This is a genomic window from Streptomyces sp. NPDC043861 (assembly GCF_056435905.1).
In genome coordinates, this window is sequence record NZ_JBWKDP010000012.1 from 57672 (window position 1) to 114315 (window position 56644).

The window sequence follows — 56644 nt, forward strand, 5'->3', positions numbered from 1 at the left end:
GGGCACGCAACTCTCTGCGCGGAAGTGATCCCTCATGCAGCTGTATCTGCTTGCCCTGAATCCGACCGACTCGGTCACCGAGGGATTCCTCCCCGCCGCACACCGCCTCGGCCTCGACGTCACCGTGCTCACGGACCAGCCGGAGAGGCACCGGGCCACCGGAGCGGACGCGGAGATCCTGGAGTGCGACGTGCGTGACTTCCGCGCGGTGATCACCCGCATCTCGTCCCGTCGTCGTCCGGACGCTGTCTTCACCAACAGCGACCATCTGCAGACCCAGGCCGCCCTGGCCGCAGACTACTTCGGGCTCCCGGCCAAGAGCTGGCAGTCCGCGCTGCGCACCAAGGACAAGGCGGAGATGCGCCGCCATCTGGCCGCCACCGGCGCCGACACGGTCCGCTCGGCCGAACTCGCCGCCGGCCAGGACCCGGCCGCGGCGCTCGCCGGCCTCGACATGCCGTTCCCCTGCGTGCTCAAGCCACGTGAGGGCGTGGCCAGCGAGGACGTCGTACTCGTCGACGATCCCCGCGACCTCGTGCTCCGGTGCGAGGAGATCCGGGCACGCAGGCCGGACGCGGCCCTCCTCGTGGAGGAGTACCTGCCGGGCGAGCTCCACACGCTGGAGACGCTCGGCGACCGGCACGAACTGCATGTGCTGGGAGGGTTCCGCACCGAGCTCTCCCCACCGCCGTACTTCATCGAGGAGCGGATGACCTTCGTTCCCGCCCACCCCGAGCCTTTGGAGAAGCAGGTCCTTTCCCAGCTGGACTTCCTTGGCGTCGGATTCGGCGCATGCCACACGGAGTTCGTGGTCCACGAGGGGCGCGCACGCATCATCGAGGTCAACTACCGTGCCATCGGCGACCAGTGCGATCTGCTCCTCGCCCAGCTGCTGGACATCCCGCTCTTCGAGCACATCCTGCGCACGCATCTGGGTGAGCCGCTGCCGGCGGACCTGGGGGCACGCACCGACGGCGCGGCCAGGCTCGACTACCCGTGTGCCGACCGCGCCGGGACACTGGTCTCCGCCCCCGTGGCGACCGACCTCCACTCCGGGGACGTCAAGCTGGCCTACCGGCCGCTGCGCGCAATAGGGGAGCGGCACGAACTCCACCGCACCAACCGGGACTTCCTGGGTGTCGTACGGGCCACCGGCACCGACCAGGAGCGTGTGGACCGGGCAGTGGCCTCCTTCCTCGCGGCACAGCACTGGGAGATCACGCCATGACCCCGCCGCCCGCCGAAGCCCCGCACCCCGGGGCTGCCCCCATGGCTGAGGCGGACGTGCTGATCCGGGTGCTGAGCGCACTGCTGCGCGAGGACGTGGTGGGACTGCGCAGCCGCAGCACCGCGGTCGAGCACGACGACGGAACGTGGCTACGACTGGAGATCCCGGGGCCCGACGCACTGCTGCTGCCGGTGCACGAGGACGGCTTCCAGTGCGAGTGGTCGGCCCGCCGCCCTCTGCTGCGGCGGGAATCCGACGGTGCGGAACTCACCACCTGCGACAATGTCCTGGCCGAACTGAGGGCGCTGGCTGCACCGGTGGACCACGAGGGCTTTGACGCGTTCGCCGACGAGTGCCGGCAGACGCTTGCCACGGTCCGGCTGCATGCCGATTCGGAGGACGAGGTTCTCGAGATGCTGGCACGGCAGAACGGATCCGACCCCGCCCGCTGGACCGGCCTCTCGGGCGGCCTCGCGCACGACACCCTCGCGGCCCGGCTCGACCACCCCGTCTATCCCACGGCCCGGGGCCGCTCCGGGCTCGGCGTCGGCCGGCTGCGTGCGTACGCACCCGAGTTCCACCCGCGTTTCGCCCTGCGCTGGCTCGCCCTGCCACGGGAGTCGGTCACGGTCCAGGGGCACATCACCGAGGAGCACCCGGCCCGGACGGGGCCCGGCTCCCGTCCGGATCGCCTCCCGGAGCCTTCGGCCGTCGGACTGGCCGGACTCGACGAGAGCCATGTCGCACTCCCCGTCCATCCGCTGACCGCGACCGGACCCCTGCGGGACGCCCTGCGCGCCGCCGGGCTCGACGGCCGGGCCTTCCTGGCTCCGCAGTCCCGCCTCGATGTCGTGCCGACCCTGTCCATGCGGACGGTGGCGCTCGCCGCCACCCCTGAAGTCCACCTCAAACTCCCCCTGGACACCTCCACCTTGGGCAGGCTCAACCGCCGAACCATCAAACCCGGTACGCTCGTCGACGGCGCGGCGGCCCAGCGTGTGCTGCAGTCGGTGACCGCCCGTGAGCCCCGCTTCCGGGAGAGCGTCCTGCACGCCGACGAGACCGCCTTCGCCCATGCGGACCACGAGCTCCTCGCCGTGCTCGTACGCCGCTGGCCGGCCGGCCTGGACAACGCCGTCGTCGTACCGATGGCCGCACTGCTGAGCCGGGCGCCCGGCGGCCGGCTGGTCATCGACCACCTCGCCGACCGCTTCACCGGCGGCGACCCGTCGGCCCTCCTCGAGTCCGTGCTCTCGCTGCTCCTCGACTGGCAGACCACCCTGTTCGGCTACGGAATCGCGCTCGAATCGCATCAGCAGAACGTGTCCCTGGTACTGGACGAGCCGACGGGCCGACCGCGCATCCGGCTGCTCCTCAAGGACAACGACGGACCGCGCATCAACCGTGAGCGGCTGTGTGCCGCCCTCGGCGCGGATGCGCCGGACCCGTCCGCGTTCGACGACGCGCGCATATTCGGCGACGGCGACGGCCCCGTCGTCGATCTGTTCACCACGATCACCGTCCATCTGTGCGCGGGTGCCTTCGCCTTCGGGCTGGCCCGGCACGGGCGCGCTCCGCTGGACCGGCTGCTGCGGCTCGTACGCGAACGGCTCGTCGAAGCCGTGGAACGGCTCGGCACCCGGCCGGGTGAGCCCGGCGCCGTCCTGCGCGAACACGTTCTGGACGCGGCACGGTTGCCCGTCAAGCTGATGGTCACCGCCGGAACTTTGCTCACCAAGGCCCGATCGGGAGCGTCCGACATCAACAAGCACTACACCACTGGCCCCAACTACCTGCTGCGGGGAGTGTGACCGGCGATGACGTCCACCAGATCCTCCGTACACCGATCCGGCCGGCGCCCCGCCCTTCACACCACGACCGCCGGGCCGCCCACGGCCGACGAGGCCGTGGCCCACACCCTTCTCAACTGCCTGCTCCGCGAGGTCTCGGGACCGGAGCACGAGACGGCCGTCATCGACGACCACCTGCTGCTGCGGCTGCCGCGCCGCGAAGTCCTGCTCCGCGTGGCCATCCGCCGTACGTCCCTGCTGGGAGCACACCGTTTCACCGGTCCGGTCGCCGAGCAGAGCGGCTCCGGATGGTCCGACCTCGACTGGCGGCGCCTGGCCGAGTACATCCGCGCGGAACTCTCGCTCCGCACGGGCACCGGCAACGACGAATTCCTGGACCAGATCACCTCCAGCCATCAGGGAGTGTCCGCGGCGCTCGCCATGCGCACAGCGGCCGCCGGCAGGACTCCTGCCCGCCCGGGGGACGTCGCCCCGGTCGCCGCGTACCTCGCCTCCGAACAGTCCCTCGCCCTCGGGCACCGCTTCCACCCCACGCCGAAGGCCCGGGGCGGCGACGCGGCGGCCTGGTCGGCCTACGCTCCCGAAGCAGCGGCCTCCTTCCCGCTCCGCCTGCTCGCCGTACGCGAGCATCTGGTCGTCGAGCGGTCCGTCCGGACGGAGGGGCCCGGCCGAGCGGATCCGCTCGAGCCGCTGGACGGGCTGGGGCAGGTGCCCGAGGGGTACCGGCTGCTGCCGGCCCACCCCTGGCAGTACCGGCTGCTGCACGACCACCCGGCTCTGCGGGAAGCCGTGGGACGGGGGGACGTTCTCGACCTCGGCGCCGGCCGGACCCCTTTCACCGCAACCGCCTCCGTCCGCACCCTGTACGGCAGCGACGCGTTCCTGAAGTTCAGCCTCAACGTCCGCATCACCAACTGCCTGCGGAAGAACGCAGGTTATGAGCTCGACGGCGCGGTCGAGCTCACCCGGCTGCTCGGCCCCGTACTCGCCGACCTCACCGCCCGCTTCCCCGGCAGCGGGGTGCTCCGCGAGCCCGCCTATCGCAGCATCGCGCTGCCGGGGCCGGACGGAAGACCCCTGCCCGCCCTCCTCGAGGGCTTCGGGGTGATCGTGCGCGAAGGACTCGGCCGCCACCTGCGCCCCGGGGTCACTCCGCTTCTTGCCGCTTCGGTCGCCGACGAGTACCCCCTGGGGCCCGGCCATGTCTCCCGGCTCCTGGCCGGCGCGGACGCCGGAACGGCCCTGTCGTGGTGGCAGGCGTATCTGGAGCTGCTCGTCCCGCCCGTCCTCGCCGCGTACTTCGACCACGGCCTCGTCCTCGAACCGCATCTGCAGAACGTCCTCGTCTGCGTCGATGCCGACGGCAGACCCGCCCAGGTCCTCTTCCGCGACCTGGAAGGGACCAAGCTCCTCCCCGAGCACCACACCGCGGCCCTCGCCGGACTTCCCACCGAGGTCGCGTCGCCCCTGACGTACGACGCCCGGCGCGGCTGGGACCGGGTCGTCTACTGCCTGGTGGTGAACCACATCGCCGAGATGCTCGCCGCCCTCGCCGATCTGCACCCGGGGTCGGAGGCCGCGTTGTGGCGCCAGGTGCACCGCACGCTCCGGTCCTGCGCCCACCGGCACGGCTGCCCGCCCCGGCTGAACTCCCTGCTGGCGGGCGAGCCTCTGCCCGCCAAAGCCAATCTGCTCACCCGCTGGGCACGCACGGCCGACCGCGATGCGGCCTATGTCCGGCTGCCTTCCCCTCTCGCCGAGGACGTGCTGTCCGGGGCGATTCCCGCCGACGACATCTGGAACGCCCGTTGAGCACAGCCCTTCTGACACCCGCGGTCCGCGAACGTGCACTGGCCCTCCCTGCCGATGACCTCCCCGCCTATATCTACGACCTCGGTGCACTGAGGGAGCACGCCGCATCGATCCGGGCGGCGCTGCCGGAACGTGTGGAGCTGTACTACGCGGCCAAGGCGAATCCCGAACCGGAGATCCTGAGCGCCCTCGCGCCCCACGTGGACGGTTTCGAGGTCTCGTCCGGCGGCGAACTCGCCCATGTGGCCAAGGCCGTTCCTGACCGTCCGCTGGCCTTCGGTGGCCCGGGGAAGACTCCTTCCGAGACGGCGGCGGCACTGGAGGCGGGCGTGTACCGGTTCCATGTCGAGAGCGCCCATGAACTGCGGATGCTGGCGGACCTCGCGTCACGGGTCGTACCGGGGAGACGCGTCGCGGTGCTGCTGCGCTTCAATCTGCCGCTCGCCGACGGCTCGCTGAGGGCGAGTGCCCTGTCCATGGGCGGTCGGCCCACGCCGTTCGGTCTGGACGCGACCCAGGCGGACGACATGGTCCGCCTTCTCTCCGGAGGGAGCCATCCCCACCTGGAGTTGCGCGGCATCCATGCCCATCTGGCCAGCGGGCTCGACGCGCACGCGCAGATCGCCGTCGCCGAGTCGGTGGTCGCCTGGGCCGCGCGGCTCGCCGAGCGCCACGGTGTCGCCCTCCGGGAGGTGAACGTCGGCGGCGGCATGGCGGTCGACTACGCCGACCCCGGGGCGCGGTTCGACTGGGCGGCCTACGGAGCCGGACTCGCCCGGCTCACCGCATCCCATCCCGCTCTGGTGCTGCGCACAGAACCGGGCCGGGCGCTGACGGCGTACTGCGGCTGGTACGCCACCGAGGTCCTGGACGTGAAGCGCAGCCACGGGGAGGAGTTCGCCGTCGTCCGCGGCGGCACGCACCATCTGCGCACCCCGGCGACGAAGGGACACGACCAGCCCTGCGAGCTGCTCTCCGTGGACAGCTGGCCACACCCATGGCCGCGGCCGGCTTCGGAGCGCGGACCGATCACTCTGGCCGGCCAGCTCTGCACGCCCAAGGACGTGCTCGCCCGCCGTGTTCCCGCGACCGGTCTACGGGCCGGGGACCGCGTGGTGTTCGCCCTCGCGGGGGCGTACGCATGGAACATCTCGCACCACGAGTTCCTCATGCATCCCCGGCCCGGCTTCCACTTCCTGGGGGCTGTCACGGACTGATCAGCAGGCGATCAGCGGTTGAAGTGACTGAAACCCACCTCGAACCGCTCCACGGAGACGATCCGCTGGCCCTGTCTCCGAGCGGTTTCCTCACGGATCTGGCCGGCCCGCTCCTCACTGGCCAGCATCGACGGTTCGTCCTCCCAGAGAGTCAGCGACACTGCTTTCCCGGTGGGCCGGTCGACGAGGTAGTACACGCCCACGAAGCCCGGTACCTCCTGGACCTGCTTGACAACCGCTTCCGAAGTTGCCGACAGATCGCCCTCCGCGGGTACGGGTGATCCCTGATAGGTGCTCAGTCTCGCGAACATCGCAGCACCCCTTCCTCGACGGCCGCCGTCCGGACAGCCGACGGCCACACGGACCAGCGTGCCCCGGGGAACCGCATGCCGCATGCCGGAGCCCGTCGGCCCCCACGTGCTACCACGGGTAACACGCTGCGCCGTCCGGCTCGAGCAGCCACGACCGTTACACTCGGAACCGTGATTATCGAACGTGCGTACGCATGCTCATCGTCGTACGACGCCGACGCATGGCCGTGGTCCGTACCGTGTGTCGAACAACTCGTCGGTGACGGCCTGCGCTTCACCGCGCCGGTGACCTTCCTCGTCGGCGAGAACGGCTCGGGAAAGTCGACGCTGGTCGAGGCGCTCGCCGAGGGCTTCGGCCTCGACTCCTACGGTGGCTCCCACGACTGGCAGTACGCCTCGCACCGGGAGAAGTCGCCACTGGGCGAGTGCATACGCTTCGACGCAGCCCCGCGCGGCCGTCGCATGCTCGCCAACTGGTCGGCACGCAAGGGCTTCTTCCTGCGCGCCGAGACCGCGATGGACGCCCTGCACCGGGAGGGCTTCGCTCCGGGCACGGTCAGCCACGGCGAGGGCTTTCTTGCGGCGTTCCGCGGGAAGTTCCTGAAGACCGGGCTGTATGTGATGGACGAGCCCGAGGCAGCGCTCTCCTTCTCATCCTGTCTCGAACTCATCGGCCACATGGACCAGTTGACGCGGAACGGAAGCCAGATCATCTGCGCGACGCACTCACCGCTGCTGACCGCCCTGCCCGGCGCGGACGTCGTCGAGGTCGGCGCGCACGGACTGCGGCACGTCGAGTGGCGGAACCTCGGTCTCGTCGACCACTGGCGCAGGTACCTCTCGGACCCGCAGTCCTATCTGCGGCACGTGGTCGAGCCCGGGGGGACCGGCGGGAGCCGCTGACCGACTGCGCAGCCGCCGGCTCAGCCCGCGGCCTCGAACGTGTTCACCACCGCGCCGTCGAAGTCCGCGGCGAGGTACCCCGACCCACCGGCCTCGTCCGCGACGTAGACGTTCACCGTCGGCACGCTCTCGAAGACGGGGCCGCGTACGGTGACATAGCGCATCGTCGGCTTCGGGACACCGAGGACGTTGTCGGCCTTCTTGATGAGCGCGGGCAGCACCGCCCACTTCACCTTGGCGACATCGACCGGACCCGTGTCGACGGCGGTCAGCGCACCGCCGGGGCCCTCCTTCGCCGCGTAGCCGTTGCGATACACGTACCGGTCGTACTTCGTCCTGCTGCCCCGCACCGGGACGCGGGCGATCGCGTACTCCTCGTAGACCGTGAGCTCGACGAACCTGGTCGTTCCGGTCTTGGCCTTCAGGGCCTTGATGACCTCGTGGGCACCGTCCGGGGTGAGCAGGTGCTTGGTCTCCTTGGAGGGCGGCAGCGCGACCTCGGCCGGCTGCTCCCCACCGGACCCGCCGCTGCCGTTCGACCCGTCTCCCTGTGCCTCCCGGCCGTTCTGCCCGTCCGTGGAGCCACCGGCCGAGGCCGAGCTCTCCGACCGCTTCCCGCTCGTCCTGCCACCGTTGTCGGGCAGGACGTTCAGCACGATCACCGCTGCCGCGGCGAGCGCGGCGACGGTGCCCAGGGCGGCGATGATCCGCTGCCCCGACGGGCGTCGCGGGCCGGGGCTCGTGGGCGGCATCCCGAACGGGGCGGACGGGGGCTGGACCGCCGTCGTGCCGTACACATGACCGGCCGTTGGCGCACCATGGGGCAGGTGCGGGGGCGGACCATGGGGTGCAGGCGGCGGCGCCCAGGGCTGTGCCGTCGTGCCCGGTGCGCTCCTCGCCGCATCGGCAAGCATCCGCTCCACTTGTGCGCCGTCGGGACGCGCCGCGGCATTCCGGACCAGCAGAGCGTTCAGGACCGGGGTGAGTGCACCGGACCGCACCGGCGCCGGAAGCGGCTCGTCGAGCACCGCCACCAGGGTCGACAGACTGGTCTCACGCCGCAATGGGTGCCAGCCCTCCAGGGCGACATAGAGCAGCATGCCGAGCGACCACAGGTCGGATGCCGGATTGCCCTCGTCGCCACGGATGCGCTCGGGGGCGATGTACTCGGGTGAGCCGATGAGATCGCCCGTGGCGGTGAGGCTGGTGGACTCCCGCAGTGCGGCGATACCGAAATCCGTCAGGACGGGACTGCCGTCCGGCCGTAGAAGGACGTTGGCGGGCTTCACATCACGGTGCTGGATGCCGGCGTCATGGGCGGCGCGAAGGGCGGACAGCACTCCGCGGCCGACCTCCAGGGCCTCGGCGACCGTCAACGGCCCCTGGGCCAGACGGTCGTGGAGGGACTGCCCCTGGACGAGTTCCATGACGATCCACGGATGGGGGCCTTCGGAGCTGTCCACGATGTGATAGATCGTCACCACATGCGGATGGGCGATCCGGGCGAGTGCCCGGGCCTCACGCAGCACGCGCTCGCTGAGCATACGCGCGCGTGCGGGATCCGCTTCCTCCAGCGCGGCGTCGGAGGGGCGCACCTCCTTCAGCGCCACCTCACGATGAAGCACGACGTCCCGAGCCCGCCACACGGTTCCCATGCCGCCGCTGCCGAGCCTGCCGAGCAGCTCGAACCGGCCGTCGATGAGCCGTCTGTCACTCCCCCTGGTGTCCATAGCGGGTCAGCTTACGAGGATTTGCGGAGCCGGTTTCCGCCCGCCCCCGTCAATGGCCCGCCAGGAGCTTCACAGCGACGACGCCCAGTCCGATCGCAGTGTCCAGCAGTCCGGAGACGAGCGCGCTGAGCGGCCCGTTGCCCATGCGGAGTCCGGACCGCCAGCCCCACAGGAAGAGGGTTGCCACTTCCACGCCTGCGCCGACCAGGAGAGCGGTCACCAGATCCATCGCGCCCAGCGCCGACAGCCCGATCAGCACCAACGGCCCCACGGCAACCAGCAGCAACGGGCTGGAGACGTGCAGGGCCGTGCGGATCTCGGCGCGGTCGGCCCCCCGACCGCTCACCGCACGGTGCGCCTGTTCGTCGGCGACCAGCGTGGCCAGCCAGACACCGAGCGCCGTCACAGCCACGGTGAGTGCGGCCTCGGTGTGGTCGGGTGTCGCCGTCTCGGCGAGGGCCACCACGACGGCGGTCAGCGTGATGGTCGCGTAGATCCGCTCCTTGAGCCGCGCCGCCGCGATGTCACCGGCGCGTGCGGCCGTGGCGTGGGCCCTGCGCTGCAGGGCGGAATCGGGATCGGGCGCCGTCATGCCCGCGCGCGATCAGGCCGGCCGGCTCCCGCGCCGGTCTGGATCAGGGTCGGGGTCATATGTGCACCCTTCTGCGGCGGAGCCGACAGCCGCAACACTCCTCTTGCCGGCACCGTAGCCGACCGGTCCCGCCGATCGGTGTGTCCGCAATCGCGCGAGTGTCGGGTGCGGCGGCTTGCCCGGGACGCCCGGTTGCCGGGTGTGCCGGTGGCGGCCCGGCGGGCGCCTCGGCGAGGATCGCCTTTCCGTCCGCGTCGCCGGGTCCGGCACAGTCCCGCCGTCGGATCCGACCCCGGGCGCTCCGGTGTGCACAGGACCGGCGTTGCGGTCCGGCATCAGCTCGCCCGGCGATGCGTGGCTCTGGCCATGAGCACCGCCACGTCGTCCTGGGCCGAGTGGGGCAGCAACCGGCCGAGGACACGGTCGCAGATCTCGTCCAACGGGCGGTCGAGCTGCCGCAGTTCCCGAGCGAGTTCCTGCATGCCCTGGTCCAGGTCCCGGTCTCGGGCCTCGATGAGGCCGTCGGTGTACAGCACCAGGAGGTGGCCGGGGCGCAGGGTCACCCGCTCGGCCCGGAAGTCCAGTCCGCCCGTGCCCAGCGGTGTACCCGACGGGCCGTCGAGGAAGGCGACCGACCCCTGGGCGTCGACCACGGCCGGGGGCGGATGTCCGGCTCTGGTGATCAGACAGGTGCCGGTGGTCGGGTCGTGGACCGCGTACACGCAGGTCGCCATCTCGTTCTCGCCGAGATCGGCGACGGCGGCGTCCAGCGAGCGGAGCATCGTGACCGGAGGTATCTGGTGCCGTGCCAGCGTGCGCACCGTCGTGCGCAGCTGCCCCATGACGGCCGCCGCGTGGACTCCGTGCCCCATGACATCCCCGATGACCAGTCCGGTCGTACCGTCGGGCAGTGCGATGACGTCGAACCAGTCGCCGCCGACGTCGTGGTCGCTGGCGGGGAGGTAGCGCCCGGTGAGTTCGAGACCGGCCACTTCGGGCAGCCTGCTGTTGGTCAGACTGCGTTGCAGGGTCAGGGCCGCCTCCCGCTGGCTGGTGTACATGCGGGCGTTGTCGATGTTGAGCGCTGCCCGTGCGACCAGTTCATCGATGAGCACGCAGTCCTGCTCGTCGAAGCGCTCACGGTCGCGGGTACGCGTCAGCACCACTGCGCCGAGCACGGTGCCGCGGGCCACCAGGGGGACCAGTCGCGCGGAGGCGATACGGGTGGCGAGATAGGTACGCAGCGCCTCGGCATGCGCGCCGGGGATCAGCGTGGGCAGGTCGGACTGGTAGAGGTCCATGGGGTGCCCGTCGGCGATGACCCTCTCGTAGACCGATCCGGGCGGGACCTGGAAGGTCATGCCCACGGCCAGTTTCGCCGTGGGGGCGGACGGGTCGGGGAAGGTGGCCGCCATACGCCGCAGCACGCCATGGCTCGACGCGGCGGACTCATCGGGGTCGAGGACTTCCGCCAGCAGCTGGACATCGGCGGAGTCGGCCACCCGCGGAACGAGCATCTGGACCACTTCCTCGGCCGTCTGCCGCAGGTCCAGGGTGGTTCCGATGCGTGTACCGGCCTCGGCCAGCAGCGCGAAGCGCTGCTGCGCCCGGTCCGCTTCGGCCTGCGCCCGCTGGCCTTCCGTGATGTCGATCAGGGAGGCGATCAGCCCCATGCTGCGGCCGGCGCTGTCCAGCAACGGGGAGCACGAGCAGGACCATGTGTGGTCGTGGTCGGGATCGGCCGGAGTGCGCCCGGTACCGCGCACGTCGACCACCGCGTCGCCGCGCTCCACCGCCTGCCGCATCACGGTCTCCAGCGCCTCGGCGGTCTTACCCGGCGCAACCTCGGCCGGCCGTTTCCCGAGGTGCTTCGCGGCGGGGACGCCGTTCATCCGGGCCAGTGCCTCGTTCACCCGGAGGAAGCGCAGATCGGGGCCGAGCATGGCCAGCCCGATCGGCGACTGGGTGAAGAGCCCTTCCAGGGCCGCCAGGGACTCCCGCATCCTCAGGACCTCGGAGGTCTCGACGGCGATGACCAGCACTCCGGTGCCTCCGTGCGGCGCCGCAGATGGGCAGATCCACATCTCCATCGGTACGAGATGCCCGTCCCGGTGCCTCACGGGGAGAGTCCCGACGACCGTCTCACCCGACATGACCCGCTGGGTGAGCTGCTCGGCCAGTTCCCAGTTGGCCTCGGGAACGATGTAGGGGATCCCGTTCCGGCCCAGCAGTTGCTCGGCGGGGTAGCCGAGGAGGTCCTGGGCGGCGAGCGACCATTCGACGACACAGCCGTCCGCGTCGGTCCTCCACAGGGCGACCGGCAGCAGGTCGCGCAGCACACCCGCGTACCCGACCGCCGTCAGAGGCGGGTCCGGTACCTCACTCGTCGCCCTGTGCGTGTCCAACACATCGACCTAACCCCGGGGCGCGCGGGCCTCCGCCCACCGGGCAGTCCCGGCGGTCTTCGACGGAGCGCTGCCGACGCATCACCGGTGCAGCGTCTCGGGATGCCACATTTGCCTGATTTGTACCAGATCACCCTATCCAAGGTCTCCCCCGGACAGGCGAGGACAGTGACCCTGGCCGCGAGCGGAGCCCCGTCCGGCGATGGATTCGGCTCAAGGTTCAACCATGCACGAACGGGTCGGAGAACCACCTCCCGCCCTGCCACGGCATGCACCGTCCCTGTCGCCGCGCGTCATGACGTGCATGACGGTGGCTCTTTCCTGCGGAGTTTTCCCGGTGGCCGTGCGGGTACCCGGGTGTCACCCCGCATACGCCGGTTTGCGGCGTTCCACCGCTGGGCGCACGGTGAACAGGGGCCGGTCCGCCGGGTCCGGCGTGTCCCCTGCGACCCCCGAGAGGACAGCGATCCTGATGAACAAGGGCAAGACGAGGCAGATCAAGGGCAAGCTGAAGGAAACCATCGGCAAGACGATGGGCGACAAGTCCATGCAGAGGCACGGTCGGGGCGATCAGCTGCGCGGGAAGGCGCAGGAGATGGCGGAGAAGGCCGCCGACCAGATCCGGAAGCGGACGAAGCACTGAGCCACGCCGGTCGAGGAGCTGTTCCGAGTGACTGAACAGGGCAAGAAGCTGCGCGGGAAGGGCCGGGAGGCGACGGCCGAGGCCGAGGAAGGTGCCGGACGGGCCACGGACGACGAGGAACTGACCCCGAGGGGAAAGAACGACCGCGTCCTTGCCGAGGTCAGGCAGGCAGTCGAGAGGGCCGGCGAAGCCCAGCGTGATGCCACGGACGAGGCCAAGGGACTGCGCAGGCACGGATGACGAGCCGAAGAGCGGGCCCGGATGCAGATTTCTCCGCACCCGGGCCCTTCGCTTCCACGCCTTGGTCCCGGCCCTCAACGCCTGTCCGCCGCCGGTCGGGCGGTCGGGCGGTCGGGCGGTCGGGCCAACGGCTGTCCCGCAGTCCTGGTGGACCAGCGCGGCGTCGGACGCATGGGGTCTCCCCCGGCCGGCCAGTGCAGGGCAGGGCAGGCATCGCAAGGCGGTGGGGGCACTCCCCCCGTCTCCGCCGGGACGCCCCCACCGGGCCGGAGGCCGGGTGGATCGCGCTCGTACCGGACGTACTCGGGCGACTCCGACAACGCAGCGCGGGGGTGCCTCCCAGCGGTAGCCGGTGGAGCACCGTAGTTGTCGTCGCGGGCCCGCCGGGGATTGCGGGGAGAGCCCTCAGCCCGGTTTCCGGGTGGTGAGGGTGAAGAGTCCGCCGTCGGGGTCGCGGAGGGTGACGTGTGCGGGGGTGTGGGGTGTGGTGGGTGGGAGGGTGGTGGCGCCGTGGTGGGTGGCGGTGTGGACGGCGGTGTCGAGGTCGGGGACGTAGAAGTGGACGTGCCAGCGGGGGCGGATGTGTGGGTCGGGGGCGGCCTCGACGGCGCCGCCTGTAAGTCGGGCGACGGTGTCGCCGAGGTGACGCAGGACGACGTGGTCGTCCTCGTAGGTGACCTGGCAGCAGCCCGGTCGCGGGCCGGCCCAGTCCAGGACCTCGGCGTAGAAGATGGCCGCGTCGAAGGCGTCGCGGGTGCGCAGTTCCAGCCAGGCCGGTGCCTTGGCCCGGCCGACCCGCCAGTCGGGGATGACCCGGCCCTGCCAGATCCCGAAGACCGCGCCGTCGCGGTCGGCGGCGAGCGCGGCCCGGCCGGTACCGAAACTCAGCGGCCCGACCGCGACGGTGGCACTGCGCTCACGGATCCTGGCCGCAGTGGTGTCCGCGTCCTGAACGGCGAAGTACGGGGTCCAGGCCACCGGCACCGAAAGACGCGGGGCCAGGGCACCGATACCGGCCACCGGTGCACCCTCGTGAAAGGCGACACAGAACTCCTCGCCCAGCGACGTCGACCGGAACTCCCAGCCGAACACCGCACCGTAGAAATCCTGCGCGGCACCCAGATCGCGGGCCATCAGACTCACCCAGCAGGGAGCACCGAACACCGCATCACTCGACGTCGACACGACAGCCACCCACCCGCCCACACACCAGACCGGAATCGTTCCACGCTACCGCGCCCACCTGCGGAAAACGTGGCAGCGCACACGGTGGTCCACCGCATGCACCCGATCCGGGGAAGTCGGTACCGGGCCGTCGGCCGCATCCGCGCGGCTCGCCACGCGACATCGGCCGGCTGCGCGGCAGCAACAGCGCAGCACCCGCCGGGGTCGCGCCCGACCCGCGTCAAGGGCCGGGACGCGCCCGCCGGCCGGGCATCACGCCGGACCGGTCCGGGCCACGCCACCCGCAGTCACGCCGGGCTGACCCGGCCACGCCAGGCACCCGACTCACTGCCGCGCTGCTCGATGTACTCCTTGAAGCGTCGCATGTCGCCCTTGACCCGCCGGTCGATCACCCCGGCCATGGCAGCGGCCTTCTCCGCCGCACCGACCGGTTCGATGTCCATCACCAGCTGCACGCGGGTGTGCGTGTCGTCCAGTCGCTGGAAGCGGACCATCCCCATCTGCTTGGTGTCGCCGCTGGTTGTGCGCCAGGCGATCCGTTCGTCGGGGAGCTGGTCCACGATCTCGGTGTCGAACTCCCGCCGTACACCACCGATCCTGGTGGTCCAGTGGTTGTGGAGGTCGTCGAGCTGCCTTACCTCCTCGACACCCTCCATGAAGTGGGGGAACTCCTCGAACTGCGTCCACTGGTTGTAGGCGGTGCTGACGGGAACGTCGACCTCCACCGTCTCCATGACCGTGTTCATCACCGTGCCTCCCTTCCGTGCCCCCGCACGGACAGCGGGTCTGCCGCGCGGACCGGGGCACGGGGCGCGGGTACCCGGCACGGGGGCGATTAAGGGGGGTGGTCACGACACCAAGGACGACCGCGATGGGCCTGCGGCCCGCTGCCCGCCTCACCTCATGAGTCGCCGCACCCGGACTCACGGGCCCGTGCGCCCGCCCGCGTGCGGCCGGCCGACGGCGAGCGCTGAGGATGCCTTCGCAGATATTCGTTCTCCAGTGCGGTCATCCTGCTGGTGTGCGTGGCCAGCGCGTCCTCGGATCCGTGCAGCAGGGTTTCATGCCGTGTGCGATGAACGGCTTCCAGCTCCTTGAGCAGCAGCGCTTCCTCCAGCTGCTCCGGCGCCACCCCTCGGTTCTGCTCGTGCATGACTCGCACCTCCTGACCGGGGGCATCGCACGGTCGCCCCAACGCTGCCCGTACCCGCATGGACGTGATCCACACGCCCCGGCGCGCGCTGGGCCGTCCTGGCCGCTCCAGCGCGGACGGCGTGCCGGGACGACGACGTGTCCTCCGCCCACGGGACCGGAACCGGGTCCAAAGGAAGGGCCACTACGATGCCGACGGCTTCGTCGGCGACGTTCCGTCGCCGGCGACCGTCCCGGGACGAACGCCGGGGCGGACGACCGGCCCCTGACGGGGTCCGGCTCGATGCGGGAGCGGCGAGGACTGGGGCGAGCGGATGGACGGCGAAACGACCCGGGGACGGGTGCTGGTCGTGGACGACGATCCGGCGATCCGGCGCTCGCTGGAGCGCGGGCTGCGCCTGGCCGGTTTCGCCGTGGTGCTGGCGGCGGGAGGACGGCCCGCCCTGGCCCGTATGAGCCAGGACCCGGCGGATGTGGTCGTCCTGGACGTCTCCATGCCGGACATCGGCGGAATCCAGGTGTGCCGGACGCTGCGGGACAACGGCAACGACGTGCCGGTGCTGATGCTGTCGGCTCTGGACGAGACGGCGGACCGGATCGCCGGGCTCCAGGCGGGCGGCGATGACTACCTCGTCAAGCCGTTTGCGCTGCAGGAACTGGTGCTACGGCTGGAGGCGCTGCTGCGCCGGCGACCGCCCAGAGGCACGGACGAGGTCCGTATCGGCGCACTGGTGCTGGATCCGGCGGCCCGTGAGGCGCGCATCGGCGGCGAGTTGCTGCCGCTGACCCGGCGGGAGTTCGAGCTGCTGGAGGTCCTCGCACGGAATCCGGGGATCGTGCTCACCCGGGACCAGTTGCTCGACCGTGTCTGGGGATACGACTTCGAGGTGCGCACGGACGCCGTCGACACCTTCGTCAGCTATCTGCGGCGCAAGCTGGAGAGCGGCGGGCGCGCACGGTGCATCCATACGGTGCGGGGGGTCGGTTTCGTCCTCCGGTACGACGAGGAGGGGCGGCCCGCATGAAGCGGATGAACCGCACGGGACAGATGAAGCTGTCCACACGCATCGCCATCGCCGTAGCCGTCGCCGTGCCGGTTCTGGTCCTCGCCGCGGGCTGGTTGCTGCTGCAGCTGGTCGGGCGCGATCTGCACACGGAACAGGACGCCCATCTGCGGGAGCGGGCGAAGCTGGCGGCGGGAGACGCCCGCAGGCTGCTGCGCGCCACCGCCGCAGACCGGCCGGCTGCGGTCGAGCAGGCACGTGAGCGGCAGTTGTACGCATCGGCCCTCGATGTCGGCATCCGGCTGACGGGTCCCGGGGGTACCGTCTCGGGCGGGCCCCAGCCGAGTGCGTCCGTGTCGCTCCCCGACCGTGCGACCGGGCCGGTCACCGTCCAGGACGGCAATGGCAGCTGGCGGGTCCTCTCCGTCCCGGTGCGGGGATCGCGGCCGGGTGTCGACGGGACGCTGTGGCTGTTCTCGCCGGACACCGCGGGACAGGCACAGCTGGCCCTCGTCCGCAGGCGTGTGGTGACCGTGGCGCTGCTGGCCGCCCCGGTGTCCGGTCTGCTGGGCCTGGCTGTCGCCTCACGGGCAGGCCGCCCGCTGCGTCGGCTCCAGCAGCGCACCAGCGGACTCGATCCCACGGCCGACGCGGCACGGCTGGAGCACTCCCCGACCGGGGTCACCGAGGTCGACGACCTTGCCCGGACCCTCCAGACCGTACTCGCCCGCTACGACGAACAGGCCGCCAGAACCACCGTGGCCCTGGCTACCGCCCGGTCCTTCGCGGCCGCCGCCGCCCACGAACTGCGCACGCCGCTGATGAGCATGCAGACGAACCTGGAGATCCTCACCCAGCATCCGGACCTCGGATCGTCGGAACGGACGGAGGTTCTCGGGGATCTGCGCAGCGAGCACTCGCGGATGCTGGGCCTGCTGCTGATGCTGCGTGAGCTCGGCCGGGGCGATCTGGTGGAAGCCGACGCCTTCGGTCCGGTGGACCTCGCCGAGGTGATCGACGCCTCGGTGGCCGATGCCCGACGCAGACATCCCACGGCGCACATAAGCGTGCCGGTTCTGCCCCGTCTGTGCGTGTACGGCTGGGAGCCGGGCCTCCGTACGATCGTCGACAACCTCCTGGCCAACGGGCTGGTCCATGGGCGCAGCGGCGACGGGCGGGCACGTGTGGAGGTGGGACTGCGAGCCGACGGGCAGCATGCGGATCCGGTGGCCGTGCTCACCGTGGACGACGAGGGGCCCGGAGTCCCCACCGCACAGCGCGACTCGGTGTTCGATCGCTTCCGCCGGCGTCCGGACAGTCCGGGCTCAGGGCTCGGCCTCACACTCGTCGCCCAGCAAACGGCCCTGCATCGCGGATGCGTCCGGGCACAGGACCGGCCGTCCGGCGCAGGGGCCCGGTTCGAGGTCCGGCTTCCTGTGCGGGGGGAGACACGGCCCGTGCTGCCTGCCGGTCGCGACTGGCTCATCGAGACGGCGCGGGACCCACAAGGTTTCCACAAAGTCGGAAGCTAACTTCTGGCCGGGCGCAGGCATCCGGGCCTCGCCCGCTCCAGGAGGTACACAGTCATGAGGACAGCCAAGACCACTGCCGTCACTCTCACCGCCGTGGCGGCGCTGCTCACCACGGGCGCCGCTTCGGCAGACAGCGGGAAGCCGTCGCCCGCAGGCACGCCGTCGGACGACGGCGCGAAGGCGCTGTGCAAGAGGGTGCCGAAGATCGAGAAGCGGCTGGCGCGGGCGCTGGAACGCCTCGGTGGCGACGCCGCGCAGCGCGGCTCCGTCAAGCGGCTGGAGAAGCGCATCGAGAACGCGAAGAAGGCCGGGCACAAGGAGATCGAGACCTTCCTCAACGACAAGCTCACCTTCCGCCGTTCTCTCGTTCCGACGCTGGAGCAGCGTCAGAAGGACCTGGCTCCGGTGAAGTCCTGGTGCAGGAGCAACAACGACGGGGCCGGAAAGTGAGTGCTCGTCGAAGCACGGTACTCGCCGTCGCGAGCGGCATCGTCTGTCTTGCCGCACTCACCGGTCTCACGGGCTGCGGCCCGGGCGAGGACGGCGGGAGCAGCGGGACGGGGACCGGACACGGGTCGGTGACCGGCGATCCTGGGGCGGACGTCGACGAGATGCGGAAGCTGGTGGATGCCGCCGAATCGGCCGCCACCGATGCCGAATCAGCAGCGGCCGAGGACGACTGACAGACCGTCGGACACGAGACCGGCCGGCCGCGCGGTACTGCAGGTCTCATGACGGGCGGCTCCGCCGGCCGGTCGGCCGCCCGTCATGCAACGTCCTGCAACGGGAATGGCCGAGCAGCTGCAGGGCAGGCGAACGACAAGTGCCCCGATGCGGAAGGTGACCCGTGACGATGCCCGCCGACCAGTACGCCGGAACTCCGTCGCTCACAACACAGGAGGCAGCGGCTGCCGCAGAGGACAAGGCCGGGGTTCCGGCAGCGGCCGGAGGTCTGCCGCGTATCGAGGACGCCGTGAAAATCGCTCCACGGGATGCTCGGGCACTCTCGAAGCTCTTCTTCGACCGGCTTCAGGCCCTCGACGAGGGGACGCACGAGTACCAGTACATCCGCAACACCCTCATCGAGATGAATCTCTCCCTGGTCCGCTTCGCCGCAGGCCGGTTCCGCAACCGCGGCTCCGGGGAAATGGAGGACATCGTCCAGGTCGGAACGATCGGACTGATCAAGGCCATCGATCGTTTCGACCTCACGCGGGAGGTCGAGTTCACCTCCTTCGCCATCCCCTGCATCGTGGGCGAGATCAAGCGCTACTTCCGCGATTCGAGCTGGGCCGTCCATGTGCCCCGACGCCTGCAGGAACTCAGGGTGGACCTCGGCAGGGCCAAGGAGGAGCTGTCCGTGAAGCTGGGCCGTGACGCCACCGTGGGCGAGCTCGCGGAGCACCTGGAGCTGAGTGAGGAAGAGATCATCGAGGGCCTCGTGGCCGCCAACGGCTACACGGCAGGCTCACTGGACACCCCGCATTCCGACTCCGGCGACGGTCCTGGCCACGGCGGTGCGCCGCGTCCGCTCTCCGACGTCGTCGGGGACTGCGACCCCGCCATGGAGCTCGTCGAGGACCTCCAGTCGCTCGCCCCGCTGCTGGAGCATCTCGACGAGCGCGAACGGGACATCCTGCGGAAGCGGTTCGGGCAGGACATGACACAGGCCGAGATCGGCGCCGACATCGGCTGCTCCCAGATGCATGTCTCCCGCCTGCTGACCCGGGCGCTGGCCAAACTCCGCGCCGGCATGCTCACCGACTGAGGACTGCCTCTCGGAGCAGGAGGACGCAGCCTGAGCCGTTCCACGGCCGCGCTGTGCTGTGCTGTCTGTGTCTGTGTCTGTGTCTGTGTCTGTGTCTGTGTCAGAGCCTGCGTGGAGAGTTCGGCCGGATGGGGCCGGTTCCGAGGCCGCCGGCTCGTCGCGGCGAGAGACCGCCCGGCACCTCGCTGTCGCTCGGACGCGCGTCGTCGAGCAGATGCAGGACCCGCTTCGTGCAGTGGGCCCCGCACCCCCGTTGTCGACCGGACCAGGAACCGGCGGTGGACATGGACTCGATGTTCCGAAGCGCGCAGGCAATCGGTCCACTTGGACCAGTCACTGCCGCCGCCGAGCCGGATCAGCCGTAGTACGGCTTCGTGATGGTCTTGATCCCGTTGTAGATGTAGCTGCCCTGAACCGGCTTCACTTCCGAACTGACCGACTTCCCGTAGCAGGCAGCCAACTCGCCCGGTGCCAGGACCTTCTTGACGCAGGACACCGCATCGTGGGCCGGGCCCGTGCCGTCGAAGTTCAACCAGTAGACGGTTGCGGTGTCGATGGTGATGCTCACCGACGCGTTGTTCCTGACGAGGAGCACACCCTGAACGGTGCCGTTGGCGTTGTTGTGGATGCCGCAGGTCTGGTTGATGACCTTGTTTGACGTCTTGCTCGGCGTCGTCTCCCCGCAGTACGTGACGTCCGTGGGAACCCACTTCTGCCAGGTGGGGTAGGCCGATGCGGGTGCCGAGGCGAGGGCTATCGCGCTCGCGGCAGTGGCGACCACTGTCAGGATGCGACGGATCTTGGCCACAAAAGACTCCTTTGAATCGAACTTGCTTGCAGGGAGGGCATCCTAGATCGACTTCAGACGGTTCTCGTGGGGTAGGCGGATGGATCGACACGCGGCCCCACGGCCGCCGGGGGGATGGTCCTCCGCCCGCTCGGAACGCGAAGTCGACATGACCCGGCGCCCGGCTCCGCCTCACCGAAGGTCGCCCCCGGCTGCCTGTACCGCGCGTGCCGGCCGGCGGATTCCGTCCGTTTCCGGAACACCAAAGGCGCTGCATCACTCTCGGTGGCGCCGTGGCCCACAGCTGTCCGGTGCGATCCGGACGCCTGGCCCGCCGGTCCCGAAGCAGGGCCGGAAGAGATCTCGCAGAGGTGCGGTGTCCGAGCTCCCCGACCTGTCCACGGGCCTGGGCGTTCACCAGGCCGAGGCCCGTATTCCGGCGGGGTGGAGTGGACGCGGCACCGAATCCCCCGATCAGACCGGCCTGGCGCCCTCGCCGTCCGGTTCCGCGCATGATCGGCCCGCCCCCGGGCGAGTGGTTCCGCGCCGCCCCGGCGCCGAGTGGCACGCTCCGGTTTGCGGCCTGCCGACGGCGGGCGCAGGGTGAACAGGGTGCACGAGCACACCGTGCCGTAGCACCCTCACAGAACCCCGAGAGGACAGCGATCCTGATGAGCAAGGGCAAAGCGAAGGCAAAGCAGGCCAAGGGCAAGATGAAGGAGACGCTCGGCAAGGCCACGGGCGACACCTCCATGGAGCGGGAGGGCCAGGCCGAGATGCTCGGCGGCAAGGCGCAGGAGATGACCGAGAAGGCCGCCGACAAGGCGCGTAAGACGACCGAACGCTGAGGCAGGCGGGCCATGCCGCCGCCGGCAAGCCCCCGTGGGCAAGCCTCCCGGGATTCGCTGCCGGTGCTGCGGCGCACGCTGGTGGTCGCGGACCGGTTCCAGGGCCGCGACCACCCCGTCTGGCGGATCGCATCCGTGCTCCGCACCTGTGACCGGGCGCTGAATGCCAGGGAAAGCACATCCCGCCGGTACCACCACGGCCACCCGGACCGTTGCCGGGCACTCGGACGTGCTGCCGGGACCGGCGCACGGGCCTGGCTGCCGGGGCGACGGCGGTGATCTACGAACGGAGGTGTCGTAGGGGTCACCACGGCACCGACCGGACCACACACATCCTGCCCTGGACTGAACAACGCCGCCCCGGGTCCATCAGAGATCCAGAACCTCTCATTGCCAATGAATGAGAGGTGTCGTTGGGGTTCGAGGCGTGCCCCCTGAGGCATGGCTACCCGGCGCCCCGCCGCACGGCTCCCCGAGGCTCCGGGCACCACCGCGGCTCGGCGCCTCGCGCCACGTCGGCCGGGCACGCGTCGCCCGGGCCCGGAACCCGGAGTGATGCAGTCTCCCGGTACGCGACGAATTCCCGGCGCATCCGGTCAGGCGCGCTCGGCCCGCGCACCCTCACGGCGCCGCCCTCAGTGCCTTGCGCGCAGCAGGAAGGAATGACCGGCGGGGTCGGACATGAGGCGCGCCTCACGCGGGGTGTTCCGGTCCGTCACGTCCATCGGAGTGGCCCCCAGACCGACTGCCTCGCGCTCCGCCGCGTCGAGCTCGCCGGGCGGCACGAAGACCAGTAGATGTGCCTGCTGCGAGTGCTCCGGCCGCGGCCAGCTCGGGGGCGCGAACCCGTGATCGCGGAGTATCGCCAGCACCGAACCGTCCTGGGCGGCCACCTCGAGCCTGTCGGGATCACCGCTGGGCCGGATCTCACCGTCCAGCAGGGCCGCGTAGAACTCGGCGAGCGCCTCGGGTTCCGCGCAGTCCAGCGCGATCATCGCTGTCTTCGGTATTCCCATGTGCCCTCCGTCTTGCGGCCGGCGTCCGGCGTCGGCGAGAAGTCCTGGACGGCGGATACCCGGGAGTTCAACACCCATGCGGGCACAGGCACGTTCGAGCCCCGGGCAGGTAAGTCACTTCCGCCCGGGGCTCATTTGTCTCGAGTGACACTTGGGTCTCTTGCGTCACGTGTGCTTGCGGGTCTTGCCCTTCACCTCGTCCGTCGCATCTCCCACGGCCTTCTCTGCGTCCGCGGCTGCCTGCCGGGCCTTGCCCTCGACGCGGTCGCCGGTCCCCTTCAGGCGCAGCTCGTCGTCGTCCATTGCGCTGCCGGCCTTTTCCTTGGCCTTGCCCAAGGTCTCCTGGGCCTTGCCGCGCATCTTCTTCGCCTGGTCAGCCACGCGAATCAGCTCCTCAACAGGGTGACGTTGCTTTCCGGCTCACCTTTGCGACTACCTCGCACGGGGATCCGTAAACGTCATTCCTCCTCTTCCTCCTCGTCCTCGTAGTCCTCTTCGTATTCGCCGTCCGCGCTCTCCTCGCCGTCCTCTTCCTCGTCCCCGGATTCCTCGCCCCCGGATTCCTCGTCGTATTCCTCTTCCTCCTCCATGGCCTCTTCATGGGTGCGGACCACTTCGCCGTCGCGGATTTCACCCCGCCATCCCTCGACTTCCTCGTCGGCAAAGGTGACATGACGTTGGAAATTCTTGAAGTCCAGCCGCAGCCGCCGCCCTTGGGCCCGCCAGATATTTCCGGTCTTCTCGAAGAATCCGGACGGGTAGTACTCCACGACGAGCACGATCCGCGTCAGATCCGGGGTCAGTTCATGGAAGGTGACACAGCCGCGTGTCGTTCCCTTGGCCCCCTCGGAGGTCCAGATGATGCGCTCGTCCGGCACCTGTTCCTGGACCGTGGCCTTCCAGCCGCGCGTCGATGGACCGACCTTGAGCTTCCAGTCACTGGTGGTCTCGTCGTTCTTCGACACGCTGCGGACACCCTTGGTGAACGTGCTGAACTCCTCGTACTGGGTCCAGTGGTCGTAGGCCGTCCGGATGGGCACGCCCACATCCAGAACCTCGACGATGTTCATCGACTTGCCGCCGCCGGATTTGCGTCCACCCCCGCCGCCGATGAGGTCCTTGGCCTTGCCCATCACATTGTCCTTGAGGCCCTTGGCCTTTCCGGCGATGAGGCCCTTGAGCAGCCCGCCACCGGGGAGCGAGCCACCGTTCTCGGCGACGTCGAACAGCTGGTCGGTGAGATCCGTCAGTTTGTCACCGGCTTTGTCCGCGAGGTGCTCCACCTGAGCGCCGAGATAGTCGACGAACTCATCGCGCAGCAGCTCCATGCCCGAGGCTTCCTGGCTGCCGGAGTCACGGTCTGTCCTGGCCATCGCCTACCTCCGCCGTGCAGCAGTCTTCTTGGCGGTCGACTTTCTCGAAGTCGCCTTCTTCGCCGCTGTCTTCTTCGCAGGAGCCTTCTTCGCCGCTGTCTTCTTCGCGGGAGCCTTCTTCGCCGCTGTCTTCTTCGCGGGAGCCTTCTTCGCCGCTGTCTTCTTCGCGGGCGCCTTCTTGGCAGGGGTCCTCTTCGCGGCGGTCCTCTTCGCGGGAGCCTTCTTCGCCGCCGTTTTCTTCGCGGGAGCCTTCTTCGCCGCTGTCTTCTTCGCCGGGGCCTTCTTGGCAGGGGTCCTCTTCGCGGCGGTCCTCTTGGCCGGGGCCTTCTTCGCGGGCCGCTTCGCGGCAGTCTTGGCCGGGGTCTTCCTACGCGACGCGGACCTGGCAGCCGCCCGGCGACGTCGCGGCGGTTCCTCTTCCTCTTCCTCTTCCTCCTCTTCCTCTTCCTCTTCCTCTTCTTCCTCAGGCTCCTCCTCTTCCTCCTCCTCTTCTTCGGCCTCGTACTCGGGTACCTCCTCTTCTTCCTCTTCCTCCTCAGGCTCCTCCTCTTCGGCCTCGTACTCGGGTACCTCCTCCTCTTCCTCTTCCTCCTCAGGCTCTTCTTCCTCAGGCTCTTCTTCCTCAGGCTCTTCCTTCTCTTCCAGGCGAAGCCTGCGATCATGGAGTGAGTCCGCCAGATCCGCGAGACGCCGATCGACCGTGGACGCCAGGGCCTGGCGGCCGGCATCGAGGAGTTCACCCCGTATTTGTTCGTTCAGCTCGGCGACTTGCGGTACGTCCTTCAGCCTGCGCAGGCCTTCCGTGGCCAGCTGCTGGGGGTCGAGCCCGAAGCGGCGACCGGCTATGTACGTCGCCATGGCAAAGGCGAGACGCCCCTTCTTTGCACGTCCGAGCACATAACCACCCGCGACCGCGGCGGCGAGAGCAATCTTGGTCGTGTCGTTCATGAACTGATCCCTCCGGCAAGGCCCGTTGAGGAGGAACGAAGAGAAGGACAGGGACCGGCGGCTGCAGTGAGCCTGCCCGCACCAATGTCAGATATGTCCCTATATGATGAAATTGTATGTTCGCGCGTGGAATCCGGCGCCCGCTCCGCCCATCGGAGACCGACCATGGCCGCAGCAGAGCCCGCCAAGAGGCGGTCCAAGGACAAGGCGGCGTCAGCCATGCGCTCCGCGGCGGGACAACTGCAGGAGTTGCTGGGACGCCCCCCGGAATCCGTGTCGGCCCTGAAGCCGACGGACGACGGCTGGGAGGCGGATGTGGAGGTGCTGGAGCTGGAAAGAGTCCCCGAGACCACCAGTGTGATGGCGACCTACCGCGTGACCCTGGACGGGGAGGGCGACCTGGTGGCCTACGAGCGAATACGCCGCTACACACGTGGACAAATCGACCGCCGGCCCTGACGGACACGCCGGCCGGGGAAGGGAGGCACCATGACCGTGGTGCCGCAAGGCGGTGGCAACGTCTCCAGGGGCGGTGGCACCAGCAGCCTCTACGACGTCCTGGAACTCATTCTCGACCGTGGGCTCGTCATCGACGTGTTCGTCCGCGTGTCCCTGGTCGGGATCGAAATCCTGAAGATCGATGCCCGCATCGTCGTCGCCAGCGTGGATACGTACCTGCGCTTCGCCGAGGCGTGCAACCGCCTCGACCTCGAGGCAGGAAGCAAGAGGCCGGCACAGCTGACCGACGTCGTCGGGGACACACTGGAGAGCGGGGCCAAGGGCAAATCCAAGGGCGCCCTCACCGGAGCCGTGGAAGCCGTGACCGACAGCCTCAAGGGCGGCGGGAAGGACAGCGACGACGAGGACCAGGAAGCGGAAGAGGAGCCCGAGGAGCAGGAGAAGGAACCCGTGACCAGGCGACGGCGGCCGACTCGGCGCACCCCCTCCCGACGCGCGAGAGAACGCGAGGAGGAGTGAGCCATGCCCGTGTACATCTACTCGATCGTCGGGGAGGACCACCCGCTCCGCATCGACGGCATCACCGGAGTCGGTGATCCACCGGCGAACTTGCGCACGGTGACCGGGGGATCACTGCACGCAGTGGTCAGCGATGCGCCGGGCGACCTGCGCCCCAAACGCCGCGATGTCACCGCGCACCAGGAGGTCCAGGAACGGCTGATGGCCGACGGCACGGTACTGCCCCTGAGGTTCGGCCTTACGGCGGAGAACGATGAAGCCGTCGTCGTTGCCCTGAAGGACCGCGCCTCGGAGTTCATGGACCGCCTCCAGGCCCTCCAGAGCTGCGCAGAGTACAACCTGAAGGTGTCGCAGGACGAGGACTCGCTTCTGCGCCAGATCCTCGACGACTCGAGCGTGGCCCGGGGGCTCAACGACGAGATTCGCAGCGGCACCGCCGGCCCGGACGCCTCCGTCGCACTCGGCGAGCTGGTGGCCGGGGAGGTGCAGGCGCGCCAGGAGGCGCTGGCATCAGGAGTGGTGGAGGCGCTCCGTCCGTTCGCCCGGGACCATCAGGTGTCACAGGCGACCGGGAACGACTTCCTCAATGTCTCCTTCCTGGTCGCCGATGAGCAGGACGAAATCTTCCTCACCACGGAGTTGAGCGTCGCCAACCAGATGGGCGAGGAGTTCGAGTTCCGGCTCAACGGCCCCCTCCCGCCGTACAGCTTCGTCTGAAGGGAACCTCATGGGCCTGCTCACTGAGATCGTGCTTCTCCCGCTGGCACCCGTGCGTGGCGCTGTCTGGGTGATGGACCGCGTGCTTGAAGCGGCCGAGAACGAGTACTACGACCCGGCGCCGGTGCAACAGGCACTTGCCGAACTCGAGGAGGAGCTCCTGGCCGGCCGCATCGACGAGGAGACGTTCGACCGGAGGGAGGACGAACTCCTCGACCGTCTGGAGGAGATCAGGGAGTTCTGGCAGGAAGGCCGGCGCCGTGACTGAACCGGTGGCCAACAGGCTTGGCTCCTACCCTTCCCGCGCGGCACCGCCGTACAGCCAGGGCACCTCCGCGAACCTCGCCGACATCCTCGAGCGCGTGCTCGACAAGGGAATCGTCATCGCGGGCGACATCCAGATCAATCTGCTCGACATCGAGCTGTTGACCATCAAACTCCGTCTGCTCGTCGCCTCTGTCGACAAGGCGAAGGAAATGGGCATCGACTGGTGGGAGCACGATCCCGCGCTGTCGTCCCGGGCTCACGGTGAGCGGTCGCTCGCCGAGGAGAACAAGCGGCTCAGGGCCGAGATCGACGCTCTGCGGCGTGGGGCGCTTCCGGAGGGCGACGCGGTCTCCGGAGCCGATGAGGCTCTCCGGGGCGAAGTGGTCACCGAGGAGGAGCGGGGACGGGGCGCCGCACCGAGGAGCGCCCGCCGCGGAAAGAAGGAGCGCGATGACTGACCGCGTCACCTACGCCTACGCGGTGGCCCGTAACACCGGAGGGCTGGAGCAGGCCGCGTCGGGGCTCGTCGGTGTGGCCGGCGCACCGGTCCGTCTCGTGGGCGGCGAACGCGGCGACGAGCTGGTGCTCGCGGTGAGTCCGGTGCCCGCGGCGGACTTCCAGGAGGACGCGCTCAAGAGCCATCTGGAGGATCTTGGGTGGCTGGAGGCGGTCGCCCGCGCCCATCACGGGGTGATCGAGGCACTCGCGGCACTCACGACGGTGCTGCCGCTGCGGCTCGCGACCGTGTATCTCGACGACGAGCGGGCGCGGAGCGTCCTGGACGCGGACCGGGACGCGTTCGCGGACCGTCTGACCCGCCTTTCCGCGCATGTCGAATGGGGAGTCAAGATCTATGTGGAGCCGTCCGCCGCTCCCGCCGCCGAGTCCGGCACCGGCCCGGAGCCCTCGGCAGGCCTCTCCCCCGGGCGCGCCTATCTCCGCACTCGTAAGGCACAGCAGAGTGTGCGCGACGACGTCTACCGTGCGGCGCAGCGGGCCGCGGAGCGCGTCGAGGCCGCAGCGGGCAGACTCGCCGCCGGCCATGCCAGGCACCGGGTGCAGCAGGGGGAGTTGGCCACCGCGCCTGGCGAGAACGTCGTCAACGACGCCTACCTCGTGTCCCTGGACCGCGCCGACGAATTCCGGGACGAGGTGAGCCGTGCCGCGGAGGGGCTTCAGGGGGTGCGGGTCGAGGTCACGGGACCCTGGGCCCCGTACTCGTTCGCAACAGCTCAGACCGAATCGGGCGGTGACGCGACGGAAGGCGTACGTCCATGACCACCCCCCGTCCCTCATCGGAGGCAGAACCTCTGGCGAGCCGCCAGGTCGCCCTCGTCGATCTGCTGGACCGGCTGCTGACCGGCGGGGTGGTCCTCACCGGCGATGTGGTGCTGTCCATCGCCGACATCGATCTCGTCCGCATTTCGCTGCGCGCCTTGATCATGTCCATCCGTACCCCGCAGCCCGGGGACGGCATCGGCGGGGAGAGCGGCCGAGGTACGGGGAGCGGCAATGCCGAGTGAGGAGGCCAAGGACACCGGAGGCCGTCTCGACGAGGTCGCGGAGGCCGCGGCGCGCGCGTTCCGGCTGCTCCCTGCCGCCCCTCGTGACCTGCCCGCGCCGTCCGGCGCCGCCTCGGGGCACCGGCCGCACCGCATCAGCACGGACCGCGACACCGTGGAGCGGGACCTGGTGAAACTCGTCCTCACCCTGGTCGAGCTGCTGCGCCAGCTCATGGAACGCCAGGCACTGCACCGGGTCGACCAGGGAGACCTCACCGAGGAGCAGGAGGAGCGCCTGGGGGCGACGCTGCTCATCCTCCATGAGCGCATGAACGACCTGTGCGCCCAGTACGGACTGACCCTGGACGACCTCAATCTCGACCTCGGCCCGCTGGGACCGCTGCTGCCGCCCCCGGACTGAGCCGGTGCCGCACGAAGCGGCGCGGGGCTGTCGTCAGGGTCGCCGCACCACCGTGCCGCGAGCCGCGCGGCGCGGCGGTGGCGCGGACGCTGTCGTCGAGTGCCGGGAACGCCGGACCGGCAGGCCCGCAAGCGGCCTCGCACAGGGGCCCTGGGCCGCGGGACATCCCCGGACGTCCCGACTGGTTGATCCGACAACAGGCGAAGCCGGGGGTCTCGGCGAACAATGGGTCTCCGATGGGCATGCGCCCTTCTGGGCGCCTGGGGCTTGCCTGCCCCGATCCGTTTTCGCCCGGGCCAGTCCCTGCTGTGCGTTCTCCCCTGGGGAGGAATTCATGCTGATGCCCAACGAGGACGAAGTCGCCGAGCTGCTGAGCAACTACCGGGTGCAGGAACGCCGCATGCTGCTCAACCCGGCCGACCCCGAGATCAGTGCATCCTTCCGGGACACCGCCTACACCCTGTGCATCCTGATGGGCCGGCGTACCGCTCTCGAGGCGGTCCACAGGGCGGAGCGCTACCTCGCGGCGGTGAGAGAGCGGCGCAAGTCCGAACCGGCGACGCTGATCGGCAAGAAGCAGTGATCGGGGTGGTTCCTGTTACGGCCGTCGGGTAGCCGCCCAGCATCGGGGGCGACCGGTCCGGTCCTGCCCCGGGTGCCGGCACGCACGGGGAATGCCGGGGAAGGAGCTGTCATGGGTGGCGCCGACCGGACCGGTGCCGCGTCCGACGCGGTCTCCGGCCCCGAGCTGCAGCCCTCGCCACCGGGTGGACTGCTGGATGTGCTCGGTGTGGCGGCCGTCGTGCTCGATTCCACCGGGCGGATCGCCCTGTGGAGCCCTCAGGCGGAGGAGCTGCTCGGCTACACCACGGAGGAGGCCCTCGGCGAGTACGCGGCCCCGCTGCTGGTCTCCGAGGAGAACTTCGCACTCGTACTGCGCCTCTTCGACCAGGTCATGAGCAGCGGAAAGAGCTGGGCCGGCGTCTTTCCCGTGCGCCACAAGGACGGCAGCACACGCCTGCTGGAATTCCGCAACATGCGGCTGCAGGACGAGCACGGCGACCCCTACGCCCTGGGCCTGGCCACGGAGCAGACGACGCTTCGCCAGGTGGAGCGCGACCTCGCGCTGTCGGTCCGACTCGTCGAGCAGTCCCCCATCGGTCTTGCGGTCATGACCACCGACCTGCGGTACGCCTCGGTCAACCCCGCCCTGGAGCAGATGACGGGCGTGACCGCCGACGAGCACCTCCAGAAGCGCATGGGGGAGGTCCTGCCCTCGTACGACTGCCACGTCGTGGAATCGGCGATGCAAGAGGTGCTGGCGACCGGCGATCCGCAAGTGGATCTCCAGATGCTCTGCCGCACCCGGGCCGATCCGGACACCCAGCGCGCCTGGTCGGTGTCGCTGTACCGGCTCGACGACGTCGACGGCCGGGTCCTCGGGCTCGCCGTCTCGGTGATCGATGTCACCGACCGGTACCGGGCCTCCACCGAGGCGGAGCGGGCACGCCACCGGCTTGCCCTGGTGGCCGACGCCTCCGTGCGGATCGGCACCACGCTCGACCTGGGGCAGACGTCGCGCGAGCTTGCGGAAGTCGCCGTGCCCGCGGTCGCCGACGTGGCATCGGTGGAAGTCCTCGAGTCGGCACTGAAGGGGCCCTACGGCCGGGCACCGGTCGGCGGCCCCTCCGTCTTCATGCCGCTCGCCGTGGCCGCTGCCTACGCCACCCCTGCCCTGGAGGCCCTCGACCATCCCGGTGAGCCGGCCCGCTACAGCGCCGACCGGCTCGTCACCCGGTGCATCAGCACGGGACGCCCCGTCACCGTGTCGCACGTCGACGAGCGGGACCTGTCCGACATCGCCCGCGACAGCGAGGCGGCCACTCTGCTCGCGAAGGCGGGCGTGCACTCCTATCTGGCGGTGCCGTTGACGGCACGTGGCGAAGTTCTCGGCGCCCTGGGTCTCCTGCGTGCCCGCAATCCTCTGCCCTTCGACGACGACGACGTACTGCTGGCCTGCGAGCTGGCGGCCCGTGCCGCCGTTTGTCTCGACAACGCCCGCTGGTACCGGCAGCAACGCGAGACCGCCCTTGCCCTCCAGCGCAGCATGCTCCCCGAGACGCCCCAGCATGTGACCGGACTGGAACTCGCCGCCCGCTACCAGCCGGCCGGGGTGGGCAGCGAGGTCGGCGGTGACTGGTTCGATGTCATTCCGCTGCCCGACGAGCGGACGGCCCTGGTCGTCGGCGATGTGATGGGCAGCGGCATCAGTGCCGCCTCCGCCATGGGACGGCTGCGGACCGCCACCCAGGCACTCTCCACGCTCTCGCTCGACCCGGCAGAGGTCCTGCGGCACCTGGACGAGATCACCGCAGGACTCGACCCCTACATCGCGACCTGCGTCTACGCCGTGTACGACCCCCTGCGGGGGCAGTGCTGCATCTGCACCGCCGGTCATCTGCCACCGGTCCTCATCCGGTCCGGCCAGGCACCACAACTGCTCGATCTGCCCCGGGGAGTGCCGCTCGGGGTCGGCGACGTGCCCTTCCACGCGGTCTCCATCGCCATGAGTCCGGGCGACCAGCTCGTGCTCTACACCGACGGCCTCGTCGAGACGCGGGACGAGGACATCGACACCCGTCTCGCCATGCTGCTGCACCACCTCAGGACCCCGGAATCATCGCCGGAGGACACCTGCGACCGGCTCCTGCGCGACCTCCGCAACCCCAGTGACGACGATGTGGCCCTGCTCATCGCCCGCGTCCGCGCCTGAACGGAGGGAACCGCCATGGAGGCGCGAAGGCCGTGCACCGGACCCGGCCCGCTCCGGGATCACCTCAGGCGACCGGAGAACGTCGGGCAGACGGCCCATGGTGCTCACGCAGTCCCGACACCCTGTGCATATGACGTCCTGTCATCGGCGGGCGCATTCACCCGGACCGTAAGGCCGCAGAGGGAACAGCAATGCACCGGGGCGCGGTTGGGCCACGAGCGCAGTGGCGCACCTCCGGTCGGCTGCCCGGGGCGTGAGCGCCACGACCCCGAGCAGGGCCGCCGGGGCCAGGGCAAGTCGCAGCCGGCGGCCGGCACCAGGAAGGTTCCGGGAGTGCCCGGCGGAGCGGACCACTCCCGGCCCTGCCGCTGACCAACCGTCAGGACCGCAAGGCCACCGGGCTCCGGGCCCGCCGTCCGCGCTCCACCGGGCCCGACTAGTGCCGCATCAGGCAAGGTTTGCCCGTCAAGGAGCGGCGTCCGGTGCGGTGGATCGCAAGGCGCTGGATCGACCTCGTAGTGGGCCTACTCGGTTGATTCGGCAACGCAGCGTGGGGGCACCTCCCGGCGAAGCCAGGGGGAGTGCCGTGCCGGGCGTCGCGACGGGGCAAACCTTGGCTGACGCGGCACTAGAGTGCCGGACATGGCGGTCGACGCGGATGTGCTGGTGGTGGGGGCGGGGCCGGTCGGCCTGAGCGCTGCACTGCTGCTCGCCCGGGCGGGGCTCGGTGTGGTGGTGCTGGAACGCCGTCCCGGTCCGGTCACCGAGTCCCGGGCGACGGACCTGCACGCGCGGACCCTGGAGGCCCTGGCCCCGAGCGGGCTGGCAGAGGCGCTGCGCCCGCTGGGCCGCCGGGTGGACTCGGTGGAGATGTGGTCCCAGGGGCGCAGGCTCGGCGGCTTCGACCTGGCACGGCTGCGCTCCTCCTACCCCTACATCCTGACCGTCCCGCAATGCGCGACCGAGGGCCTGCTCGCAGCGGAGGCCGAGCGCGCGGGGGTGCGCGTGCACCGCTCCGCCGCCGTCCGGTCGGTCGAGGAGGACACCGACGGCGTCACCGTGCTGTCGGACGCCCTCGACCCGCTGCGCGCCCGCTGGGTGGTGGCGGCCGACGGCGCGGCGAGCACACTGCGTGCCCTGGCCGGCACGGCGTTTCGCGGCCGGACCTACGCCGGCACATGGCAGCTCGCCGACCTGCGGGTCGAGAATCCCTCGCTGGACCCGGCGCGCGTGCACATGGTGGGCGGGCCGCGCGGTCTTCTCGTGGTGCTGCCGATGCACCTCGACGGCTGGGCCCGGGTGGTGCTGCACCTGCCGCACGGCCCGGCGTCGCCGGGCGGTGCCGACAGCCCGGCGGTGCTCGCCGCCGAGGCGGCGGCCAGGGGGTGGACTGCGGACGTCCGCGAATGCCGCTGGACGAGCACCTTCCGCACCCACCGGCGCCTCGCCGCACCGCAGCGGAGCCGGCGGGTGCTGCTGATCGGCGACGCCGCCCATGTGTGCAGTCCGGTCGGCGGGCAGGGACTCAACCTCGGCCTGCGGGACGCCGTCTCCCTCGCCGCCGCGCTGCCCGGTGCAACCGCCCGCGGCGGCCCGGCGGCCGACGGGCTCGCCCCCTGGCGCCGCGCCCGCCGCGCCGACGCCCTGAGCGTGCTCGCCCGCACCGACCTCGCCACCCGCGCCTGGACGCTGCGCTCGGCACCCGCCCGCGCCGTACGGGACACGGCCCTGCGCGGCGTCCTCACCACCCCGGCGGGGCGCCGCCTCCTCGCCGAGGCGGTCGCCGGTCCGCGCCCGGCCCGCCCCTGAACCCGCCACGGCCCCCTGCCGGGCACCGCCTGGTACGGGCGGCACGCGTCCGGCCGGAAGGATGAGGCGGCAGGATCCGGGTAGCCGGGCGGCACGGACCCTCCGGCATGGAAAGGGAGATCGCCATGAAACGTGCCCGGCAGCGTGGCAGGCCCGCTCCGCCAGCGGCGGAAGAGCTCGCGCGGGGGATCAGCGACGCAGAGGCGGATACGACCGAGCCCCGCCGACCGAACGGCGGGGCCGGTGAGATGCTCCGGTCGCCCCGGCGTGCCCAGGACCGCGCGCGGAGCAGGGCCGTCGACGGATAGGCCACGACGGGCCCGGTGCCGGTCGTCGCAGCCCGGCATCGGCCGTCGACCGCAGCCACACGGCCCGCACGTGCCGGCAAGGCCATGACCGGTGCGTGCGGGCCGCGTCGTGGCTCGGGCAATGTCCGGCCGATCACGCCCCGGGCTCCGCGTGCGGCGTACCGGCGGTTCCGGCAGCAGCTCCGCGCCGCCTGCGCAGCGACCGTGACGGACAGCCGCCGGGCGGACCACCGCATGTACACGCCTCGGGCGCGTCCTTCACGGACAGCGACCGGTGGGCATGCTGTGCGCCACCGAACACACCGGAACCGCGCCGCGTCACGGCAGGCCGGGGACCCCTGCCGCCTCCAGCCCGCTGCGGAGGTACCGTGGAAGAACTCCTTTCGCGCTTGTGGGCGGGTGGGTGGCTGTCGTGTCGACGTCGAGTGATGCGGTGTTCGGTGCTCCCTGCTGGGTGAGTCTGATGGCCCGCGATCTGGGTGCCGCGCAGGATTTCTACGGTGCGGTGTTCGGCTGGGAGTTCCGGTCGACGTCGCTGGGCGAGGAGTTCTGTGTCGCCTTTCACGAGGGTGCACCGGTGGCCGGTGTCGGTGCCCTGGCCCCGCGTCTTTCGGTGCCGGTGGCCTGGACCCCGTACTTCGCCGTTCAGGACGCGGACACCACTGCGGCCAGGATCCGTGAGCGCAGTGCCACCGTCGCGGTCGGGCCGCTGAGTTTCGGTACCGGCCGGGCCGCGCTCGCCGCCGACCGCGACGGCGCGGTCTTCGGGATCTGGCAGGGCCGGGTCATCCCCGACTGGCGGGTCGGCCGGGCCAAGGCACCGGCCTGGCTGGAACTGCGCACCCGCGACGCCTTCGACGCGGCCATCTTCTACGCCGAGGTCCTGGACTGGGCCGGCCCGCGACCGGGCTGCTGCCAGGTCACCTACGAGGACGACCACGTTGTCCTGCGTCACCTCGGCGACACCGTCGCCCGACTCACAGGCGGCGCCGTCGAGGCCGCCCCCGACCCACACATCCGCCCCCGCTGGCACGTCCACTTCTACGTCCCCGACCTCGACACCGCCGTCCACACCGCCACCCACCACGGCGCCACCACCCTCCCACCCACCACACCCCACACCCCCGCACACGTCACCCTCCGCGACCCCGACGGCGGACTCTTCACCCTCACCACCCGCGTCCCGGGTCCTCGCCGACGTGTTGGGCCGCTCGGGCAGTCCGAGCGCAGGAATCCCCCGCGGCCGGTCGGCATCTGAGACACGGCCGGCACCTCATGGCTCGCCATTCGACGCGGCGTCATGTTCGGCGGCGCGTCAGCCGCCGGTACCGCCGAGGACCGTCCTTGCCGCGGTGCGGTGCAGGGCGTCCACCGTCGCCATCTGGTCCGTCGCCCGGTCGACCAGCGTGTGGAGCCGTGCCCCGTCGAGGCGGTCGGACTCCGCGGCCACGGTCATCAGCGCCTGCCACAGGTGGTGTTTGCCCTGGATACCCATCCTCAGCGACTCCAGTTCGACCAGGCTGCTCAGCTGCGAACGGCGGAAGACCCGGCCGTTGGGCTTGAGGCGCGCGGCCTTCTCGGCAGCCCAGCCTCCGTAGACCTTGTAGCGGCGCGGGGCGATCCCGAGCGCCTCCATCACGGCGAGAAGACTTCCGCGGTCCTCGGCAATGTCCTCGGACAGCTGCCGCATCTCCCCGGCGCGGACCGACGACCGGTGGGCCCGTGCGATCCGCCGCGACAGTTCGACGCCCGATGTGGCGCCGGCCAGGTGGTCGTTGAGATAGATGCTCAGAACTCTGCGGTCCACGGGTCTGCCTTCGGATCGAACGGCGCGGACAAGCTCGTGCCCTGGGGTCCGCCTTCCGATCCTTCCGCCAATCGCTGCCGGAATCACGGTCTGCACGTTCGATCCCTCTTCCAGAGGATCCGAATTCCCCCGAGAGCGTGCACCGCGCGGGCCCCGAAAGGAATCTGCCGGGGTGGCCGTGAGAGGTGGTTCAGGGGGAGTACTGTGCGCTGGCACCACACCCGATGGACGGATGTACGTGGAGGTTCGATGAAGGCATCTACCCGTGCGTGGAAGCGCTCGGGCGCTCTGATAGCGGGCGCGGCCGCAGGCTTCGTCGGAGTGGGTCTGTGCGCCACTCCTGCCTCGGCCCACACCCCCCTTTGGACGGTGACGTGCTCCGAGGTCACCGTCGATCTGAAGGCATACAACGACGATGTCACCAACACGGTGACCATCACCGTCGACGGCAAGGACCTGCTCCCCGCCAAGGAGTTCGGGAGCACGTTCCACGACACGCTCAAGCTGCCCGAGCACAAGACCGAGGTGCCGGTGCGGCTCGTCGTCAAGGCAGGCGACGGCGAACGGTTCTCCTACGACGACGTGAAGACGTCGCCGGTCTGCGAGTCCACGCCGGAGCCTTCGGACACCCCCGAGCCTTCGGACACGCCGTCCACCGAGCCGCCCAGCTCCGAGGCTCCGCCGGCGGCCAGCACTCCGCCGGGTGGCCTCGCGGAGACGGGTGGATCCAGCGCCACGCCCGTGATCGCCGGCGCCGCAGCCGTCGCGGTCCTGGCCGGTGGCGGCATTCTCGTGGCCACGCGCAAGCGCCGCGCCGCCCGCGGCTGACCGCACCCAGGTGCCTGTGCCCTGCGGCCGCCTTCGGCTGCAGGGCACAGGCGGAGGACCGGGCCGCCGCAGGGGCCCCGGGGTCGGCCCGCACAGGCCGCGGACAGGCCCCGAGGTGTGATCCCACGCATAGGAGCCATGTCACGTCCTAAGCGCGGTAGTAGTCACCGACCCCTCACTCCCGCCCAGAAAAGCCCCGCACGAGATCATTTCGGACATTTGCCAGTAGTCGGTTAGTACGTCACATCTTTGCGCCGTTCGGCTGGCGCCGCTAACCATGGCTGACGTTCCCGGGAGCCACCGACGGGCCCGACCCGACCGGTCTCCCCCACCACGTCCCCCATGGAGAGTCACTTCCGTATGACCGCCTACACGAAGACGAGCACCAGCCGCACCGCCCGACTCCGCAAGTTCTCCGTCACGGGCCTGGTCACCGCGGGCGCCGCAGCCGCCGCACTCACCCTGGCGCCGTCGCCCGCCCACGCCGCCGCGGCCGCCCCTTCGGGTGCCCCCGCCGGCAAGGCCGCGGCAGCCGACAGTGAGGCCGCGAAGAAGGGCAAGAAGGACTACGCCGACAACCTCGACGGCTGGATCAAGGAAGCCCTCGACATCATGAAGGCCAAGGACATCCCGGGCAGCTACGAGGGCCTGCACCGCAACATCATGCGCGAGTCCGGCGGCAACCCCGACGCGCAGAACGACTGGGATGTGAACGCCCAGAACGGCACGCCCTCCAAGGGCCTGCTCCAGGTCATCCAGCCGACCTTCGAGGCGTACCACGTCAAGGGGACCCCGCACGACCTCACCGACCCCGTGGCCAACATCACCGCCGCCGCGAACTACGCCGCCGACAGGTACGGCTCCATCGACAACGTCGACTCCGCCTACTGACGCGTAGAGTCCGCACGCCGATCGGCGTCCGGAGGACACCGGTGGACGCGGGCCAGGACGAGAACCGTGTCGTCGTGCGGCGGACCGGGCAGCAGATTCGCGAGAATCCGGTCCGCTGACTCCTCCAAGGGGCCTGAGACATCGGCCAGTTCTGCGCGAAGACGGTCAATGCCCACATCGATGTGCCGGCCGCGTGCCTCGATGAGGCCGTCGGTGTACAGGGCGAGGGTGGCGCCGTCGGGAATGCCGATCTCGATCGTGCGGAAGGGGTGGCCGCCGACTCCGAGCGGCACGCCCAGGACCTCGCCGACCGTGGTGACCGTACCGTTCGGGTCGAGCACGAGCGGTGGGGGATGCCCGGCGCCGGCGATACGGGCGAGACCGCCCCTCGGGTCGTAGACGAGATACACGCAGGTCGCGAGCTCGATGCCCGACTCCTCGGCACAGGCGTCCAGTTCGGCGAGCAGCTCGTCCGGCTCCACGTTGCGCCTCGCGAGCGCCTTGGCCGTGATGCGCAGCCGGCCCATGGACGCGGCGGCAGGGACACCGTGCCCCATGACATCGCCGACGACGAGCGCCACTCGGTCGCCGGACAGGCTGATCACGTCGTACCAGTCACCGCCCACCTCCGTGATGCGACTGCCGGGCACGTAGCGGTGGGCGACCTCCACCCAGGGACTGGTCGACAGGGCGCTGGGAAGCAGAGCGCGCTGCAGTGTCAGTGCGATGTCCTGGACCCGGCTGTAGAGACGTGCGTTGTCCAGACACAGGGCCGCACGGGAGGCGAGTTCACCGGCCAGACTGAGGTCCTCCTCGGTGAAGGTCGGCCGGGCGCCGGAACGGCCGAACATGGTGAGCCCCAGAATCGTGTCCCGGGCGATGAGCGGCGCGATGAGGATGCAGGTGAGACCGCTGTCGATGAGCATCTGGGCACGGTCCTGATGCAGGACGGTCGTGACGACGAATTCCTCGTTCACGGGAATGCAGACCGGGCGGCGCGTCCGGAGCATCCGGTGGATGTTGGAGCCCGGCGGGTACGTCACGCTCTCCAGTCCGCTCACGAGCTCGGTGGCCGGAGGGGGAAGGACGGTGCCCGAGGCTATCCGGCGGGTGACCAGAGATGCTTCCGGGTCGAACACCTCCGCTTCGTCCATCCACTCCACGACCTCCACGACGGAAGCGTCGGAGAAGTCCGGAACCGCGACCTCGACCAGCTCCCGCGCGGTCACGTCCACATCCAGTGTGGTGCCGATCCGCGCCGCGGCCCGGTCGAGCAGATCCAGCCGTTGGCGGGCCGCGGTCGCCTCGACGATGGCCTGCTCCCTGTCCGTCACGTCCACCAGCAGCCCGCCCAGACCGGGACGCGTGTCTCCCGCCTGGGTCAGCGGGAAGAAGCTCACCGACCGCACCTGGTCACGGTCGGGACGCCCCGGTGTGCGCAGACCCACCAGCGTGCTGATGACGGGCCGGCCCTCTTTGGCGACGGCTCTCAGCATGCGCTGGTACTCCCCGCCGTCGGACGTGATCATGACTTCTTCCATCGGCCGTCCGAGGTGGTCCTCGATGGGCATGCCGTCCATGTCGGCGAGCGCCTGATTGACGTGGACATACCGAAGGTTGTCGTCGAGCATAACGAGCCCGATGGGGCAGGTCGCGAAAAGGGCGTCGAGGAAGGCGAGGTTGGTCTTCACCCGGTCGAGCTCCTCCTCCCGGCTCGCCAGGCCCATGACCAGCGAACCGCCCATGGCGCCCGTCACGGAGAAGACCCGGAATCCGCAGCGGAAAACCGTGCCGTCCTGATGCCGCGCCGGCAGCCGGCCGCGCCAGTACCCCAGGTTCCGGCCCCGCTCCGCCAGCCGCGCGGCCGCCCGGGGATCGCCCGCCGGTGCGTCCGGGAAGAGGACGGCGGCGGGTCGGGACAGCACGGCCGCAGAATCGTGTCCGAAGAGCTCCTGCGCACCGGGCCCCCAGAAGGAGATCCGGTCGTCCTCACCGATACCGAAGACCGCCACGGAGACGTGCTCCAGCAGCGTCCCGGGTTCCGACCGGAGCGGACCGGAGCTCCCCCCGGCCCCCGGTCGGTCTGATCGCACAGGAAGATCCTTTCCACCTGCGGTACAGCGGCCGGCCGGCCGTGGAGCAGCGCAGGACCCTCGGCATCCCTGTCACCCATTGTGCGGATGTCGGAGCCCGGCTGCCCGGCATGAGCGGCCCCGCTCCGTCTCCGTGCCTGTGGTCCGGGGCACTGCAGCCGCCATAGGCTGGTGAGGGCGGGTACGGAGGCCGGTTCGGGCGCCGGTTTCGACGTCCGTCGGCGCGGCCCGTCACCACTGCCGCGCAGCTGCGCGGACGGAGAGTGAGGGAACGAGATGAGTGACTACGACGAGTACCCCACCCCGTCACAGGCCGAGGGTGAGGACCCGGAACCGGTCGAGGAGCAGCACCCCTACGTCGCCAGGACCACTCCCTCCCAGGCGGAGGGCGAGCGTACGGCCGACGAGGCGAGCTGACCTCCCCTGTCCCCGGGTCCGCGCAGCGACCTCCTGCGGGCACGGCCGGCACACGACCGCCCGCAGTCGGGGGACGGGCCCGGGGCTCTCAGGGCAGCGGGGCACCGCGAGCGGTGAGCCAGAGGTCGTACCACTCCTCGTGCGTGAGCTCCGGCCGCCGTTGCACGGCGTCACGGCAGGCGAGGATGCGGCCGGGACCGGCGCTCCCGATCACCGGCGATATCCGCGCCGGATGCCGCTGCAACCACCACAGCAGAATCGACTCCGGGGTGGTGTCCTTCTGCGCGGCCAGAGACCGGATGAGCCGGGCGGTCGCATGTTCGTCCGCCGTTTCCTGGCGCCCCGTGAAACGGCCCTGCGCCAGGGCGCCCCATGCCTGCAGCTCGATCCCGTTCTGCCCGCAGTGTTCGAGCGTGCCGAAAGGAAAACCGTTCGTCGCCGCCTCAGGCGTGTTCACGAGGATGCCGGCTTCGAGCCAGTCCCGCCGGTGGAGGCTCATCTCCAGTTGGTCGGCGACGAGAGGGAGATCGAGCCGCGCCTGGAGGGAGGAGATCTGGGCAGCGCCCATGTTGGAGACACCGAAGCGGCGTACCAGACCCTGCCGGTGCAGTGAGGTCAGTGCCCCGGCGATGTCGTCCGGGTCGGCCAGCGGGTCCGGCCGGTGCAGCAGGAACACATCGATGACGTCGGTCCGCAGGCGGGACAGGCTCTCCTCGACGCGCCGCTCAATGGTCCGCCCGCGCAGATCGTAGATTCCGGGGCGCTCGCCGTTCGCCAGGCGGATACCGCACTTGGTCTGCACCACGATGCGCTCGCGCAGCCCCGGTGCGCGGTCAAGAACCTCGCCGAAGACGGCTTCCGCCTTGCCGTGCCGGTAGATGTCGGCATGGTCGAACGTGGTGATCCCGATGTCCAGGGCGGCCGTGATCGCCGCCTCCGCGGCAGCGATGTCCTCGGAACCGTAGGGCTCGGTGTCCCATGTACCGCCGAGCCCCATGCACCCGTACAGCAGCCGCCCGGCACTCGGGCCCGTCTTCGTCGTCACGGCGTCACCCTATGACGGAGGTCAGGAGGGCACGCAGCCGGACCGGGTCGGACCCCGGAACCGAAGTGATCATCTTCTGTGCTGCCGAGACGAACTCGGGCGGCATCGGGCACGACCGCCCGGCGTTCGCGTCGATGTGGACACGGGTCAGCACCGTCACGGCCGCGACCTCACCCGTAGCGGCGTTCTCCATTCGGTGACAGAGGCGGATGAGGTCTTCCCTCGCCTCCAGCACCAGGGAACGCACCAGCGCCACGTCCCCGGCGTTCAGCGCCCGTTGGTACGAGAACGTCTGCTCCCCCACCACCATGCCCCGCCCCTGAGTACGCAGATGGTCGGGAGTGATGCCGAGGGAGAAGAGCAGTTGCCAGGTGGCCTTGTCGAACGCGTCGACGTACCACATGACGTTCATGTGCCCCATGTGGTCGCAGTGCCACGGGTACACCGTTCCGCGGTAGGTCACTTCCGGTTCCGGCACGCTGCTTCTCCTTCTGAACGGGTCGCCCGGCTCTGGCGGGCCGGTCGACGGCCGGCGTGTCCTGTACGAGTCCTGGAGCGGTGCCACCCGTGACCCCACGCCGACCGGGCCGGGCCATCGGGGCGGCACGATCGTCAGCCGGGCTTCACACGCTCGTCTCCTGGTTCCGGGCCACGGGCGCCGGACCCGCGTCCATACCGGCGACGAGGGCTCTGCCCAGCCCTGCCGGCGAACCGTCCAGAGCACCGAAGTCGTAGGCGGTCTCGGCATGGAAGACCTTGTCGACACCGGTGGTCTCGTGGTCCTCGATCGCACGGAACCCGATCGTCATGTCGACGCCCTTCGCCAGGACCCAGGACACGACGAAGGAGAACGCCATCACCGAGAACGCGCCGATCGCCTGCTTGCCCAGCTGTTGCGCACCGCCGACGCCGTCGATGGCCAGGACGCCCACGAGCAGCGTGCCGACGACCCCGCCCACCAGATGGACAGCGACGACGTCCAGGGAATCGTCGTAGCCCAGCTTGTACTTCAGGCTCACCGCCCAGGAGCACAGCACACCCGCCACGACGCCGATGAGGATCGCACCGAACACATCGACGTGTGCGCCGGAAGGGGTGATGGCCACGAGGCCGCTCACCGCGCCGGAAGCCGCGCCCAGTGTGGTGAACGCACCCTGCCGGATCCGTTCGTACGCCAGCCAGCCGAGCATCGCCGCACCCGTGGCGACCTGAGTGTTCAGCGCCATACCGGCGGCCGTGCCGTTGGCGGCCAGCGCGGAACCGGCGTTGAACCCGAACCAGCCGAACCACAGCAGCCCCGCGCCCAGCATGACCAGCGGCAGGCTGTGGGGGCGCATCGGCTCCTTCCTGAACCCGATCCGCTTGCCCACCACCAGAACCGCGGCGAGCGCGCCGACCCCCGCGTTGATGTGGACCGCCGTCCCTCCCGCGAAGTCGATCACCTCGAGCTTGAACAACCACCCGTCGGCCTGCCACACCCAGTGCGCAACGGGGAAGTAGACCAGGGACACCCACAGGGCGATGAAGAGCGCCCAGGCGCTGAACTTCACCCGGTCGGCGAGGGCGCCGCTCATCAGCGCGGGGGTGATCACCGCGAACGTCAGCTGGAACAGAGCGAAGGCGAACACCGGGATGCCTTCACTCCCGCCGGTCAGGGTCTCGGTGTCGATGCCCTTGAGACCGATGTGGTCGAGATTGCCCAGCAGTCCGCCACCGAGATCGTCACCGAAGGCGAGCGAGTACCCGTAGAGCACCCAGAGCACACTGACGATACCGAGCGAGACAAAGGACATCATGAGCATGTTGAGGGCGCTCTTCGCCCGCGCCATGCCGCCGTAGAACAATGCCAGACCGGGCGTCATCAGCATGACGAGTGCAGCGCTGATCAGCACGAATGCGGTATCTGCGGCATTCAAGGCCGGTTACTCCTCGTGGATTGAACCGCCCCGGTTCGCCGGAGCGGTGATGGTGATGGTGCGGTTTTCGGGCGGTGCGAGCAGCCGGGGGGAACCGCGGACCCGGCTCAGAGGGAAGGGGATCCGCGGACTCGCGGCCCTGTGCGGCGGACGAGCAGCGGTTTCGCGACCACTCCGCACGGCCGGTGGGGCCGGAACCCGGCCACCACCGGCCGCCGCGTCATGGACGTACGGGCATACCCGAACGGTCACGTCCCGGGCCGCCGCCCCGGCAGTGCAGCCGGGGCGGCCCCGTGGTCAGACCAGACCGGCCCTCTCGAGTGCGGTGCAGCAGGTGTCCACGATGAGACGGGTCACCACGTACGGGTCGACGTTGGCGTTCGGGCGGCGGTCCTCGATGTAGCCCTTGCCGTCCTTCTCGACCTGCCACGGGATACGGACCGACGCACCGCGGTCCGAGACCCCGTAGCTGTACCGGTCCCAGGGCGCGGTCTCGTGCAGACCCGTCAGCCGCTCGTCGATACCGGCGCCGTAGTTCTTGACGTGGTCGAGCGGCTTGGAACCCTCACCGAGCGATTCGCAGGCGGTGATGATCGCCGCATAGCCCTCGGATCCTTCGCGCATCGACTGCGTCGAGAAGTTGGTGTGCGCGCCGGCGCCGTTCCAGTCGCCCTTCACCGGCTTCGGGTCGAGGGTGACGGAGACTCCGAACTCCTCGGCGGTGCGGTAGAGCAGCCAGCGGGCGATCCACAGCTGGTCGGCGACGTCCAGCGGGGAGAGCGGACCGACCTGGAACTCCCACTGGCCCGGCATGACTTCGGCGTTGATGCCCGAGATGCTCAGGCCGGCGGCGAGGCAGCGGGCGAGGTGCTTCTCGACGATCTCGCGGCCGAAGATCTCGTCCGCACCGACACCGCAGTAGTAGCCGCCCTGGGGGGCGGGGAATCCGCTCTCGGGGAAGCCGAGCGGGCGGGCGCCGTCGAAGAAGGTGTACTCCTGCTCGATGCCGAAGACCGGGGCGTGCGCCGCGAAGCGCTCCGCCACCGGGGCCAGCTCGGCACGGGTGTTGGACCTGTGCGGGGTGCCGTCGGTGTTGAGGACCTCGCAGAGCACCAGCAGGTTGTCCCCGCCGTGGATCGGGTCCGGGCAGGTGTACATCGGCTCGAGCACGCGGTCCGATGCGTGGCCCTCGGCCTGGTTGGTGCTGGAGCCGTCGAAGCCCCAGGTGGACGGCTCGGCGCCGTCGGTGACGATCTTCGTCTTGGAACGCAGCTGGGCGGTCGGCGAGGTGCCGTCGATCCAGATGTACTCAGCGCGGTAACTCATGGCTCATTTCTCCTGGGTCGGCCGGGTCGGGGGAGGTCCCGTCCCGGTCTCGGTGGGTGGCAGCCGGCTCGGTCCGCAGGCCCGTGTCGGGTGCGGTGGTTTCCGGCGGCGCGGTGGGTTCGTGGATGTGGTTCGTCTCGCGTCCGCCCTGGACCCGAACGGTCAGGCGGTCTGCTTCTCGGCACGGGGAGGCGCCGCACGGGGGGCGGCCGCCCGCTCCAGGGCGTCGACGACAGCGGTATGGCGTCCCTGCTCGGCATCCGTGAGCGGGGTCCCGCCCCATCGGTCGGTCGCTCCGGCATCGGCTCCCTGCTCCAGCAGATGGGCTGCGACCGACAGATGCCCCTCGGCTGCCGCCAGATGCAGCGCCGTACGTCCGTCGTAATCGCAGGAGGAGGGGGCGATTCCGGAGGCCAGGGAGGTACGTACTCCGTCGAGGTCGCCCTGACTAGCCGACCAGAGGAGCCGGATCGTTCCTTCGATCGCCGTCTGGTTCTTCTTCAGCCTCGGGTCGCGCTTGCCCTCCCGGTCACTTCCCACGAGCGAGTCATAGACGTGGAAGTTGTACTTCTCGACCAGTTGCTTGCAGAACTCGATGCCGCGCACCGAATTTCCGAGCGCGTCCAGTCTCGGCGACCAGATGACGATGCCCATCACCTGGGGCACGACGAGCATGAGGGCGCCGGAGACGCCGCTCTTCGCCGGCAGGCCGATGGTGAAGGCGAATTCCCCCGAGTAGTCGTACATCCCGCACGAGGACATCAGGGACAGGCACTTCTGGACCGTGTCGGTGGAGAAGACCCGGTCACCGGAGAGCGGTACGACTCCGCCGTTGGCCAGCGTGGAGGCCACCGAGGCCAGCGCACCGGCGTCGAGTTCCACGGAGCAGCACTGGAAGTAGAACTCCAGGGTCTCGATCAAGTCGGTGCCGGCCGGGAAGGCTCCGTGCTCACGCATGAAGTAGCCGAGCGCGAAGTTGCGGTCGGCCGTCTGCCGCTCGGACAGGTAGACGGAGTTGTTGAATCCGACGGAGCTGCCGCCGGACAGCCTCCGCCAGGTTGCTGCGACGTGGTCGAAGCGGTCGGCGATGTCGAGCGACGCCTCGATGAGCGAGCAGCTCATGATGGCACCGGAGTTGATCATCGGGTTGTGCGGAAGGCCGTCCCCGTTGACCGAGAGCTCGTTGAATCCGCGCCCGCTCGGCTCCCGTCCCACATGCCGGTGGACCACGTCTGCACCGTGTTCCTCCAGTGTGAGGCAGTAGTTGATCGGCTTGCAGACGGATTGCACGCAGAAGCCCACTCCGGCGTCGCCGATCGAGAAGCGCTGGCCGTCCACCGTGCAGATCGCAATCGCGAACTGGTCGGGCGGGACTCGCTTCAACTGGGGTATGTAGTCGGCCACTTGGCCGCCCTTCTCGGGCAGCAGGCTCTCGTAGACATCGGTGATGCCGGACACGAAGGCAGGAAAGTCCGGAATGACCAGGTCGCCGGTGACGGCTCGGGCGAGCAGCCGCCGATTCCGTTGGCACAGTTTGGCGAACGCCGCGAGGTCCAGCCGCCGGCCGTCGTCGGGGGTGTCCTCGCCCGAGGCCCGGACGTCCTGCATCCGCGGGTCGTCAGGAGTGATTCCCGCCTGGTGGAGTCGCGCCATGATTTCGACACGGGAAATGCGGCCCTGGTCATCCTTCTTGAACGAGTCGAACAGGTCCCGGAATGCGTCGGGGTCGTCGGACGCGCCTTCCCTGACACCCCCGGTGGCGCCGGCACGGATACGACTCGCATTCCCCCCTTTTCCTTCGCTCCCCGTTTTCACCATGATGGTCCCCGCTTTCGTTTGCCGCGGTCCGGCACTGTTGACAGGTCGACTTCATCAAGATCGGCAACGGCTGCGCAACCCACGAAACCCGAGAGGATCAAACCCTTGGGGGTATCGATCAGCAGACCTCGGTTCATGTTTCGGTGGCGAGGTTCCGCTCGATTACCGAAAGGGGTCCCGGTCCGTTCCTGGAAACGGACAGGGGGCCCGGCACACGGCCGGGCCCCCGCCACTCAGGCGATTTCAGGGATCAGTGGAGCACGTCGATGTACTCCCGGGAGTCGTTGTAGGCGTTCTCCAGCAGCGTGCTGACGCTGTGGTATCCGAGCGCATAGCGACCGTTGTCCGGTTCCCAGCGGTTGTACTCGAGAATGGCCTGCCGCTTGGCCGCGAACTGCTGGTCGGTCAGCTGCAGAACGAAGTCCGCGGTACGGGTGCTCTGTTCGTAGAAATACGCGTAGGTCCAGTGGAACCTGAAGTCGGAGATCCGGTCCCGAAGGGCTTCCGCGGCATCACGGCAGGCCGAGTGCGTGGGATTCGGGCCGGGTTCCGAGGGAACCCGGTCACGCCATCCGCTGACCAGCTTGTGCGAGGCGCCCGGGTACCGGTCCTCGAAATCGAGGATCACTTCCTTGACACGCTCGACGAATCCGGCGCGATCGGTGACGACGTCGTCGTCGTTCAGGCCGATGGCATGCACCTCGTCGACACCCAGTTGTCCGGCCGCGGCGTGGAACTCGGCGGTTCTCCCCGCGATCAGGTCGTCCATCGACAAGCCCAGCCTGTGGTCGGGCATACGACAGTTCGAACCCAAGGGACACGGCCCGTTGACCCCGTTCACGATGTCGAGGAGACCTTGGTTGACCCCATTGGTGAGCAGCACCAGATGGACGGGGCGACCGGCTTCCTTGTGTTCCCGGATGGCACCGGCCATGCCGATCGTCTCGTCGTCCTGATGGGGGGAGTAGAAGATGGCAGGAGAGTCCAGATCACTCATCAGATCACTCATGTTGTTCCGCTTCGCAAGTGACGAAAATGTCATACGCATGCGCGGCGACGGGTGTGCCGTGCATGATCACCGGACCACGCTCCCGCTTCACCCGGAGGGTCGGCCAGACGGTACGGACCGGCAATTCAGCACAGCGGCGACCGGTCGGTCAGGGGCCGTTCACCGAAAGCCCGGGCGGGACGCGGCGCGGATCGAGCGGCGCGGATCGAGCGGCGCGGGGCAGGCGGAGCGACAGACAGGCACTCCACCGGGGCGCTTCCTGCACCGGCCATGTGCCGGATTCCCCGGACCACGGCCCGGGTCGGGGTCCCGGGTCCTGGTCCCGGATCTTGGAGGATCTCGGATCTCGGTTCCGGGGGTTCGGGCCTGGTCCCGGTTCCGGGGGTTCGGGCCTGGTCCCGGGTCCGGCGGTCGGGCCCTGGTCCCGGATCCCGGATCCCGGGTGCCGGTACAGGGACGGGGACGGGTGGGTGGCCCCGCGCGCCGCCGCAAGGATCCGCCGACGACGCACAGGCCCGGCGGAACGGTCTTCGCGCGTTCCGCCGGGCCCGCCGGCATCGGGCCGGTCAACGCCTCAGCAGTCCTCCGCCCGTGACAGCGCCTCCACGAGCCTTGGACGGCCGTCGATGGCGAGCTTGCGGTAGACATTGGTGAGGTGCACCTCGACCGTGCGCAGACCCACGAAGAGGTGCTGGGCGATCTCGCGGTTGGTCATCCCCTGTGCGGCCAGGTCCGCCACCCGCCGCTCGGTGGGTGTGAGGGAGTCCACGCCGTGGAACGCCCGGGTGCGTGGACGGTCGCCGAGTGCACGCAGCTCGGCCAGGGCGTGCTCCCCCACGACGGTGGCGCCGATCCGGTGGGCGACGCTGACCGCCTGCTGCAGGTGGACCCGCGCCTCCTGGAGCTGCCCGGCATGGCGCGCCTGGGTGCCGCAGTCGGTCAGTGCCTGTGCATGGTTGTACTTCGCCTCGCTCCCTTCGAGAATCTCCACCGCGCTGCGCAGCATGGTGAACCCCTCGGTCCCGCCGGTGACCACGCCCACGGCGCGCAGGGCGACACCCTCGAAGTCCGGAACGCCCCAGTCCCGGGCGAGCGCGAGCTCCTCCTGGGCCAGTGCCAGGGCCGCGTCCCGCTCACCCAGTGCCGCGTGTGCCAGGGCCGCCTCCGAGCGCCAGGGCAGCACACCCGCTCCGGGCAGTTTCCGTGCGCAGGTCCGGTGACCGCTCAGCAGGAAATCGGCCAGTCCGTCCCGCGTCCGCCCCTGGGCCACTCGGAGCCGTCCGCGTACCAGCAGCACGTAGTCGTGGATCCAGTGGCCGTTCAGGTCGCCGGTGAGCCGGCTCCGTTCGAGCAGGGCGGCCGCCTCGTCGGCCTTTCCCTGCTTCGTCAGCGCGTCCATCAAGGTGGCGACGGCGGCGACGCTGTGGGTATTGCCGAGGTCGATGCCGATCTCGCCGAGCGCGTCCAGGGCCGCTTGCGCGTCGGCCTGGCACTCCAGCACCTGGCCCAGCCTGCAGCGCACACCCGCACGGGTGCTGACGGCATACGCATAGGCCAGCGCGGATCCCCTGACGCGGGCCTCGTCCACGGCGGCGTCGGCGTAGGTGAGCGCCAGTGCGCCCTGGCCGGCGGCCCCGAGGGCGAGGACGGCGCCCAAGTACACCAGGGACTCGTCCTCGGCGGGATTCAGACCGTGGCTCAGGGCCTGCCGGGCGAAGGTGACGACCTCCTGGGGGTCGTCTCCGGCCATGAGCGCCCGCAGGCTGAGGAGTGCGGCAAGCGGTCGCTCCGCGGCCCCGCCCTCGGCATCGGAGATCCGGAGCTCCTGCAGCCGCGGTATCGCGGCCGTGGCCGAAGCCGGCAGGCTCACGCTGCCGTACAGGTAATCGACCTCGAGCCGAAGGGCGTTCACGCCGTCCACCGGGCGGAGGGCCGCGCTGGTGCTCTTCAGCGCCGCCAGGCCTTCGGGATACCGGTCGAGTGCGAACAGCGCCCCCGCGAGGGTACGGGCGGCGGCGGTCCGCCGCGTCGCATCCCGGGACAGCTCCAGGCCCCGCTGGAGGTGCCGGACGGCGTCCGGGACGCTCGTGGCGAGTTCCGCCCTGCCGAGGCCGATGAGCAACGTCGCCCTCGACTCGTCGTCGAGCGCTTCGCGCAGGGCACGCTGCAGCAGGACGATCGCGTCTTCCGGCAAGGAACGCTGCGTCGCCAGGACCGCCGCCGCGTGCAGTGCGTCGGCGGCGCCGGGCACTCCCAGCGGTGCCGCCAGCAGATGGGCCGCGACGTTCTCGACCGGGGCTTCCTGAGCCAGCAGCAGACGCGCCGCACGGGCATGGAGCTCCTGCCGCCGGCTGGGGACGACCTCGTCGCCGAAGGCTGTGCCGATCACGGGACACGAGAAGGCTGCGTCGCCGTCATCGCTGCATGTCATGAGCCCGGTCCGGACAAGCAGGTGTGCGGCATCCCGGGTGGCCTCCTCGGTCAGCCCGGCGACCCCGGCGACGAGAACGATGTCGGCGGACCCGCCGAGCACTGCCAGGGCCTGGGCCACTGCGACGGCGTCCGGACCCGAGTGCCTGATCATGCTGTGGACGGCGGGTCCGACCCCTGTCGGGGTGCAGTTCGTGAGCTCCGCCATGGCGAGGGCTCCGTCGGGGGTGGTCCTCCACGCCCTGACCGTCCGCAGCAGTGCGTGCAGCAGAAACAGATTGCCGCCCGTCGCGGTGCGGCAGACCCTGGAGAAGGACGCCTCGACATCCGTCCCCAGGACTTCCCGGACAACGGCGGTGACGGCGTCCTCCTCGAGCGGGTGCAGCGTGAGCTGATGACGGAAGAGGCGCAGTACGGCGCCCGTCATCTCCTCGTTGCCGGGGGTCTGTTCGGGACCGAGCGAGGCGAGAACCACCAGGGGCAGGTTGCCCGCCCGCCGCAGCAGATAGTGGAGCCAGCGCAGTGAGTCGGCGTCGGCCCACTGCAGATCGTCGATGACGACCAGCAGCCTGCCGTGCGAGGTGAGATTGACCGCCAGCCAGTGGAGACTGCTGAGGAGTTCCTGGTCCTGAGCACGAGGCGGGACGTCGCCCGGCATCGTCGGGGCGAGCAACTGCGCGGCGCCGGCGGCGTGTCCGGAGAGCAGCGAATCCGGCCCCCCATCCGCGGCCCGGACAAGGTGCTCGAACAACTGGCGGACCACACCGAAGGCGAATCCGCTCTCCATCATGTCCCCGGAGGCGGACACAACGGTGTCGCCGCGTCTGCGGACGGCCTTCACGGCCGCCCGCAGCACAGCGCTCTTTCCGCTGCCCGCCTGGCCCTGGACCAGAACGGCGGTGCTCTTCGATCCCCGGTCGTCGGAGAACAGCTCCATGAGGGCGTCGAGTTCGCGCTCCCTGCCGGTCACGGCCGGGGCAGGCTCCCGTTCTCGCTGGTCAGCAGGGATACCGTCCGTATTTCGAACAGCTCGGAGGGGACGTGGTGATCGTGGGGTACCCTGCGCGGCATCGCGCTCGTCGAGGGGGCGACCACCGGGACCGCACGGGACCGGTGCGGCGGGGGGAACGGGTTTCGGGGCTATATGGGACAAGATCACTCAGGGGTGTGAGAGCGGTTGGTGGTCTCCGGCACGACACCCGCCAAGGCCACCCGGCAGCAACCGCTCGGCATCAGCCGGAGCGGACGGGTGGCATGAACGCATCATGACACCGGCCGATGGCGGCCCCACGGACGTCGAGGCACCGGTGACGGTGCGGCACCGACAAAGTCGACAGCACCGCACTCGTGCAGATCGAATTCTGACGATCGGGTGTCAAGAGCCCGTAATTTCCCGGTAAGTGGAACGCAGCACACGCATTCACCCACGAGCTGACGAAGGGCTACGGCAGCACTTACAGGAGTACATGGACGTGGATGGTCTGAGGGTGGCGGTCCTGGGTCCGCTGCGGGCGTGGCGCGCCGACCGCGAACTGGACGTCGGACCGGCGCAACAACGTGCGGTACTGGCAGCGCTGGCCCTTCGCGGGGGCCAAGTGGCCTCGGTCCAGGAGCTGCTGGACGGCATCTGGGGCTGGAATCCGCCGGCGAGTGCTGCGGTGGCCCTGCGTAACCATGTCTCTCGGTTGCGGACCGTACTGGAGCCCGATCCGCGCTCCCCGGCAGCCCTGGTCTCGGTTGCGGGCGGCTACGCACTACGGCTCGGCGAGGGAGCGCTGGACGCCACGCGGTGCGAACGGCTGGAGTCCGACGCGGAGCGCGCCGTGGACGAGGGAGACCGGCCGCGCGCCGCCCGGCTGCTGGGCCAGGCGCTGGCCCTGTGGGACGGGATACCGCTGACCGGAGTGCCGGGAGACTTCGCCGAGCGGCAGCGCGACCGGCTCAACGAGTACAAGCTGATTCTGCTCGAGAAGCGGCTGCGCCTGGAGCTGGACCTGGGGCGGCACGCCCAGGCCGCACCGGAACTGTCCTCCCTGGCGGACGAGCACCCGCTGCGCGAGGGGCTGCGCGGCCTGCAGATGCTTGCCCTGTACCGCTGCGGACGGCAGGCGGACGCGCTCGCCGGGTACGACAGGACCCGGCGCTTCCTGTCCGAGGAACTCGGTATCGAACCGGGCCCCGATCTTGCCGGTCTGCACCAGCGCATCCTGCGGTCCGACCCAGGACTTGCGGCACCGGCCGAGGCCGCACCGGCCTTCGTCCCGGAGACCGCCGCGCCCGGTGCGGAACGGGCTCCCGCGCCGCTCTGGATACCGCCCGCCCAGCTTCCCCCGGACGTACCCGACTTCACCGGTCGCCTGGAGACGGTGGCGGAGCTCGGACGCATCCTGTCGGACGCCGCGGGACAGCCGGCCAGGGCGGCAGCCGTGTGTCTCATCCACGGTATGGGCGGCGTCGGCAAGACCACGGTCGCCGTCCACGCCGCTCATGCGGCTCGCGGTCATTTCCCCGACGGTCAGATGTACGTCGACCTCCGCGGGGCGAGCAGGGAGCCGGCGGACCCCTTTGCGATCCAGGAGTCCTTCCTGCTGGCGCTGGGTGTGTCCCCGAGGAACATCCCCGCCGACCAGGTGGAGCGCACGGCCCTGTACCGCTCCCGTCTTGCAGGGCGGCGTCTGCTGCTCCTGCTCGACAACGCCGCCGGCGTGGAGCAGGTGCGGCCGCTGCTGCCGGGCACGTCGGAGTGCGCCGCCCTGATCACCAGCCGCACCTCCCTGTCGTGCCTTCCCGCCACCAGCCGGACCTGCCTGGAGCCGTTCACCGAGCAGGAAGCCCTCGCTCTGCTGGAGCGGATCGCAGGAGCGGACCGGATGCCCAGGGAACCCGAGGCTGCCCGCAGTCTGGTGCACGCCTGCGGGCTGCTCCCGCTCGCGGTGCGCATCGCGGCCTCCCGGCTGGCCGCGCGCCCCCGTTGGACGATCGCCTCACTGACCACGCGGCTGACCGACCGGTCACGAAGACTCAGGGAGCTTCAGACCGGCGGCCTGGCGGTGGAGGCCGCCTTCGAGCTGGGCTACGCCTCTTTGGAGTCGGAGGAAGGACGTGCCTTCCGGCTGCTGGCCATCCCGGAGATCCCCGACATCACACCGGGGATCGCCGCGGCTCTGCTGGACAGACCGGAGCACGTCGCCGAGGACATCCTGGAGTCGCTCGCCAATGCGGGCCTTCTCGAGTCCTGCGAGCCGGGACGCTACCGCTATCACGACCTGCTGCGGCTGTTCGCCCGGCACCGCACCCTGAGTACCGATCCGTCGGCCGAGCGGAAAGCGGCTCTCAGCCGCATGGCCCGCTTCCATCTGGCCGGTATGAGCGCCGCACTGCGGGCCGTCCGGCCGTACAGCCGACTGGCCGACGTGAAGCCCGGCTTCACAGGCGGGCCACGCTTCGCCGACCGTGCCGAGGCCCAGCGGTGGGTGATCGCCGAACAGGCCGCCATTCTGCGCGTCGCCGCCCAGATAGCCCACCATCCGACGCGTCCGATCTGCGCCGACGACGCACGCACCCTCGGATGGCAGCTGGTCCTTCTCATGCCCTTCACCGACATCCACATCTCCTGGGGCTCCCTGCTGCCCCTCGGCCATGTGCTGCTGCGTGCCGGCGAGGACGACGACGACGCCGATGCGATCGTCAAGGCCTGCGCGGTGCTCTCGCTGGCCTACGCCGCCACCGGGCAGCACGAGCAGGCCCGCCGTCTCGCGCAGCGCGGGTACCTGACCACCCGGGCCGACGACAAGGTGTTCAAGCCACGTCTGGCGTACGTCAAGGGGACGGTGGCCGCCATGGACCCGGACTCCCTGGACGACGCGGTCCTCCATTTCGAGGAGGCCGGCAGCCTGTGCCGCGGAACGGATGAGATCGGCATGGAGGCGCAGTGCATGCTCGGGCTGGCGATGACCCATCTCGCGCGCAGGGAACCCGATCGGGCGCTGCAGTACTGCCGTGAAGCCTTCACCCTCAACCAGGCGGCCCGTTGCGCCCTCGGTACCGTGCTCGCACTCCGCTACCTCGGACAGGCTCTCAGCGACCTCGGCCGCCACGACGAAGCCGTCGAGCAGTACACCGAAGCCCTGGCCACCTGCGACGCCCATGCTCTGCCCAGCCAGCGGGCCCATACGCTGCTGGGCTGCGCCCTCGCCCACTGCGGGGCCGGCCGCCTCGACCGGGCGGGGGCGCTGGCTGCCGAGGCGCTTCCGCTGCTCGCCGTCCTGGGCGACGACGCCGGCCGGCGACAGGCCCAGGAACTCCTCGACCGGAGCAATCGGGAAGGGGACGCTTCTTCAGGGTCCCGGTGACGGCGGTGCCGGTGCGCTGCGGGAAGCCCGCTGCCGTTCGGTTCGCACGCAGCCCCGGATCGGTTTTGCCCGCCGAGGGCATGTTCGGGTCGTCCCGTCCCGGCTCGCCGAACGGCTCCGGCCGGGGCCGGCGTCACGGTCCTCACCGATCGCCGTGTCGCAGGCGTCGACCTCCCGCCGTCCACCGGCTGTCACATCGGTTCGACATACGCGGCCCGCCAGTCCGGCGAGGCGTCCGAGCCCGGCTCCGTCCAGTACTCCCGCCCGGCGACGATCTTCCCGTCGCGCACGGTCCAGAACGACGCCACACGATGAACGCCCATCCCGATGTGCGGGACCTCGACCTCGGAAACCACCGACTCGCCGTCACCCACGATCCGCAGCACCCTGATCTCCCATCCCTCCGGATACTCGGCGTTGATGCGCACGAAGTTCTCGCGCCCCACGATGCGCTCGCCGCTGACCGGCCACTCGACCACCAGGTCTTCGGCCAGCAGCTCACCCACCCCCTCCCAGTCCCGGGCCTCCACGCGGTCCCACAGCCTCTGCACGATCTTCGACGGGTCCATGGGGGAATGCTGGCACGGCGCACTGACAGGGCCCCGTCGGCGTTGCCATCCACCCTGCTCATCCGACGAGTTCGGGGGGACCGCAGGCCACCAGGCCGGTGGTCCCGGACTATTGACTCCGTATGTGACAGTCGCGATCCTCGTCGCACCGCTTGCGCGGGTCATGACAACGTCCTACCCCCCACGACAATCGCGGCTCCGCCCGGCCTCGGCTCCTCGGCCGTGCGGTCCGCTCACGGAAGACATGAGTGATGACCATGACTCGACACTCGTACCGCAAACTCAGGCCCATCGCGGTTCTGTCGTTACTTTTCACCGTCGTGGCCGTGGTCCTGGGTACAGCGCCCAGCTCCTCGGCCGAGGCCGGCTGGTGGACCCCGGCCGCACGGCCCGCACCCGACTCCCAGATCAATGTCACCGGTGAGCCATTCAAGGGAACCGACTCCCAGGGACGGGTACGGGGTTTTGTCGACGCCCACAACCACCTGATGTCCAACGAGGCCTTCGGCGGCCGGCTCATCTGTGGCAAGAACTTCTCCGAACAGGGAATCGCCGACGCGCTCAAGGACTGTCCCGAGCACTACCCCGACGGTTCGCTCGCCATCTTCGACTTCATCACCAAGGGCGGTGACGGCAAGCACGACCCCAATGGGTGGCCGACGTTCAAGGACTGGCCCGCCCATGACTCGCTGACGCACCAGCAGAACTACTACGCCTGGGTCGAACGGGCCTGGCGCGGCGGTCAGCGGGTGCTCGTCAACGACCTCGTCACCAATGGCGTGATCTGCTCGGTCTACTTCTTCAAGGACCGCAGCTGCGACGAGATGACGTCCATCCGTCTGCAGGCGCAGAAGACCTACGACATGCAGGACTTCATCGACAAGATGTATGGAGGCCCCGGCAAGGGCTGGTTCAGGATCGTCACCGACTCCGCCCAGGCACGCGAGGTCATCCGGCAGGGCAAGCTGGCCGTCGTGCTGGGCGTGGAGACCTCCGAACCGTTCGGCTGCAAGCAGATCCTCGACATCGCGCAGTGCAGCAAGGACGACATCGACCGCGGTCTGGACGAGCTGCACGGGCTCGGTGTGCGCAGCATGTTCCTGTGCCACAAGTTCGACAACGCCCTCTGCGGCGTACGGTTCGACTCGGGCACGCTCGGCACCGCGATCAACGTCGGCCAGTTCCTGTCGACCGGCACTTTCTGGAAGACGGAGAAGTGCACCGGCCCACAGCACGACAACCCCATCGGCATGGCGGCGGCACCCCAGGCCCAGAAGCAGCTGCCAGCGGGGGTGAAGGTCCCGTCGTACGCAGCCGACGCGCAGTGCAACACCCGTGGTCTCACCGAACTCGGCGAGTACGCGGCGCGCGGGATGATGAAACGCAACATGATGCTGGAGATCGACCACATGAGCGTCAAGGCCGCCGGTCAGGTCTTCGACATCCTCGAGTCCCAGTCGTATCCCGGCGTGATCTCCTCGCACGGCTGGATGGACTCCAGCTGGACGGAGCGGGTCTACCGTCTCGGCGGCTTCATCACCCAGTACATGAACGGCGCCGAGGGGTTCAGCGCCGAGGCGAAGCGCACGGACGCGCTGCGCGACAAGTACGGCGTCGGCTATGGCTACGGCACGGACATGAACGGCGTCGGCGGCTGGCCCGGCCCCCGCGGCACGGACACCCCCAACCCGGTGCGTTATCCCTTCCGCAGCGCGGACGGCAGCGCGGTCATCGACCGGCAGACCACCGGCGAACGCACCTGGGACATCAACACGGACGGCGCGGCCCACTACGGTCTGGTCCCGGACTGGCTGGAGGACGTACGGATCGTCGGCGGCCAGGACGTCGTGGACGACCTCTTCCGGGGTGCCGAGTCCTACCTCGGCACCTGGGCGGCATCCGAGAACCACAGGGCCGGGGTGAACCTCGCCGCAGGCTCGGCCGCCTCGGCCAGCTCCTCCGAGTGGAGCCTGTTCACGAGCTACGCCCCGGGGAGGGCGGTGGACGGCAACACAGGCACCCGCTGGGCGAGCGACTGGAGCAACGACCAGTGGCTCCGGATCGACCTCGGGGCCCCGCGCCCGATCGAACGAGTCACCCTCGACTGGGAGCGTGCCTACGGGAAGGCCTACCGCATCGAGGTCTCGGCCGACGGCACGGACTGGCGGTCCGTGTGGTCCACCACCGCCGGTGACGGCGGACTGGACACGGCGCAGTTCACCAGCACATCGGCCCGCTACGTACGCGTCCACGGACTGGAGCGCGGCACCAAGTGGGGCTACTCCCTGCATGAAGTCGGCGTCTACAGCAGCTGACCGCAGCGACTGGATGCCCGAGGCCGGGGCCGGCCGGATCAGCTCTTCTGATCCGGCCGGCCCCGGCCCCCTTGCGCCGCCGTCCGCCACCCGCCCCGTCGATCTGCCGTGTTCGCCACCGTCACCGGGTGGCGGCGGCTCGGACCGGGGCCCATGGGTCCTGGCTCGCCTTCGCCCGCAGGGACGCACAGTATGGAGGCAGGCAGGTGACGACATGTGCGGCGAGGGCGACACCGGACCGGGATGCGCGAAGCCGCACTCCGATCGCCCGGTCGGCGCGCGCCCGGATGCCGGTGCCCGCCCCGGATGCTCTCCCCCATCCGCTTCGCACGGGAGGCGGGCATCCGTGGAGACGGCAGGGGCTTCCGCCTCGCCGAGGTGGTGTCGCCGTACCGTGTCCCGGTCGTCCGTCGGCGAGCGGCTGAGCCAGTCCTGCTGCCGCCGGGCGAGCGCCGCCAGCGGCGTCCGCCCGCGCCCCCGCGGGCCGGCGCCGCCGGCCCCTCGCGTCCCCGGGCCGGATGTCCGGACCCGACGGACGCGGCGAGGTC

General features: G+C 70.1%; 52 protein-coding genes. 30 read left to right on the plus strand and 22 right to left on the minus strand.

Going from position 1 to position 56644, the window contains the following annotated elements; translation table 11 throughout:
- Window positions 1–34: 34 nt before the first annotated feature.
- The 4 genes from AC068D_RS25465 to AC068D_RS25480 are packed head-to-tail and all read left to right on the plus strand — an operon-like array spanning window position 35 to window position 6068.
- Window positions 35–1228, plus strand: a complete 1194-nt coding sequence (locus tag AC068D_RS25465; protein WP_478825370.1) for an ATP-grasp domain-containing protein — start codon at window positions 35–37, stop codon at window positions 1226–1228.
- Complete coding sequence (locus AC068D_RS25470) at window positions 1225–3039, plus strand: IucA/IucC family protein (RefSeq protein ID WP_478825371.1); 1815 nt, start codon at window positions 1225–1227, stop codon at window positions 3037–3039. The genes AC068D_RS25465 and AC068D_RS25470 overlap by 4 nt, the downstream gene beginning before the upstream one ends.
- Before the next feature lie 6 nt (window positions 3040–3045).
- Window positions 3046–4851 (plus strand): IucA/IucC family protein, encoded by a 1806-nt coding sequence (locus AC068D_RS25475; protein ID WP_478825372.1) that lies wholly within the window; start codon window positions 3046–3048, stop codon window positions 4849–4851.
- Window positions 4848–6068 carry a type III PLP-dependent enzyme gene (locus tag AC068D_RS25480; RefSeq protein WP_478825373.1) on the plus strand — a complete coding sequence of 407 codons (1221 nt, stop codon included), beginning with the start codon at window positions 4848–4850 and terminating at the stop codon, window positions 6066–6068. The genes AC068D_RS25475 and AC068D_RS25480 overlap by 4 nt, the downstream gene beginning before the upstream one ends.
- Before the next feature lie 11 nt (window positions 6069–6079).
- On the opposite strand, the gene AC068D_RS25485 is transcribed toward AC068D_RS25480, so the two are convergent.
- On the minus strand, window positions 6080–6379 hold the full coding sequence (locus tag AC068D_RS25485; protein WP_478825374.1) for a hypothetical protein: 300 nt from the start codon (window positions 6377–6379) through the stop codon (window positions 6080–6082).
- Between the two features lie 171 nt (window positions 6380–6550).
- Here AC068D_RS25485 and AC068D_RS25490 point away from each other — a divergent pair, with 171 nt between their 5' ends.
- Complete coding sequence (locus AC068D_RS25490) at window positions 6551–7282, plus strand: AAA family ATPase (protein ID WP_478825375.1); 732 nt, start codon at window positions 6551–6553, stop codon at window positions 7280–7282.
- Window positions 7283–7302: 20 nt separating this feature from the next.
- On the opposite strand, the gene AC068D_RS25495 is transcribed toward AC068D_RS25490, so the two are convergent.
- The 3 genes from AC068D_RS25495 to AC068D_RS25505 all read right to left on the minus strand — a co-directional run bounded on the left by AC068D_RS25495 (window position 7303) and on the right by AC068D_RS25505 (window position 12009).
- Window positions 7303–9012 (minus strand): serine/threonine-protein kinase, encoded by a 1710-nt coding sequence (locus AC068D_RS25495; RefSeq protein ID WP_478825376.1) that lies wholly within the window; start codon window positions 9010–9012, stop codon window positions 7303–7305.
- A 49-nt stretch (window positions 9013–9061) separates the two neighbouring features.
- The gene (locus AC068D_RS25500; protein ID WP_478825377.1) at window positions 9062–9604 is read right to left on the minus strand and encodes a hypothetical protein; all 543 of its coding nucleotides are present in this window, start codon (window positions 9602–9604) and stop codon (window positions 9062–9064) included.
- Window positions 9605–9939: 335 nt separating this feature from the next.
- Window positions 9940–12009: a SpoIIE family protein phosphatase gene (locus tag AC068D_RS25505; protein ID WP_478825378.1), complete on the minus strand. Its 2070-nt coding sequence runs from the start codon at window positions 12007–12009 to the stop codon at window positions 9940–9942.
- Window positions 12010–12481: 472 nt separating this feature from the next.
- Between AC068D_RS25505 and AC068D_RS25510 the strand changes: the two genes are divergently transcribed.
- Both AC068D_RS25510 and AC068D_RS25515 read left to right on the plus strand, forming a co-directional pair.
- Window positions 12482–12652: a CsbD family protein gene (locus tag AC068D_RS25510; protein ID WP_478825379.1), complete on the plus strand. Its 171-nt coding sequence runs from the start codon at window positions 12482–12484 to the stop codon at window positions 12650–12652.
- Between the two features lie 27 nt (window positions 12653–12679).
- Window positions 12680–12892 (plus strand): hypothetical protein, encoded by a 213-nt coding sequence (locus AC068D_RS25515; RefSeq protein ID WP_478825380.1) that lies wholly within the window; start codon window positions 12680–12682, stop codon window positions 12890–12892.
- Window positions 12893–13297: 405 nt separating this feature from the next.
- On the opposite strand, the gene AC068D_RS25520 is transcribed toward AC068D_RS25515, so the two are convergent.
- From AC068D_RS25520 to AC068D_RS25530, 3 genes are all read right to left on the minus strand, one after another.
- A complete protein-coding gene (locus AC068D_RS25520; RefSeq protein ID WP_478825544.1) occupies window positions 13298–14026 on the minus strand; it encodes a VOC family protein in 729 nt (242 codons plus the stop codon).
- 338 nt (window positions 14027–14364) lie between these two features.
- Window positions 14365–14823: an SRPBCC family protein gene (locus AC068D_RS25525; RefSeq protein ID WP_478825381.1), complete on the minus strand. Its 459-nt coding sequence runs from the start codon at window positions 14821–14823 to the stop codon at window positions 14365–14367.
- Between the two features lie 155 nt (window positions 14824–14978).
- Window positions 14979–15230, minus strand: coding sequence for a DUF6158 family protein (locus AC068D_RS25530; RefSeq protein WP_478825382.1), 252 nt, complete (start codon window positions 15228–15230; stop codon window positions 14979–14981).
- Between the two features lie 313 nt (window positions 15231–15543).
- On the opposite strand from AC068D_RS25530, the gene AC068D_RS25535 reads away from it, so the two are divergent.
- The 5 genes from AC068D_RS25535 to AC068D_RS25555 all read left to right on the plus strand — a co-directional run bounded on the left by AC068D_RS25535 (window position 15544) and on the right by AC068D_RS25555 (window position 19533).
- Window positions 15544–16254 carry a response regulator transcription factor gene (locus AC068D_RS25535; RefSeq protein WP_478825383.1) on the plus strand — a complete coding sequence of 237 codons (711 nt, stop codon included), beginning with the start codon at window positions 15544–15546 and terminating at the stop codon, window positions 16252–16254.
- A 23-nt stretch (window positions 16255–16277) separates the two neighbouring features.
- Window positions 16278–17765: a sensor histidine kinase gene (locus AC068D_RS25540; RefSeq protein WP_478825545.1), complete on the plus strand. Its 1488-nt coding sequence runs from the start codon at window positions 16278–16280 to the stop codon at window positions 17763–17765.
- A 54-nt stretch (window positions 17766–17819) separates the two neighbouring features.
- Window positions 17820–18215: a hypothetical protein gene (locus AC068D_RS25545; protein ID WP_478825384.1), complete on the plus strand. Its 396-nt coding sequence runs from the start codon at window positions 17820–17822 to the stop codon at window positions 18213–18215.
- Entirely contained in the window at window positions 18212–18448 is a 237-nt protein-coding gene (locus AC068D_RS25550) for a hypothetical protein (RefSeq protein WP_478825385.1), read from the plus strand. The genes AC068D_RS25545 and AC068D_RS25550 overlap by 4 nt, the downstream gene beginning before the upstream one ends.
- A gap of 170 nt (window positions 18449–18618) precedes the next feature.
- Window positions 18619–19533, plus strand: a complete 915-nt coding sequence (locus AC068D_RS25555; RefSeq protein ID WP_478825546.1) for a SigB/SigF/SigG family RNA polymerase sigma factor — start codon at window positions 18619–18621, stop codon at window positions 19531–19533.
- A 355-nt stretch (window positions 19534–19888) separates the two neighbouring features.
- Here AC068D_RS25555 and AC068D_RS25560 read toward each other — a convergent pair whose 3' ends face one another.
- Window positions 19889–20341: a hypothetical protein gene (locus AC068D_RS25560; protein ID WP_478825386.1), complete on the minus strand. Its 453-nt coding sequence runs from the start codon at window positions 20339–20341 to the stop codon at window positions 19889–19891.
- Between the two features lie 650 nt (window positions 20342–20991).
- Here AC068D_RS25560 and AC068D_RS25565 point away from each other — a divergent pair.
- The gene (locus tag AC068D_RS25565; RefSeq protein WP_478825387.1) at window positions 20992–21168 is read left to right on the plus strand and encodes a CsbD family protein; all 177 of its coding nucleotides are present in this window, start codon (window positions 20992–20994) and stop codon (window positions 21166–21168) included.
- 635 nt (window positions 21169–21803) lie between these two features.
- Here the strand turns inward: AC068D_RS25565 and AC068D_RS25570 are convergent.
- The 4 genes from AC068D_RS25570 to AC068D_RS25585 all read right to left on the minus strand — a co-directional run bounded on the left by AC068D_RS25570 (window position 21804) and on the right by AC068D_RS25585 (window position 24505).
- The gene (locus tag AC068D_RS25570) at window positions 21804–22184 is read right to left on the minus strand and encodes a VOC family protein (RefSeq protein WP_478825388.1); all 381 of its coding nucleotides are present in this window, start codon (window positions 22182–22184) and stop codon (window positions 21804–21806) included.
- A 165-nt stretch (window positions 22185–22349) separates the two neighbouring features.
- On the minus strand, window positions 22350–22565 hold the full coding sequence (locus AC068D_RS25575) for a CsbD family protein (protein ID WP_478825389.1): 216 nt from the start codon (window positions 22563–22565) through the stop codon (window positions 22350–22352).
- Between the two features lie 77 nt (window positions 22566–22642).
- Window positions 22643–23557: an SRPBCC family protein gene (locus AC068D_RS25580; RefSeq protein ID WP_478825390.1), complete on the minus strand. Its 915-nt coding sequence runs from the start codon at window positions 23555–23557 to the stop codon at window positions 22643–22645.
- 3 nt (window positions 23558–23560) lie between these two features.
- On the minus strand, window positions 23561–24505 hold the full coding sequence (locus AC068D_RS25585) for a histone H1-like repetitive region-containing protein (RefSeq protein WP_478825391.1): 945 nt from the start codon (window positions 24503–24505) through the stop codon (window positions 23561–23563).
- 165 nt (window positions 24506–24670) lie between these two features.
- On the opposite strand from AC068D_RS25585, the gene AC068D_RS25590 reads away from it, so the two are divergent.
- The 12 genes from AC068D_RS25590 to AC068D_RS25645 all read left to right on the plus strand — a co-directional run bounded on the left by AC068D_RS25590 (window position 24671) and on the right by AC068D_RS25645 (window position 34538).
- Window positions 24671–24964, plus strand: a complete 294-nt coding sequence (locus tag AC068D_RS25590; protein ID WP_478825392.1) for a gas vesicle protein GvpO — start codon at window positions 24671–24673, stop codon at window positions 24962–24964.
- Window positions 24965–24994: 30 nt separating this feature from the next.
- Entirely contained in the window at window positions 24995–25483 is a 489-nt protein-coding gene (locus AC068D_RS25595; RefSeq protein ID WP_478825393.1) for a gas vesicle structural protein GvpA, read from the plus strand.
- 3 nt (window positions 25484–25486) lie between these two features.
- Complete coding sequence (locus AC068D_RS25600; protein WP_478825394.1) at window positions 25487–26200, plus strand: GvpL/GvpF family gas vesicle protein; 714 nt, start codon at window positions 25487–25489, stop codon at window positions 26198–26200.
- Window positions 26201–26210: 10 nt separating this feature from the next.
- On the plus strand, window positions 26211–26468 hold the full coding sequence (locus tag AC068D_RS25605; protein ID WP_478825395.1) for a gas vesicle protein GvpG: 258 nt from the start codon (window positions 26211–26213) through the stop codon (window positions 26466–26468).
- On the plus strand, window positions 26461–26925 hold the full coding sequence (locus tag AC068D_RS25610) for a gas vesicle protein (protein WP_478825396.1): 465 nt from the start codon (window positions 26461–26463) through the stop codon (window positions 26923–26925). Before AC068D_RS25605 ends, AC068D_RS25610 begins: the two co-directional genes overlap by 8 nt.
- Window positions 26918–27745, plus strand: coding sequence for a GvpL/GvpF family gas vesicle protein (locus tag AC068D_RS25615; RefSeq protein ID WP_478825397.1), 828 nt, complete (start codon window positions 26918–26920; stop codon window positions 27743–27745). The genes AC068D_RS25610 and AC068D_RS25615 overlap by 8 nt, the downstream gene beginning before the upstream one ends.
- The gene (locus tag AC068D_RS25620; RefSeq protein WP_478825398.1) at window positions 27742–27990 is read left to right on the plus strand and encodes a gas vesicle protein; all 249 of its coding nucleotides are present in this window, start codon (window positions 27742–27744) and stop codon (window positions 27988–27990) included. Before AC068D_RS25615 ends, AC068D_RS25620 begins: the two co-directional genes overlap by 4 nt.
- Entirely contained in the window at window positions 27980–28390 is a 411-nt protein-coding gene (locus tag AC068D_RS25625) for a gas vesicle protein K (protein ID WP_478825399.1), read from the plus strand. The genes AC068D_RS25620 and AC068D_RS25625 overlap by 11 nt, the downstream gene beginning before the upstream one ends.
- A 334-nt stretch (window positions 28391–28724) precedes the next feature.
- On the plus strand, window positions 28725–28973 hold the full coding sequence (locus AC068D_RS25630) for a DUF5133 domain-containing protein (protein WP_478825400.1): 249 nt from the start codon (window positions 28725–28727) through the stop codon (window positions 28971–28973).
- 111 nt (window positions 28974–29084) lie between these two features.
- Window positions 29085–31163 carry a SpoIIE family protein phosphatase gene (locus tag AC068D_RS25635; RefSeq protein ID WP_478825401.1) on the plus strand — a complete coding sequence of 693 codons (2079 nt, stop codon included), beginning with the start codon at window positions 29085–29087 and terminating at the stop codon, window positions 31161–31163.
- Window positions 31164–31805: 642 nt separating this feature from the next.
- Window positions 31806–32972 (plus strand): FAD-dependent oxidoreductase, encoded by a 1167-nt coding sequence (locus tag AC068D_RS25640; protein WP_478825402.1) that lies wholly within the window; start codon window positions 31806–31808, stop codon window positions 32970–32972.
- A 771-nt stretch (window positions 32973–33743) separates the two neighbouring features.
- Window positions 33744–34538 (plus strand): VOC family protein, encoded by a 795-nt coding sequence (locus AC068D_RS25645; RefSeq protein ID WP_478825547.1) that lies wholly within the window; start codon window positions 33744–33746, stop codon window positions 34536–34538.
- A 57-nt stretch (window positions 34539–34595) separates the two neighbouring features.
- On the opposite strand, the gene AC068D_RS25650 is transcribed toward AC068D_RS25645, so the two are convergent.
- Window positions 34596–35087 (minus strand): hypothetical protein, encoded by a 492-nt coding sequence (locus tag AC068D_RS25650; protein WP_478825403.1) that lies wholly within the window; start codon window positions 35085–35087, stop codon window positions 34596–34598.
- A gap of 249 nt (window positions 35088–35336) precedes the next feature.
- Here AC068D_RS25650 and AC068D_RS25655 point away from each other — a divergent pair, with 249 nt between their 5' ends.
- Together AC068D_RS25655 and AC068D_RS25660 are read left to right on the plus strand one after the other, a co-directional pair.
- Window positions 35337–35915 carry an LAETG motif-containing sortase-dependent surface protein gene (locus tag AC068D_RS25655; protein ID WP_478825404.1) on the plus strand — a complete coding sequence of 193 codons (579 nt, stop codon included), beginning with the start codon at window positions 35337–35339 and terminating at the stop codon, window positions 35913–35915.
- Between the two features lie 360 nt (window positions 35916–36275).
- Window positions 36276–36806 (plus strand): transglycosylase SLT domain-containing protein, encoded by a 531-nt coding sequence (locus AC068D_RS25660; protein ID WP_478825405.1) that lies wholly within the window; start codon window positions 36276–36278, stop codon window positions 36804–36806.
- On the opposite strand, the gene AC068D_RS25665 is transcribed toward AC068D_RS25660, so the two are convergent.
- A complete protein-coding gene (locus AC068D_RS25665; RefSeq protein ID WP_478825406.1) occupies window positions 36800–38899 on the minus strand; it encodes a SpoIIE family protein phosphatase in 2100 nt (699 codons plus the stop codon). The two genes, AC068D_RS25660 and AC068D_RS25665, sit on opposite strands and share 7 nt — an antisense overlap.
- A 276-nt stretch (window positions 38900–39175) precedes the next feature.
- On the opposite strand from AC068D_RS25665, the gene AC068D_RS25670 reads away from it, so the two are divergent.
- Window positions 39176–39316, plus strand: coding sequence for a hypothetical protein (locus tag AC068D_RS25670; RefSeq protein ID WP_478825407.1), 141 nt, complete (start codon window positions 39176–39178; stop codon window positions 39314–39316).
- A gap of 88 nt (window positions 39317–39404) precedes the next feature.
- Here the strand turns inward: AC068D_RS25670 and AC068D_RS25675 are convergent, their stop codons facing one another.
- The 7 genes from AC068D_RS25675 to AC068D_RS25705 form a co-directional block, all read right to left on the minus strand.
- Complete coding sequence (locus AC068D_RS25675; protein WP_478825408.1) at window positions 39405–40361, minus strand: aldo/keto reductase; 957 nt, start codon at window positions 40359–40361, stop codon at window positions 39405–39407.
- A 4-nt stretch (window positions 40362–40365) separates the two neighbouring features.
- The gene (locus tag AC068D_RS25680; protein ID WP_478825409.1) at window positions 40366–40839 is read right to left on the minus strand and encodes an acyl-CoA thioesterase; all 474 of its coding nucleotides are present in this window, start codon (window positions 40837–40839) and stop codon (window positions 40366–40368) included.
- Window positions 40840–40984: 145 nt separating this feature from the next.
- A complete protein-coding gene (locus AC068D_RS25685) occupies window positions 40985–42277 on the minus strand; it encodes an ammonium transporter (RefSeq protein WP_478825410.1) in 1293 nt (430 codons plus the stop codon).
- Between the two features lie 297 nt (window positions 42278–42574).
- Window positions 42575–43603, minus strand: a complete 1029-nt coding sequence (gene glnII, locus AC068D_RS25690) for a glutamine synthetase (protein WP_478825411.1) — start codon at window positions 43601–43603, stop codon at window positions 42575–42577.
- 162 nt (window positions 43604–43765) lie between these two features.
- Window positions 43766–45421: a glutaminase A gene (gene glsA / locus AC068D_RS25695; RefSeq protein ID WP_478825412.1), complete on the minus strand. Its 1656-nt coding sequence runs from the start codon at window positions 45419–45421 to the stop codon at window positions 43766–43768.
- Window positions 45422–45671: 250 nt separating this feature from the next.
- Complete coding sequence (locus AC068D_RS25700) at window positions 45672–46418, minus strand: PIG-L deacetylase family protein (protein ID WP_478825413.1); 747 nt, start codon at window positions 46416–46418, stop codon at window positions 45672–45674.
- Window positions 46419–47004: 586 nt separating this feature from the next.
- Entirely contained in the window at window positions 47005–49830 is a 2826-nt protein-coding gene (locus tag AC068D_RS25705) for an ATP-binding protein (protein WP_478825414.1), read from the minus strand.
- Window positions 49831–50326: 496 nt separating this feature from the next.
- Between AC068D_RS25705 and AC068D_RS25710 the strand changes: the two genes are divergently transcribed.
- A complete protein-coding gene (locus AC068D_RS25710) occupies window positions 50327–53212 on the plus strand; it encodes an AfsR/SARP family transcriptional regulator (protein WP_478825415.1) in 2886 nt (961 codons plus the stop codon).
- A gap of 191 nt (window positions 53213–53403) precedes the next feature.
- Here the strand turns inward: AC068D_RS25710 and AC068D_RS25715 are convergent, their stop codons facing one another.
- Entirely contained in the window at window positions 53404–53781 is a 378-nt protein-coding gene (locus tag AC068D_RS25715) for a nuclear transport factor 2 family protein (RefSeq protein ID WP_478825416.1), read from the minus strand.
- Between the two features lie 257 nt (window positions 53782–54038).
- Between AC068D_RS25715 and AC068D_RS25720 the strand changes: the two genes are divergently transcribed.
- Window positions 54039–56096, plus strand: a complete 2058-nt coding sequence (locus AC068D_RS25720; protein ID WP_478825548.1) for a galactose-binding domain-containing protein — start codon at window positions 54039–54041, stop codon at window positions 56094–56096.
- The last annotated feature ends 548 nt before the right edge of the window (window positions 56097–56644 follow it).

What these genes read in the sequence shown, in the direction of transcription:
- AC068D_RS25585 (WP_478825391.1), bottom strand. Translation starts at nt 24,505, where the DNA reads ATGAACGACACGACCAAGATTGCTCTCGCCGCCGCGGTCGCGGGTGGT.
- AC068D_RS25710 (WP_478825415.1), top strand. Translation starts at nt 50,327, where the DNA reads ATGGACGTGGATGGTCTGAGGGTGGCGGTCCTGGGTCCGCTGCGGGCG.
- AC068D_RS25615 (WP_478825397.1), top strand. Translation starts at nt 26,918, where the DNA reads ATGACTGACCGCGTCACCTACGCCTACGCGGTGGCCCGTAACACCGGA.
- AC068D_RS25620 (WP_478825398.1), top strand. Translation starts at nt 27,742, where the DNA reads ATGACCACCCCCCGTCCCTCATCGGAGGCAGAACCTCTGGCGAGCCGC.
- AC068D_RS25540 (WP_478825545.1), top strand. Translation starts at nt 16,278, where the DNA reads ATGAAGCTGTCCACACGCATCGCCATCGCCGTAGCCGTCGCCGTGCCG.
- AC068D_RS25635 (WP_478825401.1), top strand. Translation starts at nt 29,085, where the DNA reads ATGGGTGGCGCCGACCGGACCGGTGCCGCGTCCGACGCGGTCTCCGGC.
- glsA (WP_478825412.1), bottom strand. Translation starts at nt 45,421, where the DNA reads ATGGTGAAAACGGGGAGCGAAGGAAAAGGGGGGAATGCGAGTCGTATC.
- AC068D_RS25600 (WP_478825394.1), top strand. Translation starts at nt 25,487, where the DNA reads ATGCCCGTGTACATCTACTCGATCGTCGGGGAGGACCACCCGCTCCGC.
- AC068D_RS25640 (WP_478825402.1), top strand. Translation starts at nt 31,806, where the DNA reads ATGGCGGTCGACGCGGATGTGCTGGTGGTGGGGGCGGGGCCGGTCGGC.
- AC068D_RS25625 (WP_478825399.1), top strand. Translation starts at nt 27,980, where the DNA reads ATGCCGAGTGAGGAGGCCAAGGACACCGGAGGCCGTCTCGACGAGGTC.
- AC068D_RS25535 (WP_478825383.1), top strand. Translation starts at nt 15,544, where the DNA reads ATGGACGGCGAAACGACCCGGGGACGGGTGCTGGTCGTGGACGACGAT.
- AC068D_RS25545 (WP_478825384.1), top strand. Translation starts at nt 17,820, where the DNA reads ATGAGGACAGCCAAGACCACTGCCGTCACTCTCACCGCCGTGGCGGCG.
- AC068D_RS25520 (WP_478825544.1), bottom strand. Translation starts at nt 14,026, where the DNA reads ATGGCCCGCGATCTGGGTGCCGCGCAGGATTTCTACGGTGCGGTGTTC.
- AC068D_RS25495 (WP_478825376.1), bottom strand. Translation starts at nt 9,012, where the DNA reads ATGGACACCAGGGGGAGTGACAGACGGCTCATCGACGGCCGGTTCGAG.
- AC068D_RS25595 (WP_478825393.1), top strand. Translation starts at nt 24,995, where the DNA reads ATGACCGTGGTGCCGCAAGGCGGTGGCAACGTCTCCAGGGGCGGTGGC.
- AC068D_RS25465 (WP_478825370.1), top strand. Translation starts at nt 35, where the DNA reads ATGCAGCTGTATCTGCTTGCCCTGAATCCGACCGACTCGGTCACCGAG.
- AC068D_RS25470 (WP_478825371.1), top strand. Translation starts at nt 1,225, where the DNA reads ATGACCCCGCCGCCCGCCGAAGCCCCGCACCCCGGGGCTGCCCCCATG.
- AC068D_RS25525 (WP_478825381.1), bottom strand. Translation starts at nt 14,823, where the DNA reads ATGAACACGGTCATGGAGACGGTGGAGGTCGACGTTCCCGTCAGCACC.
- AC068D_RS25670 (WP_478825407.1), top strand. Translation starts at nt 39,176, where the DNA reads ATGAGTGACTACGACGAGTACCCCACCCCGTCACAGGCCGAGGGTGAG.
- AC068D_RS25630 (WP_478825400.1), top strand. Translation starts at nt 28,725, where the DNA reads ATGCTGATGCCCAACGAGGACGAAGTCGCCGAGCTGCTGAGCAACTAC.
- AC068D_RS25565 (WP_478825387.1), top strand. Translation starts at nt 20,992, where the DNA reads ATGAGCAAGGGCAAAGCGAAGGCAAAGCAGGCCAAGGGCAAGATGAAG.
- AC068D_RS25510 (WP_478825379.1), top strand. Translation starts at nt 12,482, where the DNA reads ATGAACAAGGGCAAGACGAGGCAGATCAAGGGCAAGCTGAAGGAAACC.
- AC068D_RS25485 (WP_478825374.1), bottom strand. Translation starts at nt 6,379, where the DNA reads ATGTTCGCGAGACTGAGCACCTATCAGGGATCACCCGTACCCGCGGAG.
- AC068D_RS25605 (WP_478825395.1), top strand. Translation starts at nt 26,211, where the DNA reads ATGGGCCTGCTCACTGAGATCGTGCTTCTCCCGCTGGCACCCGTGCGT.
- AC068D_RS25580 (WP_478825390.1), bottom strand. Translation starts at nt 23,557, where the DNA reads ATGGCCAGGACAGACCGTGACTCCGGCAGCCAGGAAGCCTCGGGCATG.
- AC068D_RS25590 (WP_478825392.1), top strand. Translation starts at nt 24,671, where the DNA reads ATGGCCGCAGCAGAGCCCGCCAAGAGGCGGTCCAAGGACAAGGCGGCG.
- glnII (WP_478825411.1), bottom strand. Translation starts at nt 43,603, where the DNA reads ATGAGTTACCGCGCTGAGTACATCTGGATCGACGGCACCTCGCCGACC.
- AC068D_RS25655 (WP_478825404.1), top strand. Translation starts at nt 35,337, where the DNA reads ATGAAGGCATCTACCCGTGCGTGGAAGCGCTCGGGCGCTCTGATAGCG.
- AC068D_RS25500 (WP_478825377.1), bottom strand. Translation starts at nt 9,604, where the DNA reads ATGACGGCGCCCGATCCCGATTCCGCCCTGCAGCGCAGGGCCCACGCC.
- AC068D_RS25720 (WP_478825548.1), top strand. Translation starts at nt 54,039, where the DNA reads ATGACTCGACACTCGTACCGCAAACTCAGGCCCATCGCGGTTCTGTCG.
- AC068D_RS25700 (WP_478825413.1), bottom strand. Translation starts at nt 46,418, where the DNA reads ATGAGTGATCTGGACTCTCCTGCCATCTTCTACTCCCCCCATCAGGAC.
- AC068D_RS25530 (WP_478825382.1), bottom strand. Translation starts at nt 15,230, where the DNA reads ATGCACGAGCAGAACCGAGGGGTGGCGCCGGAGCAGCTGGAGGAAGCG.
- AC068D_RS25475 (WP_478825372.1), top strand. Translation starts at nt 3,046, where the DNA reads ATGACGTCCACCAGATCCTCCGTACACCGATCCGGCCGGCGCCCCGCC.
- AC068D_RS25555 (WP_478825546.1), top strand. Translation starts at nt 18,619, where the DNA reads ATGCCCGCCGACCAGTACGCCGGAACTCCGTCGCTCACAACACAGGAG.
- AC068D_RS25645 (WP_478825547.1), top strand. Translation starts at nt 33,744, where the DNA reads ATGGCCCGCGATCTGGGTGCCGCGCAGGATTTCTACGGTGCGGTGTTC.
- AC068D_RS25570 (WP_478825388.1), bottom strand. Translation starts at nt 22,184, where the DNA reads ATGGGAATACCGAAGACAGCGATGATCGCGCTGGACTGCGCGGAACCC.
- AC068D_RS25660 (WP_478825405.1), top strand. Translation starts at nt 36,276, where the DNA reads ATGACCGCCTACACGAAGACGAGCACCAGCCGCACCGCCCGACTCCGC.
- AC068D_RS25715 (WP_478825416.1), bottom strand. Translation starts at nt 53,781, where the DNA reads ATGGACCCGTCGAAGATCGTGCAGAGGCTGTGGGACCGCGTGGAGGCC.